General features: G+C 42.0%; 48 protein-coding genes and 1 CRISPR repeat array (1 of these 49 running past the window's edge). Of the genes, 19 read left to right on the top strand and 29 right to left on the bottom strand.

Annotated elements, in window-relative coordinates:
- Positions 1-56, top strand: partial view of a hypothetical protein gene (locus ACM0OP_RS09325; RefSeq protein WP_414528126.1) — the final stretch only. It extends 286 nt beyond the left edge of the window; 56 of the gene's 342 nt are visible here — the last part of the coding sequence; the start codon falls outside the window, past its left edge; its stop codon occupies positions 54-56.
- Between the two features lie 320 nt (positions 57-376).
- Here ACM0OP_RS09325 and petE read toward each other — a convergent pair whose 3' ends face one another.
- From petE to ACM0OP_RS09305, 4 genes are all read right to left on the bottom strand, one after another.
- Positions 377-796, bottom strand: coding sequence for a plastocyanin (gene petE, locus ACM0OP_RS09320; protein ID WP_414528125.1), 420 nt, complete (start codon positions 794-796; stop codon positions 377-379).
- 333 nt (positions 797-1,129) lie between these two features.
- A complete protein-coding gene (gene psbV, locus ACM0OP_RS09315; RefSeq protein ID WP_414528124.1) occupies positions 1,130-1,621 on the bottom strand; it encodes a photosystem II cytochrome c-550 in 492 nt (163 codons plus the stop codon).
- Positions 1,622-1,707: 86 nt separating this feature from the next.
- Entirely contained in the window at positions 1,708-1,902 is a 195-nt protein-coding gene (locus ACM0OP_RS09310; protein WP_414528123.1) for a hypothetical protein, read from the bottom strand.
- A 329-nt stretch (positions 1,903-2,231) separates the two neighbouring features.
- Complete coding sequence (locus ACM0OP_RS09305) at positions 2,232-2,573, bottom strand: translation initiation factor (RefSeq protein ID WP_414528122.1); 342 nt, start codon at positions 2,571-2,573, stop codon at positions 2,232-2,234.
- Positions 2,574-2,696: 123 nt separating this feature from the next.
- Between ACM0OP_RS09305 and trpB the strand changes: the two genes are divergently transcribed.
- Positions 2,697-3,938 carry a tryptophan synthase subunit beta gene (gene trpB, locus ACM0OP_RS09300; protein ID WP_414528121.1) on the top strand — a complete coding sequence of 414 codons (1,242 nt, stop codon included), beginning with the start codon at positions 2,697-2,699 and terminating at the stop codon, positions 3,936-3,938.
- Positions 3,939-4,227: 289 nt separating this feature from the next.
- Here trpB and dprA read toward each other — a convergent pair whose 3' ends face one another.
- On the bottom strand, positions 4,228-5,346 hold the full coding sequence (gene dprA, locus ACM0OP_RS09295; protein WP_414528120.1) for a DNA-processing protein DprA: 1,119 nt from the start codon (positions 5,344-5,346) through the stop codon (positions 4,228-4,230).
- Positions 5,347-5,501: 155 nt separating this feature from the next.
- Here dprA and ACM0OP_RS09290 point away from each other — a divergent pair, with 155 nt between their 5' ends.
- From ACM0OP_RS09290 to ACM0OP_RS09275, 4 genes are all read left to right on the top strand, one after another.
- Complete coding sequence (locus tag ACM0OP_RS09290) at positions 5,502-6,077, top strand: hypothetical protein (RefSeq protein ID WP_414528119.1); 576 nt, start codon at positions 5,502-5,504, stop codon at positions 6,075-6,077.
- Positions 6,078-6,228: 151 nt separating this feature from the next.
- Entirely contained in the window at positions 6,229-6,627 is a 399-nt protein-coding gene (locus tag ACM0OP_RS09285) for a DUF2358 domain-containing protein (protein WP_414528118.1), read from the top strand.
- 125 nt (positions 6,628-6,752) lie between these two features.
- Positions 6,753-7,940, top strand: coding sequence for a TRC40/GET3/ArsA family transport-energizing ATPase (locus tag ACM0OP_RS09280; RefSeq protein ID WP_414528117.1), 1,188 nt, complete (start codon positions 6,753-6,755; stop codon positions 7,938-7,940).
- Between the two features lie 299 nt (positions 7,941-8,239).
- Complete coding sequence (locus tag ACM0OP_RS09275) at positions 8,240-11,557, top strand: GAF domain-containing protein (protein WP_414528116.1); 3,318 nt, start codon at positions 8,240-8,242, stop codon at positions 11,555-11,557.
- Here the strand turns inward: ACM0OP_RS09275 and dnaN are convergent.
- Together dnaN and dnaA are read right to left on the bottom strand one after the other, a co-directional pair.
- Entirely contained in the window at positions 11,532-12,695 is a 1,164-nt protein-coding gene (dnaN, locus tag ACM0OP_RS09270) for a DNA polymerase III subunit beta (protein ID WP_414528115.1), read from the bottom strand. The two genes, ACM0OP_RS09275 and dnaN, sit on opposite strands and share 26 nt — an antisense overlap.
- A 378-nt stretch (positions 12,696-13,073) precedes the next feature.
- Positions 13,074-14,453 carry a chromosomal replication initiator protein DnaA gene (dnaA, locus tag ACM0OP_RS09265; RefSeq protein ID WP_414528114.1) on the bottom strand — a complete coding sequence of 460 codons (1,380 nt, stop codon included), beginning with the start codon at positions 14,451-14,453 and terminating at the stop codon, positions 13,074-13,076.
- Positions 14,454-14,605: 152 nt separating this feature from the next.
- Here dnaA and ACM0OP_RS09260 point away from each other — a divergent pair, with 152 nt between their 5' ends.
- From ACM0OP_RS09260 to ACM0OP_RS09250, 3 genes are all read left to right on the top strand, one after another.
- On the top strand, positions 14,606-15,859 hold the full coding sequence (locus ACM0OP_RS09260; RefSeq protein ID WP_414528113.1) for an HhoA/HhoB/HtrA family serine endopeptidase: 1,254 nt from the start codon (positions 14,606-14,608) through the stop codon (positions 15,857-15,859).
- A gap of 11 nt (positions 15,860-15,870) precedes the next feature.
- Positions 15,871-16,461: a peptide deformylase gene (gene def, locus ACM0OP_RS09255; protein WP_414528112.1), complete on the top strand. Its 591-nt coding sequence runs from the start codon at positions 15,871-15,873 to the stop codon at positions 16,459-16,461.
- Between the two features lie 217 nt (positions 16,462-16,678).
- Entirely contained in the window at positions 16,679-17,317 is a 639-nt protein-coding gene (locus ACM0OP_RS09250) for a histidine phosphatase family protein (protein WP_414528111.1), read from the top strand.
- Positions 17,318-17,343: 26 nt separating this feature from the next.
- Here ACM0OP_RS09250 and ACM0OP_RS09245 read toward each other — a convergent pair whose 3' ends face one another.
- From ACM0OP_RS09245 to ACM0OP_RS09235, 3 genes are all read right to left on the bottom strand, one after another.
- Positions 17,344-18,573, bottom strand: a complete 1,230-nt coding sequence (locus ACM0OP_RS09245) for a PQQ-dependent sugar dehydrogenase (RefSeq protein WP_414528110.1) — start codon at positions 18,571-18,573, stop codon at positions 17,344-17,346.
- A gap of 85 nt (positions 18,574-18,658) precedes the next feature.
- Positions 18,659-19,471 carry a carbon-nitrogen hydrolase family protein gene (locus ACM0OP_RS09240; protein ID WP_414528109.1) on the bottom strand — a complete coding sequence of 271 codons (813 nt, stop codon included), beginning with the start codon at positions 19,469-19,471 and terminating at the stop codon, positions 18,659-18,661.
- Between the two features lie 44 nt (positions 19,472-19,515).
- Positions 19,516-20,820 carry an RNA-guided endonuclease InsQ/TnpB family protein gene (locus ACM0OP_RS09235; RefSeq protein ID WP_414528108.1) on the bottom strand — a complete coding sequence of 435 codons (1,305 nt, stop codon included), beginning with the start codon at positions 20,818-20,820 and terminating at the stop codon, positions 19,516-19,518.
- 279 nt (positions 20,821-21,099) lie between these two features.
- On the opposite strand from ACM0OP_RS09235, the gene ACM0OP_RS09230 reads away from it, so the two are divergent.
- Positions 21,100-22,545 (top strand): carotenoid oxygenase family protein, encoded by a 1,446-nt coding sequence (locus ACM0OP_RS09230; RefSeq protein WP_414528107.1) that lies wholly within the window; start codon positions 21,100-21,102, stop codon positions 22,543-22,545.
- Positions 22,546-22,590: 45 nt separating this feature from the next.
- Positions 22,591-22,788 (top strand): hypothetical protein, encoded by a 198-nt coding sequence (locus ACM0OP_RS09225; RefSeq protein ID WP_414528106.1) that lies wholly within the window; start codon positions 22,591-22,593, stop codon positions 22,786-22,788.
- Between the two features lie 28 nt (positions 22,789-22,816).
- Here the strand turns inward: ACM0OP_RS09225 and ACM0OP_RS09220 are convergent, their stop codons facing one another.
- The 3 genes from ACM0OP_RS09220 to ACM0OP_RS09210 all read right to left on the bottom strand — a co-directional run bounded on the left by ACM0OP_RS09220 (position 22,817) and on the right by ACM0OP_RS09210 (position 26,672).
- On the bottom strand, positions 22,817-24,442 hold the full coding sequence (locus ACM0OP_RS09220; RefSeq protein WP_414528105.1) for a tetratricopeptide repeat protein: 1,626 nt from the start codon (positions 24,440-24,442) through the stop codon (positions 22,817-22,819).
- Between the two features lie 155 nt (positions 24,443-24,597).
- A complete protein-coding gene (locus tag ACM0OP_RS09215) occupies positions 24,598-26,010 on the bottom strand; it encodes an LCP family protein (RefSeq protein WP_414528104.1) in 1,413 nt (470 codons plus the stop codon).
- A gap of 269 nt (positions 26,011-26,279) precedes the next feature.
- Positions 26,280-26,672 carry a hypothetical protein gene (locus ACM0OP_RS09210; RefSeq protein WP_414528103.1) on the bottom strand — a complete coding sequence of 131 codons (393 nt, stop codon included), beginning with the start codon at positions 26,670-26,672 and terminating at the stop codon, positions 26,280-26,282.
- A 124-nt stretch (positions 26,673-26,796) separates the two neighbouring features.
- Between ACM0OP_RS09210 and ACM0OP_RS09205 the strand changes: the two genes are divergently transcribed.
- Positions 26,797-27,957, top strand: a complete 1,161-nt coding sequence (locus tag ACM0OP_RS09205; RefSeq protein ID WP_414528102.1) for an AI-2E family transporter — start codon at positions 26,797-26,799, stop codon at positions 27,955-27,957.
- Positions 27,958-28,043: 86 nt separating this feature from the next.
- On the opposite strand, the gene ACM0OP_RS09200 is transcribed toward ACM0OP_RS09205, so the two are convergent.
- Positions 28,044-29,372, bottom strand: coding sequence for a serpin family protein (locus ACM0OP_RS09200; RefSeq protein WP_414528101.1), 1,329 nt, complete (start codon positions 29,370-29,372; stop codon positions 28,044-28,046).
- Between the two features lie 475 nt (positions 29,373-29,847).
- Positions 29,848-30,849 carry a glycosyltransferase gene (locus ACM0OP_RS09195; protein ID WP_414528100.1) on the bottom strand — a complete coding sequence of 334 codons (1,002 nt, stop codon included), beginning with the start codon at positions 30,847-30,849 and terminating at the stop codon, positions 29,848-29,850.
- 38 nt (positions 30,850-30,887) lie between these two features.
- Between ACM0OP_RS09195 and ACM0OP_RS09190 the strand changes: the two genes are divergently transcribed.
- Positions 30,888-31,274: a nuclear transport factor 2 family protein gene (locus tag ACM0OP_RS09190; protein ID WP_414528099.1), complete on the top strand. Its 387-nt coding sequence runs from the start codon at positions 30,888-30,890 to the stop codon at positions 31,272-31,274.
- 12 nt (positions 31,275-31,286) lie between these two features.
- On the opposite strand, the gene ACM0OP_RS09185 is transcribed toward ACM0OP_RS09190, so the two are convergent.
- Positions 31,287-31,940, bottom strand: a complete 654-nt coding sequence (locus tag ACM0OP_RS09185; RefSeq protein ID WP_414528098.1) for a DUF6391 domain-containing protein — start codon at positions 31,938-31,940, stop codon at positions 31,287-31,289.
- Positions 31,941-32,119: 179 nt separating this feature from the next.
- On the bottom strand, positions 32,120-32,383 hold the full coding sequence (pedR, locus tag ACM0OP_RS09180) for a photosynthetic electron transport-dependent transcriptional regulator PedR (RefSeq protein ID WP_414528097.1): 264 nt from the start codon (positions 32,381-32,383) through the stop codon (positions 32,120-32,122).
- Between the two features lie 353 nt (positions 32,384-32,736).
- On the opposite strand from pedR, the gene ACM0OP_RS09175 reads away from it, so the two are divergent.
- Positions 32,737-33,714, top strand: a complete 978-nt coding sequence (locus tag ACM0OP_RS09175; RefSeq protein ID WP_414528096.1) for a carbohydrate kinase family protein — start codon at positions 32,737-32,739, stop codon at positions 33,712-33,714.
- On the opposite strand, the gene ACM0OP_RS09170 is transcribed toward ACM0OP_RS09175, so the two are convergent.
- From ACM0OP_RS09170 to sfsA, 3 genes are read right to left on the bottom strand one after another with little or no spacing between them, the layout of a single operon-like run.
- Positions 33,711-33,938 (bottom strand): hypothetical protein, encoded by a 228-nt coding sequence (locus tag ACM0OP_RS09170; protein WP_414528095.1) that lies wholly within the window; start codon positions 33,936-33,938, stop codon positions 33,711-33,713. The genes ACM0OP_RS09175 and ACM0OP_RS09170 overlap by 4 nt on opposite strands.
- A 12-nt stretch (positions 33,939-33,950) precedes the next feature.
- The gene (locus ACM0OP_RS09165; protein WP_414528094.1) at positions 33,951-34,436 is read right to left on the bottom strand and encodes a gluconokinase; all 486 of its coding nucleotides are present in this window, start codon (positions 34,434-34,436) and stop codon (positions 33,951-33,953) included.
- A gap of 53 nt (positions 34,437-34,489) precedes the next feature.
- Positions 34,490-35,215 (bottom strand): DNA/RNA nuclease SfsA, encoded by a 726-nt coding sequence (gene sfsA / locus ACM0OP_RS09160; RefSeq protein WP_414528093.1) that lies wholly within the window; start codon positions 35,213-35,215, stop codon positions 34,490-34,492.
- 162 nt (positions 35,216-35,377) lie between these two features.
- Here sfsA and ACM0OP_RS09155 point away from each other — a divergent pair, with 162 nt between their 5' ends.
- Positions 35,378-36,646 (top strand): tetratricopeptide repeat protein, encoded by a 1,269-nt coding sequence (locus tag ACM0OP_RS09155; RefSeq protein WP_414528092.1) that lies wholly within the window; start codon positions 35,378-35,380, stop codon positions 36,644-36,646.
- Positions 36,647-36,886: 240 nt separating this feature from the next.
- On the opposite strand, the gene ACM0OP_RS09150 is transcribed toward ACM0OP_RS09155, so the two are convergent.
- Complete coding sequence (locus tag ACM0OP_RS09150) at positions 36,887-38,251, bottom strand: NAD(P)/FAD-dependent oxidoreductase (RefSeq protein WP_414528091.1); 1,365 nt, start codon at positions 38,249-38,251, stop codon at positions 36,887-36,889.
- Between the two features lie 486 nt (positions 38,252-38,737).
- Positions 38,738-41,311, bottom strand: coding sequence for a DNA mismatch repair protein MutS (gene mutS / locus ACM0OP_RS09145; RefSeq protein ID WP_414528128.1), 2,574 nt, complete (start codon positions 41,309-41,311; stop codon positions 38,738-38,740).
- 242 nt (positions 41,312-41,553) lie between these two features.
- Here mutS and purB point away from each other — a divergent pair, with 242 nt between their 5' ends.
- The gene (purB, locus tag ACM0OP_RS09140; RefSeq protein WP_414528090.1) at positions 41,554-42,849 is read left to right on the top strand and encodes an adenylosuccinate lyase; all 1,296 of its coding nucleotides are present in this window, start codon (positions 41,554-41,556) and stop codon (positions 42,847-42,849) included.
- An 853-nt stretch (positions 42,850-43,702) separates the two neighbouring features.
- Here purB and hemH read toward each other — a convergent pair.
- The 5 genes from hemH to ACM0OP_RS09115 form a co-directional block, all read right to left on the bottom strand.
- Entirely contained in the window at positions 43,703-44,869 is a 1,167-nt protein-coding gene (gene hemH / locus ACM0OP_RS09135) for a ferrochelatase (RefSeq protein ID WP_414528089.1), read from the bottom strand.
- 361 nt (positions 44,870-45,230) lie between these two features.
- Positions 45,231-46,115, bottom strand: coding sequence for an alpha/beta fold hydrolase (locus ACM0OP_RS09130; protein WP_414528088.1), 885 nt, complete (start codon positions 46,113-46,115; stop codon positions 45,231-45,233).
- 18 nt (positions 46,116-46,133) lie between these two features.
- Complete coding sequence (locus ACM0OP_RS09125) at positions 46,134-46,628, bottom strand: HugZ family pyridoxamine 5'-phosphate oxidase (protein ID WP_414528087.1); 495 nt, start codon at positions 46,626-46,628, stop codon at positions 46,134-46,136.
- A gap of 315 nt (positions 46,629-46,943) precedes the next feature.
- Positions 46,944-47,864, bottom strand: a complete 921-nt coding sequence (locus ACM0OP_RS09120) for a histone deacetylase family protein (RefSeq protein WP_414528086.1) — start codon at positions 47,862-47,864, stop codon at positions 46,944-46,946.
- Between the two features lie 62 nt (positions 47,865-47,926).
- Entirely contained in the window at positions 47,927-48,139 is a 213-nt protein-coding gene (locus tag ACM0OP_RS09115; RefSeq protein WP_414528127.1) for a hypothetical protein, read from the bottom strand.
- Between the two features lie 477 nt (positions 48,140-48,616).
- Between ACM0OP_RS09115 and gyrA the strand changes: the two genes are divergently transcribed.
- Both gyrA and lnt read left to right on the top strand, forming a co-directional pair.
- Positions 48,617-51,247: a DNA topoisomerase (ATP-hydrolyzing) subunit A gene (gene gyrA, locus ACM0OP_RS09110; RefSeq protein ID WP_414528085.1), complete on the top strand. Its 2,631-nt coding sequence runs from the start codon at positions 48,617-48,619 to the stop codon at positions 51,245-51,247.
- Between the two features lie 301 nt (positions 51,248-51,548).
- The gene (gene lnt, locus ACM0OP_RS09105) at positions 51,549-53,078 is read left to right on the top strand and encodes an apolipoprotein N-acyltransferase (RefSeq protein ID WP_414528084.1); all 1,530 of its coding nucleotides are present in this window, start codon (positions 51,549-51,551) and stop codon (positions 53,076-53,078) included.
- Between the two features lie 220 nt (positions 53,079-53,298).
- Here the strand turns inward: lnt and ACM0OP_RS09100 are convergent, their stop codons facing one another.
- Positions 53,299-54,408: an acyltransferase family protein gene (locus tag ACM0OP_RS09100; RefSeq protein ID WP_414528083.1), complete on the bottom strand. Its 1,110-nt coding sequence runs from the start codon at positions 54,406-54,408 to the stop codon at positions 53,299-53,301.
- A gap of 187 nt (positions 54,409-54,595) precedes the next feature.
- Here ACM0OP_RS09100 and ACM0OP_RS09095 point away from each other — a divergent pair, with 187 nt between their 5' ends.
- Positions 54,596-55,318 carry a polysaccharide deacetylase family protein gene (locus ACM0OP_RS09095; RefSeq protein WP_414528082.1) on the top strand — a complete coding sequence of 241 codons (723 nt, stop codon included), beginning with the start codon at positions 54,596-54,598 and terminating at the stop codon, positions 55,316-55,318.
- Here ACM0OP_RS09095 and ACM0OP_RS09090 read toward each other — a convergent pair.
- Complete coding sequence (locus ACM0OP_RS09090) at positions 55,298-55,666, bottom strand: helix-turn-helix transcriptional regulator (RefSeq protein WP_414528081.1); 369 nt, start codon at positions 55,664-55,666, stop codon at positions 55,298-55,300. The two genes, ACM0OP_RS09095 and ACM0OP_RS09090, sit on opposite strands and share 21 nt — an antisense overlap.
- 465 nt (positions 55,667-56,131) lie before the next feature.
- Positions 56,132-57,271: direct repeats of the CRISPR family, unit length 37 nt; unit sequence CTTTCCGCTAAACTAATCCCCGTAAGGGGACTGAAAC.
- Positions 57,272-57,671 lie beyond the last annotated feature (400 nt).

Below are 57,671 nucleotides of genomic sequence, written 5' to 3'. Positions count from 1 at the left end.
TAAAGCAACAAGTTAATGAATTAGAGCAGAGAGTTTCTCAAATAGAGTCAAAATAATTCGTAATTGATAATGCTTCTGTTCGCGTAGCGTTACCCAGGAAAAGAGGCATTAGGGATTGGTAATTATAGCACTACGCATACACGTTAGAATATCAACTGATCATAAAAGTTAGACACCGAAAGACTTTTACCCTACTCCCCAGCTATAAGTTAAAAATTTTCCGGAACAGTTAGCGGTAACAAGTTTATTTCTCTATTACCAAAAAAATTCAACATTCTCGGTAGGAATAAGACTCATTACCGCTATTCATCCCATTTGATGGGTAAGGCTTGCTAGTTTTAGCTAATTATGCAGAAAAACTGAAAAAAAGCGACTTCTAACCTTCGACAATTAATTTACCAACCATACCAGCACCTCTGTGAGGTTCGCAATAGAAGGTGTATTCACCAGCAGGTGCATCTGTGGGAATTGTGGTGGTTTGGGTTTGACCAGGACTCATGAGCAATTGCTTATGAGACAAACTTTTTGCCAAATCAGCACTCTTGGCGGGGTTTAGCGCCGCATCAAACACAACGTTATGGGGAGGAACTTTATTGTTCACCCACTCAATTGTATCTCCTGCTTTGACTGTCAATTTTTGTGGTTCAAAGGCCAGCATTCCTTTGTCACTACCCAATTTGATTTGGAAGGTTTCAGCTGAAGCGCTGGGTGTGAAAACAACAAAGCTGCTAACAACTAAAAGAACTGTCAACACAGATAAAGTCAAACGTCGCCAGCTTGCAGCAAACAATTTCATGGCACTCTCCTAACTATAGTTTTTATTTTCCCTCTCCCATTTTAAATAAAATCAACACCAAAGTATGACAATCTGTCGTAGATAAAATTTTTTTTTTACAATTGGGACTAAATTATGAGTAAATCTTGTGGATTTTTGTACCTCACTTTGGAGATAAGAAATTCCTCTAGTCCTGACGGAGACTAAATTTGATTCCTGAGTCCTGAGTATATTTGGGGTGGGGGATGAGAGATAGGGAATTGACTAGAATTTTTCTATTTAATCATCCCCAGTCTTCAACCCCAGCCATTTATCTGTACTCAGTACCCAGAAATTCAGTCATCCATGAAGAGTTTAGTAATAAATTTTACCGCCTCCCCACTTGTCCCCAACTACTTTTGGTTGTAAAAGAATATGACCAGCGATCGCAACTAAGTCATCTTCTGTCAGATTTCTCATTTCTGTGAAAATATCTGAACTCTTAATGCTGGGGTGTAACTCGGAAATTTCCACTTCACCGTCATAGGTAGTAGGATTTTTCATATAGTCCACCAGACCCACAATATTATTCCGGTTTGGAGTGGCTAGTGCTAAGGCTTCTGGTTCTAGTCCCACGTTTTGGTTAGTCTTGGTAACACCCCCAGCATGACATTGAGCGCAAGCGTATTGAAATAAGCGTTTACCTTCTTTTACTTGTTTCAGGCTAAGTACAACCTGATCACCTTGAGCATTTAATGGTACTGTTCTGATAGCTTCATCCAGTTCTAAGGCTGTGGCGCTACCGACAACCAACTGAAATGTCAGCAAAATGGTAGCAACAACAACGCTAATTAATCTTCTAAACATGATTCCCCTTAAAATTTTTGACGCTCAACATAGCTAATAAAACGATGCTCAATCTCCATGTCTAATGACAGTAATTATTTTTGCCATTAGCCAAAGCCCCAAATCTTCCTTAACTGATTTAAGTTTGTCTGAGTGACGACCTTTGGGAATTTTCCGATATGGGCAAGAATTGCCTTTACATTCTGTAACGCCAAATCAGTCTTTTGGCGCTTATGGGCAATTTCCAGTTGGTTATACAGAGAAAACACTCTTTCTACAGTATTCCTGTAGTCTGTTGCCATCTCTGCAATCAGTAGGTTTGCAAACCCCATAATAGTGATTAACTGACAGATAGAGATTGAGTCGCTCTAATACCAATATCATGTTCAGAGTGCAATTTGTCGCCCAAAATATGGGGATATTTGCAGTGGGATCAAAGGCTAATTAGTCAATATAAACTTAATATTTTTTAATATTATAGTTATCGGGTGTAGGAACTGGGGAGTAGGAAAAACTTTTTTGTTTTATCTCATAGCACAGGCTATGCTAACAAACATGAAATAGCAACTCCTATAGAAATTAGAGAGTTTCACTGTCACCAGATTAACCTTTTCCGCCGTAAGTGTACCCATCACCCACCGCTAATTTTGGCTTTGTAACCTAACTTAGTCAAAATATCGAGAATTTTCTGTTTATGGTCGCCCTGAATTTCAATTTCGTTATCCTTGACAGTACCACCGCTACCGCATTGACTTTTCAACTGTTTGACTAAATCAGCCAAAATTTCTGGCTTAGTTTGAAAACCGCTAATTACCGTCACCGTTTTACCCTTGCGTCCCTTGCGGGAAGCCTGCACCTTCAGGTTTTGCTGCTGAGGAGGTAATTCCGGAGTCCCTCTTTCTGTCGCCGCCGAGTTATCATTACCAAATTCGCGGTAGACAAAGCGTTTGTTGGAAGATTTATCAGAAGACATAAAACCTTTAATGAAGAAAAAATTTTAGGTAGGACTGGGGAGGAGGAAGTGAGTTAAAAACCTTTTGGTATTGAAGTTCTGCTTTTATAATAATTACATCTATCCTGTCATCAAAGATTTTCCGTGACTACCACACCCCTCTCTCCAAATTTCCAATTTAATACTCAGGTTCCCGACATCCAAGGACGCTTTGGACGCTTTGGCGGTAAGTACGTCCCGGAAACACTGATGCCGGCTTTAGCGGAATTAGAAACAGCTTATCAGCAATACCGCCATGACCCTAGTTTTCAAGCAGAACTACAACAGCTACTACGGGACTATGTAGGACGCGCCACACCGTTGTATTTTGCTGAACGCCTCACAGATCATTATGCCCGCCCAGATGGTACAGGAGCGCAAATTTATTTAAAGCGGGAAGACTTAAATCATACAGGCGCTCATAAAATTAATAATGCTCTGGGTCAGGTATTGTTGGCGAAGCGCATGGGTAAGCAAAGAATTATTGCCGAAACAGGTGCAGGACAGCACGGTGTCGCCACAGCCACGGTTTGCGCTCGATTTGGGCTGGAATGTGTGATTTACATGGGCGTTCACGATATGGAACGTCAAGCATTAAATGTGTTTAGAATGCGCTTGATGGGGGCGGAAGTCCGTCCGGTGGAAGCGGGAACCGGAACCCTGAAAGATGCCACTTCTGAGGCTATCCGTGATTGGGTGACGAATGTGGAAACGACTCACTACATTTTGGGTTCTGTGGCTGGTCCCCATCCTTACCCGATGATGGTACGAGATTTCCATGCTGTGATTGGTGTAGAGACTCGCGCCCAAGCAATGGAAAAGTGGGGCGGTTTACCGGATATTCTCATTGCTTGTGTGGGTGGTGGTTCCAATGCGATGGGCTTATTTCATGAGTTTGTCAATGAGTCTTCTATCCGGTTAATTGGGGTGGAAGCCGCCGGCGAGGGTGTGAATACAGAAAAACACGCTGCTACCTTGACAAAAGGACAGATTGGTGTATTACATGGTGCAATGAGCTATTTGTTGCAAGATGAAGAAGGACAAATTATTGAGGCGCACTCTATCAGTGCAGGTTTAGATTATCCTGGGGTAGGGCCAGAACATAGCTATTTGAAGGATATGGGCAGGGCTGAATATTACAGCGTCACTGATGCCGAGGCTTTGGCAGCGTTCCAGCGCATATCTCGCCTAGAGGGGATTATACCTGCTTTGGAAACTGCTCATGCGATCGCCTATTTAGAAACTCTATGTCCTCAACTAACTGGTAGTCCGCGAATTGTCCTCAACTGTTCTGGGCGGGGTGATAAGGATGTACAAACTGTAGCCAAGTTTTTAATTCCAGAATAACTCTTGATAATTAAGACCAATTATTTGTAAGGCTGCATATTATTTCTACCCCTCCCCGCAAGCGAGGCTACGGTGTACACACAAGTCGGTAAATTCTCGTTTGTGTCATAAGACCCCACCCCTAACCCCTCCCCGCAAGCGAGGAGGGGAACCGGATTTCTGGTTAAATTGTATTTATGCATCTTTATAGCACTACGCATAGACGTTAGGACATAAACTGATCATAAAAGTTAGACACCGAAAGCCTTTTACCCCACTCCCTACTCCCCAGCTATAAGACGATTTCTTGCTAGATTTTCTGATAGCGCATTCCGGGAAGTTGGGAAACTAAACCCATGAGTTCCAACTGCAATAATGCACTAGAAACTGAACCAGTATTCATAGTTGTTTTCTGCACAACCAGATCAAAAGTTACGATATCACAGGCGATCGCATTCATGACTTGTTGCAATTCTGGTGATAAATCCGGCAGATTTAACTGTTGTGGAATCGGTTCAGTTTCAATGGTATCAATTTTTGGTATAGCTCCCAGCATTTTCAACAGTTCGTCTAATTCCCTCAAAACCAAAGAAGCACCTTGGTTCAGCAATTTTAAACACCCTTGAGAAGGGTAATCATCAACTCTTCCGGGGAGTGCGTAAACATCCCTACCGTATTCATTCGCATAAGTAGCAGTAATTAACGCCCCAGACTTCACAGGGGCTTCCATCACCAAAGTCGCACGGCTTAAACCTGCAATAATCCGATTCCGTCGGGGAAAGTGTGTTCGATCTGGTGGAGTTTTGGCGGGATATTCACTTACAACTAACCCTTGACTCAAAATCTGTTTGTATAAATCCCGATTTTTGTGGGGATAAATCACATCTACACCAGTTCCTAAGACTGCGATCGTTCTACCGCCGGCTTTCATTGTCGCTAAATGGCTTTCTGTATCAATTCCCTCCGCCATCCCCGAAACCACGGTAAAACCATTTTTAGCTAAAGCTGTGCTAATTTGCCGCGTCCAACGGATACCATAATCTGAAGGTTTCCGTGTCCCCACAATCCCTACTAAAGGTTTTTGTCCTAAATTTTCCTGTAATTCCACTTCACCGCGATAATACAAAATTGGCGGAGGGTTGGGAGTTTCTCGTAACAATCGAGGATAATCTGCGTCTGCGGGTGTCCAGAAATGAGGGTTTTCTTGCTGGTGTTGGATGAGTAACTTTTCTGGATCTAAGCGCGATCGCTGTGTCACGACTTTTTCTAAAGTTTGCCCACCAAAGCCAGGAACTTGTTTTAACTCGGCTGTCGTAGCATTCCAAGCTGTGGATAAAGTGCCAAAACGTTCATGTAATCGTTGCAGTAACACAGGCCCAACTCCAGAAATTCCCGTCCAAGCCAGCCAATATGCTCTTTCTTCTCCCACTACGCCATCCTCACACCTACTGATATGAACAAGCCCACGCGTTACCTTAGATATTAGAGAATTGAAAATAAACCAATCCCCAATCCCCAATCCCCAGTCCCCAGTCCCCAATCCCCAGTCCCCAATCCCCAATCCCCAGTCCCCAGCTATAAACCATGACACCAGAAGAAATTGCCGGTACACTCAGCCAACTATTTAAGACAGCAGAAATTCAAGCGATCGCCCCTGGTTCGTGGCAAATAGACACCGCCAGTTTTCGGCTGTTAGTCCTGCTTTCTGAAGATTATACATGGTTAAGAATCCTCCTACCCATTATCCCGATCTCAGAAGCCCAACCGTTTTTAACTCAGTTTTTAGAAGCTAACTTTGATGAAACCCAAGAAGTCCGCTACGCTTTATTTGATGGTGTAATTTGGGCTGTATATCACCACAATACGGAAACTTTAGTCAGTGGAGATTTTGCCCATGCGATCGCCAGACTCATATCCTTATACGAAGCCGGATTAGATAATGTCTTCAATAGTCTGATTGAAAATCGCCTTCGCCAGATTATCCAAACAGCAAAACAGCAAGGACAAAGCCTCGAAGCCACAATGCAAAATTTAGACCGTTTTTATACAGAAGGATTATTAGGAGAAATTAACCAAACTCCAGAAGCCAGAGAACAACTATTAACAGCTTGGCAACGGCAATTAGAAAGGCTCTGGAATCAAATCGAGATTAAACTATAGTAATACGCTTTGATTTTTAAAACGATTTGCGTAGGTGGGGAGTGGGAAGTGGGGAAAAGCCTTTTTACGCTGTACTGAGATTTTTCATCAATCAAGTATGATTCCTATAGAATAACATTCCTATTTATTCATGATTTTAACCAAATAACTTATGGATATTATTACCATCCTCAAAGAAGACTATCAAAGATTTCCCTCTAATCAAACCTATAGCATTTATCACGAAAACGTTTATTTTCAAGATCCCTTAAATAAATTTCGGGGAGTGAAACGCTATCAGCAAATGATTAAATTTATTCAGAAATGGTTTATTAATCCCCAAATGGAAGTACATGATATTCAACAAGTAGAAAATATCATTAAAACCCAGTGGACACTAAACTGGAATACACCCCTACCTTGGAAACCCCGAATTTCTATTTCTGGCTGGAGTGAATTGACAGTAAATCCCGAAAACTTGATTATTTCTCACATAGATTATTGGCACTGTTCAACCCTAGATGTCATCAAACAGCATTTTTTCCCCATTCCGCACTCCCAATTGTCCTGATATTCTGACTGGCAAATTAGCAAACCGCTTCTCTCTTCTATGTATGCTAGAGCAGCACTTATTTTTGGCAAACAGTAGATAATGTAAATAAATGTAAATAATCCTCAGACAGGACAGAACTATCCATGCGCGTAATTTTGATGACAGGTAAAGGCGGCGTAGGCAAAACCTCCGTTGCAGCAGCGACTGGACTTCGTTGTGCAGAACTAGGCTATCGGACACTGGTTTTAAGTACAGATCCCGCCCACTCCTTAGCAGACAGTTTTGACCTAGAAATGGGACATAAACCGCGAGAAATTCGCCCCAACCTTTGGGGTGCAGAACTGGACGCACTACAAGAACTAGAAGGAAATTGGGGTGCAGTGAAGCGTTATATTACCCAAGTTTTACAAGCCAGGGGTTTAGACGGAGTTCAAGCCGAAGAACTAGCCATTTTACCAGGTATGGATGAGATTTTTGGCTTGGTGAGGATGAAACGCCATTACGATGAAGGCGAGTATGATGTCTTAATTATCGACTCCGCACCCACTGGGACAGCATTACGCCTCCTGAGTTTACCAGAAGTGGGCGGTTGGTATATGCGACGCTTTTACAAGCCATTCCAAAATATTTCCGTAGCACTGCGGCCTTTAGTGGAACCCATTTTTAAACCAATTGTCGGTTTTTCACTCCCAGATAAAGAAGTGATGGATGCACCTTATGAGTTTTATGAGCAAATTGAAGCTCTAGAAAAAGTATTAACTGATAATACTCAAACCTCAGTGCGCCTCGTCACAAATCCTGAAAAAATGGTAATTAAGGAATCTCTGCGCGCCCATGCTTATCTGAGTCTGTACAATGTGGCTACAGATTTAGTCATTGCTAATCGCATCATTCCCCAAGAAGTTACAGATCCATTTTTCCAACGTTGGAAAGAAAATCAGGAACAATATCGCCAAGAAATACATGATAACTTTTTACCTCTGCCTGTAAAAGAAGTGCCACTTTTTTCTGAAGAAATGTGTGGTTTAGCAGCTTTAGAAAGGTTGAAAGATACTCTCTACAAAGATGAAGACCCCACGCAGGTATATTACAAAGAAACCACTATTAGAGTTGTGCAAGAGCAAAACCAATATAGTTTAGAATTGTATTTACCTGGCATTCCTAAAAGCCAAATTCAACTCAGCAAAGTTGGTGATGAATTAACTATCACCATTGGCAACCATCGCCGGAATCTAGTATTGCCACAAGCTTTGGCAGCACTACAACCAGGGGGAGCTAAAATGGAAGGAGATTATCTGAAAATTCGCTTTACTAATAGTGTAAAAGTTTAATTTTTTTGGTGCGTTAATGCACAGATAAATAGTCAAGGGCAGATCATCTCTGCTTTTGACTAATATCATCTTTCGTTCATCAAGGGGAGTGGGGAGTGGGAAACAGCTTTTTGAATTGTAGGCGCAAAACCCAGGCTACGCCCACAGAAATTAACTAGGAATGATATATATAAATTAATTTTGAGCAATAGTTTTCCCGTGGTTGTACTGTGGACAAAAGCAGTAAAAAAATTACATAATGTTTTTATATTTAGAGGATTTTATTATTAATTTTTGTAAAAATTCTTTAATTAACAGCAATGACACATATATCTCAACGAAATTTGCCGGAAAGTATTAATCAAGAAAGTGTGCTGCGCCGGATTACAAATCGTATCCGCCAAACATTAGAGTTACAAGAAATTATCACGGCGACTACTGCGGAAGTTTGTGCATTGCTGGGAACTGACCGAGTAATGATTTACAAATTTCATCCCGATGGTAGCGGTCAAGTTATTGCTGAGTCGATTCATCAACAGCGATTACCATCGTTGCTAGGGTTGAATTTTCCGGCTGATGACATTCCGCCCCATGCGCGTGACCTATTTATCAATTCAAAGGTGCGTTCTGTAGTCAATGTAGAAACACAACAGATTGGTTACAGTAGTTTGCGAGAATTGGAAAATGGCGAAAATGTAGGAGAGGATATCCGTTATCGCCCTGTAGATCCCTGTCACATAGAATATTTAACAGCAATGGGGGTGAAGTGTTCTGTCGTAGCCCCTATTTTTGATCAAGGTAAAATGTGGGGGTTATTGGCTTCTCATAATTCTGAGTCACGGGAGATTTCAGGCTATGAGTTAGACGCTGTGCAAATGGTGGTGGATCAATTATCGGTAGCGATCGCCCAAAGTAATATTTTTACAGAAGCTCGTGAAAAAGCCGAACGGGAAAAAATTATTAACCGTATTTCTACTTTACTCCATTCACTGCCCACTATTGTATTACAGCCAGCATTAGAAGCAGCTGTTGCCGCCTTTAACGGTTCTGGTGGTCGGTTGTGTATTAGAGACCAAGCGTTTAATTTCCAAAATCAGCAAATTTCCACTTTAGCAGAATGCTTCAGATCCGAAAAAAATTGCATTAAAATTTATACCTGTGGTCAGCAACCCCTGATTCCAGAAAAAAGTATATATCCATTAATGGAGCAGTACAGTGTTTGGCATGAACATTATAAGTTGAGTGAATATGATGTTTGGCCAATTACAGACCTCTATGAAATTCCCCAGTTAAGGAGTTTACAACCTGCTTTCCGAGAAACGCAAATCCGCAGCATTTTGATGATTCCCCTGGTATATCGTCAGGAGTTGGTTGGCTACTTAAGTATTTTCCGCAACGCCATAGATACAGAGACCCTATGGGCTGGTGAATTTGACACCGATTCTAGACAAGCATATCCCCGGTTGTCCTTTGATATTTGGCGAGAATTTAAAAAATCACAACCGCAAAAGTGGACTGTTACAGAAGTTGAACTAGGTGCAGAGATTGGGAATATTTTTGCATCATCAATTCAACAGCGTCAACTATATCAACAAGTACAAGCCTTTAACACTAACTTAGAAGATCAAGTCAAACAGCGCACTTTGGAACTGCAAAGAACCTCGGAACAACAACAGGCTGTTTTTAGTGTGATTACTAAAATCCGGGAATCTCTGGATACTGATACTATTTTTAAAACCACTACTAAAGAAGTTTGTCAGTTAGTTGAAGCTGAACGGGTTTCTATTTATCGCTTTAAACCTGATTGGGGTGGTGAATTTGTTGGTGATTTTGAAGCTGCTAGTTGTCCCTGGTTAAATGATTCCCAGCTAGGAGTTAATTTCGTTTGGAATGATAGTTACTTACAAGAGACAAAGGGAGGGCGCTACCGCCACAAAGAGACATTTGCAGTGGATGATGTTGAGCAAATGGGCTTCAGTCAATGTCATCTCCAAAATCTGAAGAAATTTCATATTCGAGCTTTTGTGCTTGCGCCGATTTTTGTCGGGAAAAAACTATGGGGGTTGCTGGCGACTTATAATCATTCGGGTGCGCGCCATTGGGAAACCTCAGAAGTTAATTTCTTAAGTCAAATCGCCGCCCAATTAGGGGTAGCACTGCAACAATCGGAATTACTCGCACAAACACAAGAACAGACTTTAGATTTACAACAAGCCGCAGAACAACAGGGGGTATTGTTTGAAGTTGTGGCGAAAATCCGGGAATCTCTGGATATAACAGCAATTTTCGAGACTACGACTCAAGAAGTTTGCAAATCTTTAGCAGCAGATCGGGTGGCGGTTTACCGCTTTGAAGCTGACTGGAGTGGTGAGTTTATCGCTGATTTTGTGGGTGAGGATTGGGTACATCTGGTAACTGATGATGTCAATACAGTTTGGCAAGATTCCTATTTACAAGAAACCCAGGGGGGACGATATCGCCACAATGAAACCTTCGCAGTCAATGATATTTATCAAGTGGGACACTCTGAATGTCATATTGCATTATTAGAAAAACTACAAGCGAAAGCCTATGCGATCGCACCAATTTTTATTGGGCAAAAACTTTGGGGTTTGTTAGCAGCCTATCAAAACACTGCTCCCCGTGAGTGGGAAACCTCAGAAATTCAATTTATTGCTCAAATTGCCAATCAATTAGGGGTAGCATTACAACAAGCTGAGTTGCTGAATCAAAGCCAAGAGCAAGCAGAGCAACTGGTGCAAGCTATGCGGAATTTACAACTAACTCAAACTCAACTAATCCAAACTGAAAAAATGTCTAGTTTGGGTCAATTGGTGGCGGGTGTGGCTCACGAAATCAATAACCCTGTGAATTTTATCTATGGCAATTTAGCCCACGTCAGTGAATACTCAAAAGACTTAGCTAGGATGTTAGAACTCTATCAGCAATATTGTCCTCGTCCTAATCCAGAAATTGTAAAACTGGCGGCAGAAATAGACTTGGAATTTGTCAGGGAGGATTTACCCAAAACTTTAGCTTCCATGAAAATGGGGGTTGATCGCATCCGTCAGATTGTGTTATCTTTACGCAATTTTTCCCGACTGGATGAGGCAGAAATGAAAGCTGTAAATATTCATCAGGGCATTGATAGTACACTGTTAATTTTACAGCATCGTTTAACAGCATTACCAGAAATGCCGAATATTGAGGTAATTAAACAATACGGTGATTTGCCATTGGTAGAGTGCTATGCCGGACAAATTAATCAAGTGTTTATGAATGTTTTGAGCAATGCTGTTGATGCTATTCAACATCACAAACACTCTGCTCATGGTGAAATTACGATCCGCACTGGGGTAGGTAAATTAAATTCCCAACTCCCATCTGTGGTGATTCGCATTAGCGACAATGGCGAGGGAATCCCTGAATCTGTGCAGAACAGAATATTTGACCCATTTTTTACCACTAAACCTGTAGGACAAGGTACGGGTTTAGGGTTATCAATCAGTTACCAAATTGTGGTGGATAAACACCACGGAATATTTGAATGTCATTCCGAACCAAATTTAGGAACTGAGTTTTGGATTGAAATTCCTGTTTCTCAACTTCAGGCTAATTTCTCAGTTGTACCGGCATAGCTAAATAGGTCATTTTCAAACCTCCCAGGGGGGTAAAAATTACTGGTGTCAGGGCTTGATTGAGGTGCATTTGAATTTCGGTAGATGGTAATTCTTTTAACCCTTCCATTAAGTATTTAATGTTAAAGGCAATTTCGATATCTTCCCCAGAGATTTGGGCTGGGATTGATTCTCTCCCGCTTCCCACATCTTGAGCTTCACAGGATAACGTTATTTCCTGGGCGGCGCTGTTAATGCTGACTTTGACAATATTATTTTTTTGGTCGGCGAGGACGGCTATCCGCTCCAGGGTGCTGATTAATTGCTTGCGTTCGATGGTTAATTGGCGCTCAAATTGGCGGGGAATTAGTTGGCGATAGGCGGGATATTGCCCATCTAAGGTGCGGCTAGTTAAGCGTTGATTCTGCCAGGCAAAGACTACTTGACCTTGATCTAAGTATAGGGCGATCGCTTCATCAGAGGCAGCATTATGAGCTAACATCCGTTGTAGTTCCCGTAAGGCTCTGGCTGGTACTGTCACCTCTAGTTGATTTTGATCTCCCAAGGGGCGCTCGTTGGTGGTTTCTATAACTGCGAGGCGGTGGCCATCGGTGGCGGCAAATTCGAGGGTGTCTTGCTTAACAGTTAAATGTACTCCTGTCAATACCTGTTTAGTTTCATCACCACTGGTAGCAAATAGTGAACCGCGTAATCCTTCAATTAAGGCGGCTGTGGTGAGTTCAATGGCTTCTGTGTTTTCAATTATCGGCAGTTCCGGAAATTCCTCAGCGCTCATGGCTCGGACTTGGTAATGTCCGCTTTTGGGGGTGAGGGTGACAATTAGACCTTCCCCTGTGGCTGTTTCGGCTTCTAGGGCTGATTCGTCGTCTAAGGTGAGTTCTCCTTCTTGTAGCCGGGAGGTGATATCTACAAGTAGTTTAGCAGGGAGGGCGATCGCGCCGGATTCTAATACCTCAGCTTCAAAGCTGGTACGGATACCTAAGCTCAAATCAAAGGCGGTTAAACTAACTTGGTTGGTTTGAGCATCTGCTTGTAGCAGTACATTCGCCAAGACGGGATGAGTGGGACGTGATGGTACGGCGCGGCTGACTAGGGAAAGGTTGGTATTAAGATCGCTTTGGGTACAAATTAATTTCATTAGAGATTGGTTATTTACTTGAGGAAAAAATCAAAAATTATTTACCTGTGGAAATTGTGGAAAACTTGTGGAAAACTATCTGAGTTTTTCCCCAGAGGAGTCATAGTTGATGGAAGTTTTCCAGATATGAATTTAATCTTAATCAGTTTTTATACTTTCCTTAATATTTTTTGTGAACTGCTTCACAATTATGCCAGTGATGGTTGTGGAAAACAATTTTTTGCGTTTCAGAGGATTTTGACTAGTAGCTAGTAGTTTGAGAGGGAGTATCTCGGTATACGTCTCGATACAATATCCTTTTTTTAACTGAAGCTCTCAACTCAGAACTAAAGTTTTTTATTGTTGCTAGTCTACACCCCACACCCTTTTTTTTGTAATTTATTGGCGTTGTTGTCTGCTGTTCATGTTGATGCGATCGCTCAATTGACGCAGGGTTTGTGCTAAAGTGCGATCGCTCTCCCGCAGTTGGGCAATCTTATCACAGCTATAAATCACCGTTGTATGGTCTTTACCGCCAAACTCCTCCCCAATGCGCGGTAAACTCAACTCAGTGTGTTGGCGCATCAGATACATTCCAATTTGACGGGCCCAGCTAATTTCTCGTCTGCGGGAATTACTTTTCAAATCGGCAATTGAGATGGCAAAAGTATCACCAATCACCGATAAAATCACCTCTGGGGTAGTTGCAACCTTCTCACTTTGTCTCTCTAAAACTGGGGTAATATTTTCCACCGTCATCGGTAAACCCCAAATAGAAATATAAGCTAGGGCGCGAATTAAAGCTCCTTCCAACTCCCGAATATTATTGGTGTAGTGAGAAGCAATATACTCAATCACATCTTTGGGGAGACGAATATTTTCGTATTCCGCCTTTTTCTGAAGAATTGCCATTCTCGTTTCTAAATCTGGCGTTTGGACATCAGCAATTAAACCCATAGAAAACCGAGAACACAAACGCTCTTGTAGCTGAGAAATCTGATTAGGGGGACGGTCAGAAGCAATCACCACTTGCTTACCAGCCTCATGTAAGGTATTAAAAGTATGAAAAAATTCCTCTTGGGTATATTCCTTACCCTCAATAAACTGGATATCATCCACTAACAACACATCAGCCGCCCGGTAATGCTCCCGAAAACTTTGCATACTATCATTACGAATAGCTGTGATTAAATCGTTAGTAAACTGTTCTGTAGAGACATAAAATATTTTACAATTGGGAGAAATCCGAGAGCGGTAATGGCCAATGGCTTGCATCAGGTGAGTTTTCCCTAAACCTACACCACCGCATAAAAATAAAGGATTAAACTCTTTCCCTGGTGATTCCGCCACAGCCAAAGCTGCTGCGTGAGCCATACGATTGTTAGCACCGACCACAAAGCGGGAAAATACATACTTAGGATTTAAATGTGTACTGAATGATTTTTTTTCTGGTAAATTCTCCGTAATCATCGCTTCACTAGGTAAATCCCAAGGTACTTCTAGTTGCTCCAAATTACTAAATTCACCCCCCTCAGCAACTGTAATGTAGATTTCCACCGGATGATGCAAAATATCTTGGACTACATTGGCAATGGTGTTAATGTAATATTTTTGTAACCAATTACGGGCAAAAGGGTTAGGAGTGACGATTACTAAGCAATTATCTTCTAATCGCTCGGCGTGAGCAGTTTTTATCCAAGTTTCAAAGGTGGGACGGGATAATTCTAACTGTAAGCGCTTCAGCACCTGACTCCAGAGAATGTCAATGGGAATTTCCATTATTTACCACCTTTGCTACTAATCGTCACAATAGAAGAGGTCAGAAAACACTAAATTTAGTATTTATCAGTTCTAGCCCAGTAATCATTCTGGGATACACCCGGTAGGCAATATCCTACCACCCACTGACTAGCAGGGAGAAGCAAAGACAAATGGATACAACAGAGCATAACTTGAAAGTCGGAGATAGTGATGGCTGGGTTCTGCCCCACAGGAGCAAATCACGGAGTATCATGAAGTTGATGCTACTAAGTGGGGTAGCAGTGGTCTCCCTGGGTGGCTGCTCTGTTTTAGAAACCCAAAGCTTTCAGAATCAAACAAATACTCCCACATCTGAGGAAGGGACTAAAAGTAACACAATTTTAACTACCCCAGCAACTACCTCTTCATCTGCGGAAAATCCTAACTTTATCGTCACAGTTGTGCAGAAGGTGGGAGATGGAGTAGTACGAATTGATGCGTCTAGAGTGGTACAGTCTCGCCGTGTCCCCAATGATCCATTGTTACGCCGTTATTTTGGCGGTGGTGAACCCAGTGAGCGGGTAGAAGAAGGGAGTGGCTCTGGATTTATTATTAGTTCCTCTGGTCAAATTTTAACTAATTCCCACGTTGTCGGGGGTGCTGATGCTGTAACTGTCACCCTGAAGGATGGTAGGACTTTTGAGGGTAAGGTGCTGGGGGAAGATTCCGTGACAGACGTGGCTTTAATTGAAATTGACGCTAATGATCTGCAAATTTTACCTTTAGGAGATTCTGATAGTTTGCAACCAGGAGAATCGGTAATTGCTATTGGTAATCCTTTCGGCTTGAATAATACTGTCACCTCTGGGATACTCAGTGCTACGGGGCGTTCTGGTACTGACATTGGGGTGAGTGATAAGCGGGTTGATTTCATTCAAACCGATGCAGCGATTAATCCGGGAAACTCTGGGGGTCCATTACTCAATTTCCGTGGGGAGGTAATTGGGATGAATACAGCAATTATTCGTGGCGCTCAAGGGTTAGGGTTTGCGATTCCTATTAATACAGTGCAAAGAATTTCTCAAGAGTTAATTGCTAAGGGTCGGGTTGATCATCCTTATTTAGGTATTCAAATGCTGACTTTGACACCGGAGATTAAAGCCACAATTAATCGAGAGTCACGTAATCGTGTGAATTTGAGAGCAGATCGAGGTGTGTTATTGGTTGATATTGTACCGCGATCGCCTGCGGCTGAGGCTGGGTTACAATTCGGCGATTTAATTCAAAGTATTAATAACAAACCTGTAACTAAAATTGAAGAGGTACAAACTATGGTACAAAATAGCCAAATTGGTGTCCCTTTGCAAATACAAATAGAACGGAACGGACGAGTTATTGCAGTAGCAGTTAGTCCTGCACCTTTACCTCCACGACCCCAAAGTTAACTGAAAAATTTATGGCAGAATTAATCCCCATTATCCAATTAGGCGATCGCATCCTCCGCCAAACAGCCACTTGGGTAGAAAATATTCAAGATCCAGTTATTCAAAAGCTAATTGATGACTTAACCCTCACAGTTGCAGAAGCTAATGGCGTGGGAATTGCTGCGCCTCAAGTAGCTGCATCCTATCGTTTATTTATTGTCGCTTCTCGCCCCAACCTCAGGTATCCCAACGCCCCGGTTATGGAACCAACGGCGATGATTAATCCCAGAATAATTGCCCATTCCACTGAAGTTGTTCAAGGTTGGGAAGGTTGTTTAAGTGTTCCGGGGATTCGCGGTTTAGTCCCCAGATTTCAAGCTGTTGAAGTCGCATATACTGACCGCAATGGTAAGTTACAAAAGCAAGAATTTACTGATTTTGTCGCCCGCATTTTTCAACATGAATATGATCATCTTGATGGTGTCTTGTTTGTAGATCGGGTAGAGAATTATCAGGAGATGCTTACTGAGGATGAATATCAAAAAAGGGAACAGGGAGTGGGGAGTGGGGAGTGGGGTAAAAGCCTTTCGGTGTCTAACTTTTATGATCAGTTTATGTCCTAATGTGTATGCGTAGTGCTATAAAAGGCTGAAAACATCAATAAATCCAGGTTTTAGTATTACTCACCATACCCTCACTATTGACACTCCTCGATTCCCAAAATTTGAGGTTGATTAACTTTTTCGGTTAATTACTTTGTCGGGATGTGACATATTTGATTGCAAGATTAATGGTAGTTTATTTTTACCAAACTCCTTGATCCCAACTACGATACAAGCTATGACCCTCAATTTATACATACTGCGGCATGGAGAAACTACTTTTAGTCAAAGTGGTAATTTCTGTGGTCAAACTGATGCGGAGTTGACTGCTGAAGGGATGCAGATGGCAAAGAGTTTTGCCGATACTTATAAAAAATTGCAGTGGTCAGGGGTTTATGTTAGCCCCATGAAGCGGACAATTGCAACTGCCAAGCCGTTTTGTGATGCTATCGGGATGGATATGCAGTTGCGTGAAGGACTCAGAGAAGGTAGTTATGGCGAATGGGAAACTAAAAGTAAATCCTTTGCCCAAGAGAATTATGCAGAAAACTATCTAAAATGGGTGACAGAACCGGCTTGGAATGCACCAATAGGTGGAGAAACTGCGGTAGATATTGCTAACCGTTCTATGCCTGTAATTGCGGAAATTCAAGAAAAACATCCCGAAGGTAATGTTTTAGTGGTTTCCCATAAAGCCACGATTCGGATTATGCTGTGCAGTTTACTGGGAATTGATTTAGGACGCTATCGCTATCGGGTAAATATTTTGGTCGCGTCGGTAAGTATGGTTAAATTTGATGTTAATGGCCCCTTGTTAGAAATATTAGGCGATCGCCATCACATACCCGATCATATTCGCTCTCGTCCAGGAACTTGAGTAGTTCGTTCAGCCACTTCTGATTGTTATTGAGTGATGCGGATGATTTTATCTTGACCTGGGGGACAGTTACCACGACCATCGCAATTACTGGTGGTGATATATAGTTCACCGTCTGCACCCATAATTACATCCCTAATTCGCCCAAAACCATCGGGGGAATTTCCTTGAAAGTAAACTTCATGGGTTTGTATTTGTCTGGGATTATCTGAGTCGAATACAACTCTGTGCAGATGTCTTGAACCCAATGTCCCAATAATTAAATTACCTTTCCACTCTGGAATTGAGTTGCCAGTATAAATTGCTGCTCCCCCTGGCGGTGCGGCTTCTCGCCAAACTAAGGAAGGCGCGACAAATTCTTCCCCAGCTTCACAGTTTTGGACAGACGGCCAACCCATGTTATCCCCAGCTTGCAATACAGAAACTTTATCTTCACCCCTTCTGCCTAATTCTCCACTTGGTCCGTGGTCTGTGACAAATAGAGTTGAGGAATTATACCAATCAAAACCTTGGGTGTTGCGAATCCCACTAATAAAAACGGGATTATTGGGGAAGGGATTATCTGGGGGAATTTCTCCTTCTGGAGTGAGGCGGAGAATTTTACCTGCTAAACTATCCATATCTTGGGAAATATCGGGTTTTCTAGCATCGCCAGTGCCAATATAGAGCATTCCATCTGGGCCAAAGCTCAAACGTCCGCCATTATGGAATAATGCTGCTGGAATATCGTCAATAATAATTCTCTCTGATGTTGCAGTTAATCCATCTGAGGACAATTGCCAACGTTCTACACGGTTGACTGGGGAACCATTTTTATCGGTGGTGTAGTAGAGGTAGAAAAATCGGTTATTGGCAAAATCTGGATGTGCGGCAATTCCCAATAACCCACCTTCACCAGAAGCTGTAATATTTAGATTAGCAACAGGCGAACGCCTCAATTCTCCATTATCTACTAATCTGACTCTTCCTGCTCTTTCGGTAACTAACATTTTGTCATCGGGTAAAAAAGCAATTCCCCAAGGAACCTCTAAACCTGTAACTACTTCCTCAGCTTTGACTTCCACCTGTCCCACGGAACCAAGTCCATCTGCAACAAATTTACAGGCTACTGTTTCTGAAGATACAGAGGTAGTATTAACTGGTGATGTGGCTGTTTCTGTTTCGCTGCTAATTGATGTCGTTGGTGTGGTGTTACAAGACACAAGCCCCATGAGGCTAAGACTAATCAACAGTTTGATAGTTTTTGGTAGCTTCATGTTATATTTTGATAATTTTTTATGTATTTTAACAAATGTTTGGGGATGCAGGCGCGGCGTAAGCTACTACCTGCAACTTTGGTACTTAAAATACTCTATGCTCTAGAGAGGGCATTTGTCGGCGGACTTGTTCTAAACGAGAAGGTTTAATTTCTGCGATCGCAATTCCCGGTTGTTCCCCAGCATCAGCTAAAATTACACCCCAAGGGTCAATAATTACAGCGTGTCCGTGAGTGTGTCTTCGGTCATAGTTATTACCAGTTTGAGCAGGTGCAATCACATAGGCAGTATTTTCAATGGCTCTAGCTTGTAATAATACTTGCCAGTGATCTTTGCCAGTAAAAGCAGTAAAAGCCGCAGGTACAAACATCACATCTGCGCCTTTATCAGCAAGATGTCGGTACAATTCCGGGAAGCGGACATCATAGCAAACTGAAAGTCCTATATTACCGAGATGTTCGGAGAAATAGACTGAAGGGAGTTCCTGACCAGCAACAACAGTACTAGATTCTCGATACGTGTTGCCATCGGGGACATTAACATCAAATAAATGTACTTTATAATAGCGAGAGAGTTCCTCCCCACTGGGGTCAATTAGGATTGTAGTGTTATAAACTTTGCCAGTATTTTCCACAGGCACTGGAAAACTGCCGCCCAAAATGGTAACTTGGTAGCGTTGCGCCATTTTTTTGAGAAATTCGGCTGATTCCCGGTAAATCTCCTCAGCTTGTGCAAGTTTGTCTTTCTCTTCCCCCATAAAAGAAAAGTTTTCTGGTAAGCCAACTAATTCCGCACCTCGACGCACAGCGAGATCAATTAGTTCTTCCGCTTGGACTAAGTTTTTGTGTAAATTAGATACACTGGTCATTTGAATAGCGGCGGCTAAATAAGGCTTCATAGATTTAGTAAAAACAGTGATTGTGTCCAGAACAGATTTGTGAACTACCCACGCTGACTTGGAGTACCAAGTACAGTGTCGGCTTCTGTAATCACGGGGGAGTGCCTAAACTTAGACTTTCGTCCAAGACTGGGACTTACCTCCCCTCCTACAGCAGAGACGGCTGAACCTTCCGCCTTTATCCCTTCGGCTTCGCTCAGGGCAAGCATTCTGATGCCTTCTGCTCTAATATTTATCGCGGCATTTCCATCTCTGTCATGATGAGTGCCACAATGAGGACAAGTCCATTCACGGACATCCAACGGCATCTCACCAATCTGATAGAAACAATTAGAGCAGAGTTTGGAACTGGGAAACCATCGATCAATCTCAACCAACTTTCCGCCGTTGCGTTCTAGCTTATAGGCTAAAAAGTTGATGAATCTTCCCCAGCCTGCATCAGATATTGATTTCGCCAATTTGTGATTGCGTACCATGCCTTTGACATGAAGATTCTCTACTATGACAGCTTGGCTATCGCTGACCAACTTATAACTAAGTTTATGTAGAAAATCTTGCCGCGAGTTAGTAATTCGCTCGTACACTTTGGCAACAACTTTTTTATACCTATTTCTTGAATTACTTCCTTTTTGTTTACGTGCTAATTTTTGTTGTTTACGCTTGAGATTTTTTTCATGTTTAGCAAGATACTTAGGATTATCATATTTAGAAACCTTTTCTCCATCCGTCACAACGGCAAAGTGTTTCAATCCCAAATCAATACCATAGATTTTACCCTCTGAAATAATTGGATTTTCACCCTCTCCTGTCGGAGACGCTACGCGAACAGCTTCAGTGAGTATAGATGCAAGGTATTTACCTGACGGTGTTTTGCTTACAGTAACAGTTTTGATTTTCCCCTTAATGAGTCTATGTATTTTGGCTTTGACTATCCCTATATTGCCCGGAAGTTTGACATTGCCATCTACAATTTTAACGTTTTGAGGATATTGAATAGACTGTTTTCCATGCTTAGATTTGAATTTAGGAAATCCAGCCCGTTTATCAAAAAAGTTTTTGTACGCAGTAGTCAGATTCAGTGTGGTAGCTTGTAAAACTTGGCTATAACAATCAGCCAACCACTTTGTATCTTCTGCCTTTTTGAGTGGAGGAAGAAATGCGTTGAGTGCTGCACGCGTAAGTCCTTTTCCTGTTTCTTTATAAGTCTCAATTGACTTATTTAGGGCATAATTCCACCACCATCTAGCGCAGCCAAAAGCTTGAGATAATTGAATTTGCTGTTTTTGTGACGGATACAAACGAACTTGTATAACCTTTAGACATCGCTCAGGGCAAGCTTTGTGCAACACTTAACATCACCTCCTTAATAAATTCATCTTAACATGATATATATATTGTGATAAACTTCTCGAAAAGAAAATAATTGTTGATTCGTCATACATCTAATATTTGTCTTTGCTGTGCAAAAAATTAATCTTAGATGCAATCCTTCTCAACCACCTTATATCCCGCCACTGATTCGGAGTACCAAATTCAGTGGGGGACTTACGGCGTAATAGTTAAAATATATCCTTACTTGTAGAACTGCGAAACTTTTTTACGATTCACTCACCTAATCTCTGCTAAATATGACTAGAACTACTCAACCATTAACTCATGAAACCTGGGCAGGTGCGATAGATCAAGCAGCAAAAGAATTTCCCCCCACTCAATTACCCATCGTCTCAGGCCAAGTCCCTGAAGGCTTACGCGGGACACTTTACCGCAATGGGCCAGGACGCTTAGAACGTGGTGGTATTCCTGTCGGACATTGGTTTGATGGTGATGGCGCAATTTTGGCGGCTCATTTTACCGGTGCTGGTGTTACTGGAGTTTATCGTTATGTACAAACTACTGGTTATCAAGCAGAAACCGCAGATGGGAAACTGCTTTACGGTAATTATGGCATGACTGCACCGGGGCCAATTTGGAATCAATGGCTCAAACCAATCAAGAATGCGGCTAATACTTCAGTGCTAGCGTTACCTGACAAGCTTTTGGCACTTTGGGAAGGTGGGAATCCTCATTCCCTTGACCTCCAGACCTTAGAAACCAGGGGTTTGGATAATTTAGATAGTCTCAACCAAGAATCAACCTATTCTGCTCATCCAAAAGTTGATCATCAAACAGGGGAAATTTTTAACTTTGGTGTCAGTCTCGGACGCAATAGCATTTTAAATATTTATAAAAGTGATTTTACTGGCAAAATTAGGCAAAAAGCGGAACTTCCACTGCAAGGTATTCCATTAATTCATGATTTTGTCTTAGCAGGACAATATTTGATATTTTTCATTCCCCCCCTGCGGTTAAATGTTTTCTCTGTGCTGACAGGTATGAAAAGTTATAGTGATTCCTTTGAATGGAAACCGCAACTGGGAACCGAGATTTTAATAATTGACCGGGAAAACTTATCTTTAGTGAGTCGTAGTCAAGCAGAACCTTGGTATCAATGGCATTTTGCTAATGGTTATGTCGATGGGAGTGGTGCTGTGGTGGTAGATTTCGCGCGTTATTCAGATTTTCAGACAAATCGATATTTGCGGGAAGTAGCTACCGGAAAAACTCACACCCTAGCTAAAAGTACCCTGACACGAGTTCATCTCCAATCCCAAACTGCTAAAGTCATCTCAATTCATGAACTATTAGATAGAAGTTGTGAATTTCCTAATGTACCCACAGCAAATGTAGGTAAAGTTTCCCGCTATACATATATGTCTTCATTCCGAAAAGGTACAGATATTAGTAAAGAAATATTAAATACCTGCGGCCGTTTCGATCATCAAACAGAAACTTTCACTGAGGCTAATTTACCAGAAAACTGCTACCCTTCCGAGCCTTTAGCGGTGCAAGATAGGAAAAATCCTGCAAAAAGTTGGGTATTGACAGTGGTTTATGATGGTAATTGCCATTGTAGCGAAATTTGGGTATTTGATAGCGATCGCCTAGATGCAGAACCAGTGTGCCGATTAGGATTACCCAGTGTAATTCCTCATAGTTTTCACGGTAACTTTAAAGCCTCTACTACCCAGCTATAATTGCGCTAATGTCATTTGTGAGGAAACTTAGACATGAAACGATATATGCCTCTAATACTGATTGGCTTTATACTCTTTGTGGCAGCAGGAGATCAGGTTTTACCTGGTGCATTAGGAACAGCCAGTATCCAAACTCGTACAGCCATGAACAGCTTTTTTAATAACCTGTTTTCTTGGCGACCGAAGACACAACCCTATGAGCGCACAGAGAAACAATTACGAGAAGTAGAACAACGAAAGTAGAGATTTATCTGCTATGTAATTATCCACATTAGAAATTCAAAATATCTAACGATTCCGCGACTTCTAAATCTGTAACCCTAGCACGAGCGTCTTTAAGAGCTTCTAGTTTACCTTCTCGACGATAAATATCTGCTGCTTTGCGAAAATCATCAATTGCTAACTGCTGATCTCCTAACTCAGAATAAACATGACCACGGTTATAGTAAGCGTGAGCATAATTAGGATTCATCTGAATAGTCTGAGTATAATCCTCAATTGCGCCTTCATAATCTCCTAAATCATAACGGGCATGACCTCTGTTATAGTAGGCATCTATATAATTGGGATTAAGCTGAATAGCCTGGGTATAGTCTGCGATCGCACCTTGATAATCTTCTAAATCAGCACGAGCATTCCCACGGTTTTTATAAGCAACTGCATCCTGGGGATTAACCTTGATAGCCTGAGAAAATCCCTGGTGATATTGGATAAAATAACGGGCAATTCCCTGATTTTTATAAGCATCCGCATAATCCGGGTTAATTTTAATTGCTTGAGTGTAATCTTCTATAGCTCCCTGGTTATCGCCAATGTGGGAACGAGCTTCAGCACGATTTTTATAAGCTACAGCCAGATGAGGATTAATGCTGATGGCTTGGGTATAGTCTTCTATGGCTTCTGAATAATTGCTAAGTTGATAACGAGCTAAACCTCTTTGATGATATGCTTTGCTATCATGCAAGTTCAACTGTATCCCTTGGGAAAAACTCATAATTGCAGCTTCATAGTCACCTAATTGATAGTAACTTATACCCTGTTTGTAATAAATCTCAGCATCTTTTTTTTGCTGTAATGCTTGATGATAATAAGTGATTGCTGTTTGATATTCACCTTTAGCAAAACATTCATGACCTAGTTGTAGAGAAGAGATATTTTTGATTGTCTGTGTAAAAGTTTTAGTGGGTAAAGCAGTAGGTGCTAATTTTTCTCTCTGGTGAATAACAGTTGTGTCTTTTGTCTCTGGTTGTAGGTTCACACTAGGGAGAGATTGAGCAGAATTTGAGTGATTTTCGGCATTTGTCAACTGTTCTAGATAGCATCCTAAACCACCTCCATATAATAATTGGTTGATCCCAAAGGAGATTTTACCTGTTCTTAACTTAATCATTTTTGTAGGTAAAAATCCAGCTAAAAACAGATGATATTCTGGTTGTGCTTCGTTGACTTCTTCTTGAATTAAGATGCAAACAATAACGGCATTTTTGGCAACTTCTTGAGAACTAACTGACCATCTGACTTGATCGATAGTACCATGCCTAGACTTGACTTCAACGCCAATATGTGGGTGAGAATTTAAGGTGAAATCAGTATTACCATCACCACCAAAGCGAGTTTCATAATCGATTTCTGTAATTAAATTGGCTAAACGTTCTTTAACAACTTCTTCACCGAGTTTACCTTTGAGGTTGTTAATAAAAACTTCACGAACTGGGGAAGTTCGCTTATATTTTTCGGCCATCAGCCAGCAAAATTCCCGTAAAGTCTTTAATCTTTTGCCAGAAATGATAGTTAATTCACTGTATTGACCTTCTTGTTGACAATGAAGTAAGAAACCGGATTTTAACCTGTTAACGAAGTCAGATTGTAGCGATCGCAGTATTTTAATCCAGTCCATCTATGATTCTGCGAATCTGGTGATAATGTTATTTTATCACTCAGTGGCAAACCTGCAACAGTATCTCTCGCGGTGGTAGGGAAATTTAGCAGAGGGATATACTATACCATGAAGGCAAGTTATCCCCAAAAAAGATCCTAAAACCTTGTTAACTGTTAACGAATTGTTGACCAGGAAGGTCTTTGTTGTAACCAGTCTTGACCCAACTGGATAGTAATATCAGAGTCAATAATCCCCGTGCTGTCAATTCGCACTTCGCCAAATCCCAATTGACTGCGAATTAACTCTGCATTATCAATGTCTCCTTGCTGGGCGATAATATTAGTTACTTGTAGCGGTTCATTCCAAGGTACGGCTACTTGGATTTTCCGATATCCAAATTCTTCTAAATTTTTGACTAAAGGGATGATTTGAGTGCGATCGCTGCCTGTACTATCTTGAATATAAACTCTCAGAGAGCGGGAATTAACCTCTCGCAGTTCACGAGTTAATGGTACACCAAAGTGTTGAGACATCATTCTCGAAATCCCCGTTCTGTTAGGTAGCCAATAACTAGCCTGATATTCCTCTGGTTGGCTAAAGCGACCCGGTAACATGAACATATGCATATTAGAACGGTTGGTTCGCACACCAAAGCCAGCCAAGGCTAATAATTCTTCAACTGTTAAGTTAGTATCAATATTTTCTTTAACTACATTGAGAATCTTAGGTAATTGAGTCACTGTTGTGGGGTTGAGAGTTTGATCCATCAAAGCCCGGATCACCATTTGTTGTCTTTGCACCCGACCAATATCTCCCAGTTCATCATGACGAAAGCGCAATAATTGCAAAGCCTGATCGCCATTCAGATGCTGTTCTCCTGCTTTTAAATTGATATATAGGCGTTGGGAGTCATCTTGATATTTCAAATCTTTAGGAACGTTAACTGTTACGCCCCCCAAAGCGTCGATCAGATTACCTACACCCAGAACATTAATTCTGATATAACGATCAATAGCGATATCACCCAGGAGATTACTGACACTTTTAGCAGTTAAAGCTGGCCCCCCATCTATGTTAGCTGCATTCAGTTTTTTCACTCCATAGCCAAACACTTCTGTCCGAGTATCTCTAGGAATTGAAAGCATGGCAATTCTTTTGCTGGCGGGATCAAACTTGATCAACAGCATCACGTCCGCCAGACCTTCAAAAGAGTTTACCTGGGGTTCATAGCCAAGATTCTGCAATTCCGGGGGAGGATTGGTAATATCCGATGGGAGTACGCTCATCCCCATCACCAATAGATTCACAGGGCGAGTTAATTCTGAGAATCGTAAACCAGAACCAGAAATGCGATCGCTATCAAAAACCGCTTCATCTTGAGGACTTAACTCTGCTTGCTGTAATGGGCTACTGGTCAAAGAAAACGCCAACAGCGCCCCTGCTGTGGCTGACACCATTGCAATTCCACTCATCCCCAACCAAAAAAATAGCCAACGTCCAGAATTAGCCTTGGGAATAGTTTTCTGTTTCGATTTCAGGGCTTTCGCTAATTGCCTTTGTTTCGCCGAAGTTCTTTGACTGGTCACAGACTTCCTCACACTTACTGAATCAAACCCGGTAAATTCTCTGACTTATTACTTATTAATATGCAATCCAATTAACTCATCCAAGTTAATGTTTGATTAACTGCCCTCACTTTTTACTTTTATATAACCACAACACTTATACCAGGATTTCTCCTTTGTTGTAGCAAATCCGGAGATAATTAATTGCAGTATGACAAGAATAAGTGAGTTTGACTATACCTAATTTATCTAGTAAAAATACTAGATTTCAAGGAAGATTATGGCATAAACTAAGACAAGTATTTCCCTAATACCCGTTCGGCAAAACGACTAAACCCTGATAAACGATGAGATTTCCCCTGAATGAGCCGAATAATTAGCCAAACACTGACTAAAAAGTAACCAGAGGTCAGAAAGCTATTGAGGATTAACATCCGCAAGGTCAAAAATTCTGAAGTTGCTGCCCCAGTTGCTAAGAAAGAATAGCCCAATAGCCAAGTGAAAGCTAAGGTAATAGATAGACGACTCACCATCAATTGTTCCTTTGTTCCTTTGCGGTGATAGAGAGTCCACAGGGAGGGGAAAAAGCCAATCACGGGAATTAAATACAGAAATAACTGTTTTTGAGATATGACTGTCTCTTGAGTGTACTGGGAATCGTCTATTGGTTCAAGATTTTCCATAAATATAAGTTTAATCCTAAAGTAGGGAGATGAAATACCATCACGTAGTCAGAGATAATAAGCTATAGACAATGATTTTAGAATAAAAAAGCTAAAAACCCTTATATCCTGCAATCGACTAAAAATGCATACACGTAAGCTACTCAACTGGTGGCAGACATTGACACCAATAGCACAGATTGGTGCCATCGCCTTATGCGCCCCACTTTTAGTTCTAAATGGCTGGGCAATTGCGGCAATTTTCCATTATTTTCACTCCTTGATCGTGATTTTAGTGGGAGCTTCAGTTTTAGCATTTCTGCTTAACTATCCTGTAACTTGGATGGAGCGTCAAGGTGCGAGGCGAGAACAAGTTGCCATTTTAGTCTTTTTGATCGCCTTATCAGTGCTGTTGGCTTTGGGAGTGACTTTATTTCCTCTCGCCCTTTCCCAAGCCCAACAATTAGTGGCGCGACTACCAGAGTTAATCGACTCCGGCCGTTCTCAACTGATGATGTTAAATCAGAAAGCAGAAACCCTGAATTTACCCATCAACCTGGATGTGCTTTTAGGCCAAATTAACGATCGCGTCAAGAGTCAATTGCAAGCGATCGCCGGACAAGTGTTAAATTTAGCAGTAGTCACATTCACCAGCCTGCTAGATTTTCTGTTAACAATGGTGTTGACATTTTACCTGTTACAGCATGGTGGTGAACTTTGGCAGAGTTTAGTAGAGTGGCTACCTACCAAATTTCGTCAACCCTTTTCCAAAACAGTCCGCCTCAGTTTCCAAAACTTTTTCATCACCCAACTCATATTAGCCACCTGTATGGCATCAGCCCTAATTCCCACATTTTTATGGCTAAAAGTACCCTTTGGGTTATTGTTTGGCTTAACTATTGGCATTATGGCGTTGGTTCCCTTCGGTGGTTCAGTGGGTATCACCCTGACGACCTCCCTGGTCGCACTGCAAGATTTCTCTATGGGAGTCAAGGTGTTAATTGCCGCCGTCATCGTCCAGCAAATCTTAGAAAACCTGATTGCCCCCCGAATTTTAGGTAACTTTACTGGTTTAAACCCAGTTTGGATACTAATTTCCGTGCTTACAGGGGCAAGAATTGGTGGACTTCTGGGGGTAATTGTGGCAGTACCCACAGCTGTAATTATCAAGACAGCTTTAACAGCCTTGCGTCCTCAAAGTTTGAATAGTGAAGCGGAAGAGAAACCGGAACCCATTGTTAGCGAAAAATCACGCACATCCGAAACTAACAACCCTTTGGGTTTTTCGGAACCGACATTACCTTGATGAAGAGAACCTAGCTAATTAACTTGATTCAGCAACCCTAGTTAGGACATGATCAAAGTGTAAAACCCAGTCACAGCAAGTATTTACTACTGTGGGTTAGTGACTGCACCCATGAACAAAATGCTGCCTGTTTGATTATCTCGAATCACAGAGAAAAAGGGACGGTCAACAATCATGCGGAAAGGTTCTGTTGGTGGTCTAAAAGATGTGGGTACCATTCCTATGGATGTCGTGGCGGCGGCTTCTGTACCTTCTTCGTTCACTTCCACAAATGTTTTATGTTTAACTTCACTAATCTTGAGATTTTCACCCATAGCAGCAAAATTGGCTTGATTACTAAAAGCCTCTGCCATCCCTAACGCTTTCAAGGCATCATTAAGTGTCACACCATAATCTGTTTTGAAGCGGGGTAAGCGAATAAATCCATCTTCATTTCTAAACTGAGACATCCATTTTTCCCAGTTCTCAAAATTCAATTTTTCATAAAAACTTTGCAGGTCAGATTCCTCCTTGGGCAAAAAGATATAAAAACTGATTTTGCCATCTTCACCATAAGGTAAACTCACCGCCTGAAACTGGTCATTTTCATAGTACCTATATTCCCCACTTTGGGACATCATGGGGTGTTGCTTCTGTTCACCTGATGGGAGTGTAAACGGATGTGGGGCAGTTTGTGATTTATTAAACTGATTAGTCCATTGCCCTTTAAAGTAGATGGCGTTAATTAAAAACAATACCTGATCAGGGGGAATATCTTCCACTATTTTATTGATTTTTCCCCTGGTACTGTCTTCAACCCACTGGTTTATTGTATTGGCAGAGGCGGGATTGTTAAAGTCTAAACTTTCCACCTGAGCTTTGTAAAATTCCTGGGCGCTTTGGAGAAAATTTGGCTGTAATTTAGCTGTTTGATTTACCCAAAGTGAGTTAGCAATGGTCATTTCCACTTGGGGATCAGGAGTTTCTAGTAGTGCTTTTAATGTGGCGTAAGCTGAGTTAATTTCTGGTAAATTCATTCCCTGTAATTCCAGGGTTTTTGCCATTGCTTGTTGTGTAGAACCACTGGCTCCATTGTATGCCATAGCCAGGGCGATCGCTACACTGGAAGGTGAAATAAAAATGTCATCTCCACTACTGTTATTTTGCGCTATTTCTGAAAACAGTTTGAAACTAAACTTGTTATTAGCATCCACAACTTTAGTATCAGAAATTAATGCTTTTTTTGGCAATTGAGTTTCTGAATAAGGAAGATCAGATTGTGTGAAGGAATTTGTACTACCACTGACTTGTGAACAACCTAATACACTACACAGAACAACACTAGCTGCGGCTAAAACGTAGCGTCTGCCTAAACTCACACCATAACGTCTTTGTAGGAATTGTTTTTCCACACCACTTAGTTTCTGCCGATTCATTCTCCTGCCTCATTTGCCAACGTTTTTAGCTGTTTATACAAAATTGCAGCTAAATTATGTCTCGATTGTTCAATATTGCATTTAGAAGCAGCAAAATTAGAGACGGTTACAGTTTTAGTAACAGCGAGTTACTGGAGAAAATTAAAGATAACTTATGTCATATCCTCATTCACACGGCAATTTAGGTGCAGATGCAGCGAAATTTTGGAATTAATGTTATGTAGATTACTTAATTATCAAAAAAACGTTTTTATTTCCTCGTTGAGGATAAAAAAATCTAATGCTTTGCATTTGTTCCAGCTATGATATAAAGGCGTGTAATTAGAGATTTTTTGATGATTGCACTCCGCTATACATTTTATTTCAGGAATGTGGTAGAATGCGGTAACTTTAATAAACTTTTACAACAATTACAGATAATTTTTGCAGTTCTGATCTTGAAGGTGAGATTACTTTCATCAGTCCAATAAGATTATCAGTGTTTCTCAAAGTATCTCTGTTTGAATTTTTTGTATAGGCTGTGCATTCTTAGTTTGGCTATCCGAGATGGAGATAATTCTGGAATATTGGTTGAAAAATTGCTTTTGTGATCAAAAAATTCATTAAGCTCATTTAAAATAACTTGCAATCGCTGGAGAATATTTTCAGTGCGATACTCGGCAAAAAATTCAGAAGGTAAAGTCCTATTTTCTGAAGATTGCAGTAACTTCATAATCCTTTGCATATCATATTCTTGGGAATATCCGGCAATTTTATAGCAATTAAACCCAGGATCTAAATAATCTGACAGTCCGCCGTTAACACTAGAAAATACCTGACAACCACAAGCTAAAGCCTCCATTGGTTGCAATCCAAAGCCTTCACTAACAAGCTGTTGCGCCCAATATTCGGCGGAGTCATAGAGATAAATTTTGGCTTGATTAAATAGCCCTGGTAAATCTTCTACATAAGAATCAATTAATTTGACATTACACTTTTGCTGCAAAGCAGGAATCAATTCTTGGAGTAAATATTCTGAGGATTTTCGAGCTTGGACTAAAACATCAATATCTCGCTGAAGATGTCGGTTTTCAAATTCGTTACTAATTTGATTGGGTAAATAATAAATCAGAGAATGAGGCGATTTCTGTCCCCAATATCCCATAGTATTGCGGCTAACTGTAATAATAGGAATAGTAGCAGGGAGATGAAATTTATAACCTGCACTATGGGCATGATAAATCACGTGATATTCCTGGAGTTTAGCGGCTAGTTTAGGGATATCGAATCCCCAGCTAATCACAAAGATTGCTGCATCTAAATTTTTGGCTGTCAACAAATCATCAATAAATAGTTGGTCTGTTTCTCTTTGACGATAGGTGACGACTTCAGCACTACAAATTTGCTGCGCCAGTTTGACTGTTTTTAATTCTGCCCACAGTCCCCCACAGGCAAATTTTCCATGAGTACCGGGAACTAAGAAGTAAAGCTTTCTCATATAATTTTTAAATGTGCTGACAAGTAATCAAAGTTTTAATGAGCAATTTGGAAATTATTCAACGCCTTTACATCGCCTTCCAAGAGCGAGACACAAATACTATCCGCGAAATTTTTGACCCTGAGATTGAGTGGATACAGAATGAGGGATTTCCCGGTGGTGGTAGGCATATTGGGACAAAAGCAGTATTAAACGATGTGTTTGCCAAATTCCGTTTAGACTGGGATATTTGGCAGGCTGTTGTTGAAGAATGGCTGGATGCTGGAGATACCATTATTGTTTTAGGTAAATACTGTGGCACTTACAAAACTACGGGTAAGTCTACAACGGCAGCTTTTGCTCATGTCTATAGGCTAAGAAATGGGCGGATATTCAAATTCCAGCAGTATACCGACACATTCAAGGTTGCTGAGGCGATGCAATGACTAGAAAACTGGTCATTCTCGCCAACTAACTTTTACAAAATGTCCTTGTCTTCCCCAAATATCACGAGAGAGAGTAATATTTTCAATTACCAGATTAAAGGGAATGGCGGTGGTGATGTGACGCTGGGCGATATAACCTAAATCGGGTGCGATTTCTGCGGCTGTGGTGGCGGCTATTCCTAAACCAATTAATTGTTCTAGGGGTCGGAATGGGAGTAAGAGATTGACACCAACCACTAGTCCGGCTGTTAATAGGATAGCCACTGAGGCATTTGTACCACAACGGGGATGGACGGCTAAATCCCATTCACCATTGATGAGACGATTTAAGCCCAGTGTGACGGCGCGACGCAGGTCACTGATATTTACTTGACCATAAAGATAAAATCCTTGTTCTGTAGATAAACCACCTAATAGTTCGTTATCTACTTGGACTTTGCGGGGTCGGCTTTTGGGTGCATGGGCGCTGTTGGCTTCACTCAATACCCAGACGGTGGCGTGTTCTAGGGCGTGAACTTGGCGCAGCAGGATCATTTCTTTTAACCCTGGGATGAATGATAGCTGTTTGAGTAAGTCAGTATCTTGGGTGGGTTGGGGGGCGGTTAAATCAAATTTAAAAAAATCAAAGTTAGGGGAATTACCGGGAACTGAAGCTGATGTATTCATAAAAACATTGCTCTCCTAGCTGATGGAGCATATATATTTATATAAATGTAACCTCTGGGATTAGGGTTTATTGCTAATTAGTGCGCCTTGATTTGGATGGCAATAGGAATTTACGCTAGAGATTCACCTGACAATAAATGTGTGAGCAGGAGAATAATTAGAATACACTCACAATTGGTCTAATCGTTGCGGACAGGCAATGTACAGCAGTTAACTTCATCTAGGCAAATTTTACCCCACTGCAATGCCCAACGGACGAGAGCGACTCTGTTTTCGGTTTGGGTTTTGGTAAGAATATTGCTGATATGGTTATCAACTGTGCGTTTGCTAATCTCCAGTTTGACTGCAATATCTTGGTTAGTTAAGCCATTGGCTACTAAGTCGATGATTTGCAATTCTCTGTCTGACAGACTAACGGGGGTCTGAGACTCGCTAGCAGCCATAGGTTTTTCTATCCTCCCTTGGTATTTGTACTTAATCCTGTTCTAATTCTAGAGGATTCTTTTGTTCGCAGGGTTAGAAGTTATAGCAGTAATGCAATTGACTAGATTTTCTTTAGATTTGGCTGCGATGGTAATTTGTGATAACATTTAGTATTTATTAACACTTTTATTAAGAAATAAATAGTATAAATACATATATAAAAACTGGTCGATGGGAGGATGTATTGGCTGGTAAAGTAGCAAATAGTGATACTTTATGATTTTGAGGACTGGCGACAGACGAGTTAAGATTGTTGTATATTTTATACTGGAGTTGCTAACTCAAAATTGCAAACCCCAGATTCTGGAATGAAATGAGCAATCCCCGTGTTTTGTGCCTTGGTGAAATTTTGTTTGATTGTTTAGCTGACCAATTGGGGCTAAGTTTGGAGGAGGTGAAGTCCTGGACTCCTTACCCTGGTGGTGCGCCGGCTAATGTGGCTTGTGCTTTGGTGAAGTTGGGAACTCCCGCAGGTTTTGTGGGGGCTGTGGGTGAAGATGAGCCGGGAAATGAGCTGGTGAAGTTGTTAGAAGAGGTTGGTGTGGATACAGTAGGGGTGCAACGTCATTCTACTGCACCAACGCGGCAAGTTTATGTGGTGAGAGATTTGGCAGGCGATCGCAATTTTGCCGGATTTGGTGAGTATGACACCTCTCAATTCGCTGATACCCACTTACAAGCTGAAAAATTACCAGAGCGGCTGTTTCAACAGGCTGACTTTCTGGTATTGGGGACTCTGGAATTAGCCTATCCTGAAAGTGAGCGAGCTATTCACCGCGCCTTAAAGTTAGCAGAACAATATGATTTGAAGATTATTCTGGATGTCAACTGGCGACCAGTATTTTGGCAAGATGCAAATGTGGCGCGTCAGAAAATCCAAGAGATATGGAAGCAAGTTGATTTTCTCAAACTCTCTAAGGAAGAGGCAGAATGGTTATTTGATACTACAGACCCAGGTGCAATTATTTACCGTATGGACACCATTGATGGGGTGTTGGTAACAGATGGTGAACATGGTTGCACCTATTGTTTAGGTGAAAATGAAGGGAATTTACCTTCCTATCCCATTGAGGTTGTGGATACAACTGGGGCTGGGGATAGTTTTTTAGCAGGATTTATCCATCAGCTTGGTAAACATGGTATTCAAGGTTTACAGGATGCAGAAACTGCCAAAAAGGTTGTGGCTTATGCTAATGCTGTGGGGGCGCTAACTACTATTAAAGCAGGTGCGATCGCTTCTCAACCCACTGCGGCGGAAGTTGACGCTTTTCTAGCCTCCCATTCAGTTTAGGAAGTATGACATTTAGCTGGGATATCAGCAATAATCGGCTGATACTCCTGGCTGGAAAAGGGATGAAAATCTTCAGGCCATTTTGCAGTCACATTGCACAACAAACGGAGTTGAAGTGGAGTAGGTGCAGGGTTGACACGCTCAACGTGTACTTTTGTTCCTAAATCTTCATCAGCTTCAGGCGCATCTGGAGGAATTTCAATGATGGGAAATTGTTCTATCATGCTGAAAATTCTCTAAATCCCCAAGGTCTGTTTCAGGTTCTGGACAATTAGTTGGGGTGGTTCGGAAATATCTATACAAATGGCATTTTTAGGCTCTTCAAGGGCATCTAATTGGCTGTTGAGGAGTTTTTCTGACATAAAATGATTTTTTCGTCCCATCAGGCGCTGTTGCAGTACGTCTATGCTGCCCTGGAGGTAAACTAGTTTGATGTTTTTGTTATCCAATCCTAAATATTGGCGATAGTTTGCTTTGAGGGCGGAACAGGCTAAGACTACATTTTCATTTTCTTGTAGCCATAGTGCGATCGCTGTTTGCAAGTCTTTAAGCCAAGGTTTTCTATCGGTATCATTGAGGGGGATACCCAGGCGCATTTTTTCAATGTTATCTATGGAGTGAAGTTCGTCAGCGTCTTGAAATTTCCAGTTTAAGGAGTCGGCTAGTAGTTGTCCGATGGTGGTTTTCCCGGAACCGGAGACTCCCATGATGATAATGATCATTTTTTAACGCAGAGGTACGCTGAGGTTAACGCAAAGGTGCGCGGAGAGGAGTGTTAGAGTTTGAGTTTGGCTAACCCTATGTATTTTATGCCTTCTGGAGATACATCAAAGCGGCAAGGTAAGATTTCTAGGCCTTGGGCGATCGCATTTCTTAGGAGTTTACCATATAGCGGGTCTGTCATATCACCAGGGGCAAATTCGCTACAATCACCCCGGTTGATGAAGTACAACATGACCGCGCGGGTTTGGGGTAATAATGCGGTTAGTTCTCTGAGGTGTTTTTGTCCTCTGGTGGTTTCGGTGTCGGGAAATAAGGCTAAGGTTCCTTGCGCCCAAGTCGTATTTTTGACTTCTAAATAAATAGGGGGTTGGTTGTCGTCACCTGTTAAGAAAAAATCTACTCGACTTTTTTTGTCTTCTCCATACACTACTTCACTTTTTATTTGGCTATATTCTCCCAGTTCGGGGAAGAGGTATTTGGCTAAGGCTAGCTTCACAATGCGATTCGGTAACATGGTATTCACTCCTACCCATGTCGGTTGGTTGTCATGTACCTGAATTAATTCTAAGGTGTACGCTAATTTGCGCTGGGGGTTATCACTGTGGGAAATTTGGACTGCACTACCAATGGTAGATACTCCTGTCATTGGCCCTGTGTTGGGACAATGGGCTGTGACTATTTCTCCTGTATCAAGCTGCACATCCGCAAAAAAGCGTTTGTAACGTTTGAGTAATTTTCCTGAATGTAAGGTTGGATAACGGTAAAGCCAGTCTGTCATTGTTAAACCTATTTGCTGTTAGTTAATATACATTAAATTTTTACCCCTTTTGTAAACTTTTCTTGTGTGCTTCGTTCATCGGAAAATTTGAGATTTTTACTTAATCCTCAAAGTTGATCAGGAATATTTAACATATAAGTAGGATGTATATCTAGTGGCGTTATGAGTGATGAATTTTATGATCGGGGACTGAAAAAGGCTCAGGAAAAGGACTACCCTGGCGCTATTGAGGAGTTTACCAAGTCTGTACAGTTAACTCCTTATTTTGCTGATGCTTTTTTACACCGGGGTTTGGCTTATTATGATTCTGGTGCTATTCATCAAGCTGTTTCTGATTATACTGAAGCGGTGAGGTTGAATCCTGAGAGTATGCAGGCTTATTATTGTCGGGGTTTGGCTCGGTTAGGGTTGAAAAATTTACCAGGGGCTTTACATGATGTCGATATGGCCATTCGCCTAAATTATCATTATGCGCCGGCTCATCATTTGCGGGGGATAATTAGACGGAAACAGGGTTTTATTAATGATGCGATCGCCAATTTTAAACAGGCGGCTGAATTATATTTAGCACAAAAGGATACAGCCAGTTGTCGTTTGTGTATGGAAAAAATTAAGGAGTTACAACCATCACAAAAAAAAACTGCTGAGGCAAGTATTTCTAATAATATGCCCATATTATCAACCAAGGCATATTTTACCCAGTTATTAGAAAAGGCGGAGAAAGGAAATACACGGGAGGCGATCGCTGATTTAAACTGGATATTACAAGCTGATTCCCAAGATGCCCACGCTTACTGCTGCCGAGGAGTGGTACATTGCAAAATGGGAAAATATCAAGATGCGATCGCCGATTTTAATCAAGCATTATCCCTAAATTTAACGGATGCTGTGGTTTATCGCAATCGGGGGAAAGCTCGTTCCCTGTTAGGCGATCATCAAGGAGCGATGGCGGATTTTAATCAAGCATTAAAAATTCAACCCCAAGATACTTTAGTATATGTGGCTAGAGGTAACGCCTACAGAATATGTGGTAATTATTTAGATGCCATTCAAGATTACAGCCAAGCATTACAAATTAATCCCGATTATGCTCCAGCTTACTATAATCGCGGTCTTGCCTACACTTGTTTAGAAGAAATGCCAAACGCAGTTGCTGATTATCAAAAAGCAGCGCAAATTTTCTGTGAAAATGAAGATTGGGACAATTATCATCAAGTATTAAGTAGTTTACAGAGAATCCAAAAATCTACCCCAGAAATTAGACAGCAAGACTATAATTTACTGCGTCAGCGAGTTTTGCGGTTAGTGGGGGGATATTGGGAAATCGCCCAACGATTAATTGATCAAAAGCAAGAACATTTTCCGGGAATGTCTGATGAATGGTATTTGCAACAAATAATTGCAGATTTAGAACGCGATCGCAACAGGTAATATCATGTTCGGTGAAAGACTTATCATTAAGGCCGCAGGGGAGCAGGGAGCAGGGAGCAGGGGGAAAGAGGATTTTACGTTTTTTGCACAGAGGTGGGAATTAGAACTAATTAGGCGAACATGATGTAAAACCATTAAAAAGGAGTTTTAAGCCTGCTCTCTACTAGATATTAAACCCGCCATCACTGACGGGTATGTAGATGGGTTTCAGTATGGTGGAATTAGCCACAAACAAAAATCCTAAACTTTCAGGGCTTCTTTGTTATCTTCCACTTTGTAAGGATTGTTAGGGTTAATGTTTTGGATCTCCACAAATGCTTCTTTTCCTGTAATTAGTCGAGAGCGACGATTACGAGTGAGATAATTCCAAGCCCACTGAATGACTACTACTATTTTAGTGTCAAATTCGATTAAGAAGTAAATATGAATTAGTAGCCAAAATACCCAAGCAATGAATCCTTTTAGTTTGATTAAGCCTAAATCTACCACGGCTAAATTCTGCCCAATCATTGCCAAACTACCCACGTCACTGTACTTAAATTGTGGTAAAGTATGACCTTGAAGGCGGAGTAAAATCAGTTTAGCTACATATTCTCCAGCTTGTTTAGCTACTGGTGCAACACCAGGTAAGGGTTTTCCGTGTTGATGAGAGAAGTTAGCTAAGTCTCCCACTACGAAAATGTTTTTATAACCCTTGATAGTCAAGTCTGGTTCTACGATTACACGCCCGGAGCGATCGCATTCTACCCCTGTACGTTCTGATAACACTTTCCCCATATGCGAACCTTTAACACCCGCAGCCCACAGGATAGTTTTTGAGGGAATTACTTTGATCTCATCGTTTTGCTTGAAGGTGACAATATCGTTGTTAATATCTGTCACTCTAGTTTTGGTATTAACAATTACACCCAATTGTTCCAGAGATTCTTGTGCTGCTTGGGATAACTCTGGTGCTAAAGCGGGAAGGATGCGATCGCCCCCTTGCAATAGTAAAATTTGAGTTTCTCCGGTGTCAATGTTGCGGAAATCTTCTTTGAGAGTTTTGTATGCTAACTCTGCGATCGCACCCGCTAATTCTACACCAGTGGGACCTGCACCCACAATCACAAAATTCAACAAAGCCCGGCGTTTTTCTGGATCAACTTCTTTTTCTGCGCCTTCAAACGCCGAGAATATCCGCCGACGTATTTCAATCGCATCTTCAACAGTTTTTAAACCAGGAGCAAAATCTTTCCATTGATCTTGACCAAAATAGGAATGGTTAGCACCTGTAGCTAAAACTAATGTATCGTAAGGTACTACTTGTTCACCCAAAATAACTTGGTTAGCTTCTGGATCAATATCATTTACTTTCCCCAGCAACACTTGTGTATTCTTACTTTTTCTGAGTACAGCCCGCAATGGAGAGGAAATATCAGCAGGTGATAGCGTACCTGTGGCTACTTGATATAAAAGTGGCTGAAATAAGTGAAAGTTACGTTTATCAATCAAAGTAATATCTACATTATCGGCCTTAGCAAGCGTCTTAGCTGTATATAGTCCACCAAAACCACCACCAACGATTACTACTTTATGTCGTCCATTATTCTCAAGTGAAGCTGCCATAAGAAATATTTCCTTGTGTTAAGAATGTTGTAACTATTCTTAACAAAAATCTAACAAAACTTTGATAAGTATTGCCGTTTATTTAGAACATTTGTAAAACTGATAAAAGTAACCAAAGTTATCAATTAGTAATTCTTCCCTGCAAAATTCATACATTCCCTAATCACCTAAATAGTAATTATCCGGTCAGTAAATCATCTTGACAATAAATTACTTTATAACAATATTAACACCCAACAGAAATTCACCACTTTAGAAGCACGAAACACCATAGAGAAGGAAGGGAATTGAATCAAAAATTCATGCTTGACAAAAAACTAACTTTTAGCATCATAGATTATATTTTATTTTTCCCTTCATGACAGTAGTAGGCGTAACAGGTTGAAACTGGAATTTTGCCACGGTAGAATATGGTTTTGGGGTGATACTTGTCACTTTATCACTTAAGCAATTAATTGACGAATTAACCAACTCTGTTTGATTCACTTAGAGGTTTTCACGCAACCCCATAGCAATTTTACTGTGTTTCTCAATTTGTCCCATGACTTGTTTGGCTCGTTGAATGACCACATCTGGTAAACCGGCGAGTCTTCCGGCTTCTATACCATAGGATTTATCTGCACCGCCCGGTTGGACTTGATGTAAAAATATAATTTGGTCGGGTAATTCTTTCACTGTCACTTGATAGTTAGCAACATTGGGCAGAATACTTGACAATTCGTTTAATTCATGGTAGTGGGTGGCAAAAATTGTCCGCGCCCGAATTTCCGTGGCGATATATTCTGCTACCGCCCAAGCGATGGAAAGACCATCAAAAGTTGCTGTTCCTCTGCCAATTTCATCTAATAATACAAGGGATTTGGCAGTAGCATGATTGAGAATATTGGCGGTTTCGTTCATCTCCACCATAAAGGTAGATTGACCTGTAGCTAAGTCATCTACAGCACCGACACGGGTAAAAATGCGATCGCACACTCCCAATTTAGCAAACTTCGCCGGCACAAAACTCCCAATTTGCGCCATCAACTGAATTAACCCCACCTGACGCAAATAACAACTCTTACCACTCGCATTGGGACCAGTCAAAATCACTAAATCGGGGAGTGGGGTATTTTCTTCTTCACTACTCCCTAACTGGGTACAATTCGGTACAAAAAACCCCGCAGGTAAAGACTGTTCCACTACCGGATGACGACCATCCACAATCATAATTTCTCGTCCTTCCACCATTTCCGGACGACAATAACCCTGCTGTACCGCTAAGTCCGCCAAACCGCACAACACATCTGCGGCCGCTACCGCACGGGAAATATTCCGAATGATTTCCCCTTGTTCTCCGACTTCTTGGCGCAACTCTACAAAAATCTCATATTCCAACTGATTTAAATCATCCCGCGCTGTCAGTATCCGCGCTTCTCGTTCTTTCAACTCTGGGGTAATGTAACGTTCCTCATTAGTTAAAGTTTGCTTACGGATGTAATTATCCGGTACTTGGTCAGATTTAGCACGGGAAATGCTAATGTAGTAACCAAAGGTTTTATTAAATCCTACTTTTAATGTGGGGATTCCGGTTCTAGCCCTTTCATCCACTTCTAAGTTAGCAATCCATTGTTGGTCAGCTTCTACAGTGGCTTTTCTCTCATCCAACTGGGGATTCATCCCTGCACGAATTAAGCCGCCTTCTTTTATATGTATGGGTGGTGCTTCTACTAAGTGGGCGTGTAACTTTTCGGCTAATTCTGATAATTCTGCTGGTACTCTTTGTAAAGCTTTGAGAAAAGGCGATCGCACCTCCGCCACTAAGCGGGATAATTCCGGTAAACGGGAGATAGAATCAGCCAAAGCGACTAAATCTTTAGCGTTCGCAGTCCCGGAACCAGCCCTACCTGTAAGGCGTTCTAAGTCGTATATTTGCCGTAATAATTGCCGCAAGTCTTGACGCAGGGGGGTATTTGACATCAATTCCTGGATGGTATCTTGTCGCGCCCGAATCCCTTTAATATCCAGTAAAGGTTGTAATAACCACCGCCGCAACGCCCGCCCGCCCATTGATGTGCTAGTTCTATCTAATGACCACAACAGGGAACCGTGAAATGTCCCATCTCGCACCGTTTGCGTAATTTCTAGGTTACGGCGGGTTTGATTATCAACAATTAAATAGTCAGTAATGGTATAGGTGCGTAGCTTTTGCAGGAATACTGGGTTAGTTTTTTGCATATCTTCCACATATTCCAGCAAACCCCCAGCTGCGCGCACAGCCAGAGGAAGATGATCACAACCGAGTCCTTCCAGCGATCGCACCTTAAATTTCTGCAATAATGTGGATCTGGCTTCACCTTGGGAAAAGGGAAGTTGCGATCGCAAGCTATAACAAAATGATGGGGGTAAACATTGGGGAAGATGGGGCGAAGTTTCTCCCGGACGCAACAACGTACCCAAATCAGGGGCGTTAGTGGGAACCAGCACCTCAGAAGGTTGTAACCGCATCAACTCCTGAGTCAGATGTTCTAAATTACTTCCTTGAGTGGTGAGAAATTCCCCAGTAGAGATATCTGCATAAGCCAAACCCCAGTGATTTACCGCAATTACCACAGCCGCTAGGTAATTATTGCGACTAGACTTTAACATTCCCTCTTCCAGCAAAGTCCCCGGTGTCAGGATACGTGTCACCTCCCGCTTCACCAAACCCACCGCTTCCGAAGAATCTTCTACTTGGTCGCAAATTACCACTGCGTAACCTTTTTCCACCAATTGGGTTGTGTAGCGTTCCCAAGCGTGGTGAGGTACACCAGTCATCGCCACCCGTCCCACTTCCCCACCGTGTTTACTAGTGAGTACAAGTTCCAATTCTCTGGAGACAGTGACAGCATCTTGGAAAAAAGTTTCAAAAAAATCTCCCACCCGATACAGCAGCAAAGCATGAGGATATTTATCCTTCACCTCCACATAATGCTGATACATCTTACTCAGCTTACTGCGGTCTACCAGTTGAGTATCAACCAGAGGTGTAGCAGGTTTAGGGTTTGCTGTTGGTTGAGTTTCAGAGTTAGATGCAGTCATAAAAGCTAGGGTTGATGCACGGAGATTCCACAATACTTGATGATAACCCATCGCTCAAACTTTTGTTATCTTATCGCTTAAAGTAGTGAACAGGCGAACTGACAAGTCAGCGCTTGCGCTATCGCATGATAATGCCAGCAGACCACAAGTAAGAACCATCACCTCAATAATTTTAGCCCACTGATAGTTATGCAAGGGCTAATTAAACTGTAGAATATGACAGTTGTATTCTGCCGCGAACGTTGATTGAGCGTTATACTTTGCCCGAAATGGGCAACCTGTGGACTGAAACTTACAAATTAAAAACCTGGCTTCAGGTGGAGATTGCAGTTTGTGAAGCCCAAGCTGAACTGGGTTATATACCTTCTCAGGCAGTTGAAGAAATTAAAGCTAAGGCGAATTTTGACCCGAAGCGAGTGTTGGAAATTGAAGCGGAAGTCCGTCATGATGTCATTGCCTTTTTAACTAATGTCAATGAATATGTGGGTGATGCTGGACGTTATATTCATCTGGGTTTAACCAGTTCCGATGTACTAGATACGGCTTTAGGACTACAATTAGTTGCTAGTCTGGATGTCATATCTCAACATTTGGAAGAGTTGATTCAGGTAATTCGCCTGAAGGCGCGGGAACACCGTAATACAGTGATGATTGGTCGTTCTCACGGTATTCACGCTGAACCCATGACTTTTGGGTTTAAGTTAGCTGGATGGTTAGCGGAAGTATTGCGCCATCAGGAAAGGCTGAAAGTTCTCCGGGAAACCATCGCCGTGGGTAAAATATCCGGTGCTGTGGGAACCTATGCCAATATTGAACCACGAGTAGAAGCGATCGCCTGTGAAAAACTGGGACTGAAAGCTGATACGGCCTCAACTCAAGTGATTTCCCGCGATCGCCATGCCGACTACGTGCAACAATTAGCCTTAGTCGCCGCATCCATTGAACGGTTTGCTGTAGAAATTCGTAACTTACAAAAAACAGACGTTTTAGAAGTTGAAGAATTTTTTGCCAAAGGTCAAAAAGGCTCCTCAGCTATGCCCCACAAGCGGAACCCCATCCGTTCGGAACGGCTAACGGGTATGGCTAGGTTGGTGAGAAGTCATGCTGGTGCAGCCCTAGAAAACGTGGCTTTATGGCATGAACGGGACATTTCCCATAGTTCTGTAGAACGGGTAATTTTGCCAGATGCTTGCATTTTGACACACTTTATGCTGGTAGAAATCACTGCATTGGTAAAAAACTTGCTGGTCTATCCAGAAAATATGGCGCGGAATCTCAACTGCTACGGCGGTGTAGTGTTTAGCCAAAAAGTTCTACTGGCTTTAATAGACAAGGGAATGAACCGGGAAGAGGCTTATGCCATTGTTCAAGAAAGCGCTCATACTGCTTGGAACAAGCCAGAAGGAGACTTCCACGCGTTAATTACTCAAAACCCGCGTGTAACTGAAAATCTGTCCCCAGCAGAAATTGAAACGTGTTTTGACCCACAGCAACATCTGCGTCATTTAGATCAGGTTTATCAACGACTAGGTATTTAGGCAGGGAGAAGAGGCAGGGGAGCAGGGAGCAGGGAGCAGGGGAGAAGAAGTTGGGCTTGTACCACGATTTTTCTTCCTCATCTCCGGATGAACTTTTCCGAAGGAAACGCCAAGGGCAAACGGACGAGGGGTTAGGCGTTGGGTGACATGATTGTGGTAATCGTAACTCACTTTGGAACAACAAGATAATTTTACGGGTAGGCCAATAAAAAGCCCTCATATTGATGAGGGCTTTTTTGTTTCCAATTATTCCGAATTAACCCAATCGGTGGGGCAAATGTTATATCTTCCTATTGCAGAATGTTCGCAGGAGTTTCCAATTATTCCGAATTAACCCAATCGGTGGGGAAGGCACCGTTACAGCCTTTGAGAAGATGGTTTATAGTTTCCAATTATTCCGAATTAACCCAATCGGTGGGGAGTTCGTCTAGCAGCCTTTACCCAGTAAAGGTTTCAGACCGCAAATCGACACACCTCTAAAAAAGATTGTACACCCAGCCGAAAAATTAATCAAACACATACCTCAAACCCTTACACAGCAAGCAATCGACACACCTCAACGAAATAATCAGGGTTTGGGCGATTTGCCGAGGTGTGTAGATAGTCATGTTACAAAAACGCATAAATTAGCTTCAAACCTAGATACAGCAAGACCTTGATACCAAATTTATTTTCAGATAATATCTGATTATTCATTCGCATAAGCAATTTGACATACTCCCCTGCTTCTTCCCCTACTCCCCATTCCCCAGCTATATCTTCTCAAAGGATGATATTAATAAAATAGGGGCGCAAAGTCTTGCGTCCCCATTAATTTGAGAATTGCTAAGTAAGTCATCGTAAATAAGTAAATTTACTGTAAAATGCCAATCATGTGCAGAAAACCATGACCAGTAACTAGCTCAATAATTAAAGCAATAAAGCCTAGCATCGCAATTCGACCATTCCAAACTTCGGCGCTGGTGGTCATACCCCATTCCCAGTTTTCTTGGGGGTACATTTTCACCATTTTTTTGATTTGTGCGGCTTGGGAAAGTTTGAAACTGGGTTTTTCTAAAGCATCAATTACCAAATCTGCTAATGCTTGAATAAATATTGGATGGGTGTTGGGAGCAGCAGCACGGCGGAAGTTATCAATTCCCGACTCTTCGGCTATTTCCCGATATTCAATATCAATTTCTTGTAGAGTCTCAATGTGTTCTGAGACAAAACTAATGGGTACAACAACTAAATCTTTTACCCCTTTTTCGCCGAGTTCTCGCAGCGCATCTTCAGTATAAGGTTGGAGCCATTCTACTGGCCCTACACGACTTTGGTAAGCTAAGGTATAAAGATTTGGTCGATTGAGAGTCTGCATAATCAAAGCAGTACATTCCTCAATCTCTTGTTCATAAGGATCTCCGGCTTCTTCAACATAGCTTTTAGGAACGCCATGAGCGCTGAAAAAAATATGCGCTGCATCAGGATTGTCAAATTGATCGAGTTCTTGGGCGATGAGTTCCGCCATTACCTGAAGATAGCTAGACTGTTGGTACCAAGAGGGAATTACAGTATAGTCAATGGGCTGAAGTTCTGGCTTTTCTCGCCACAGTTTGTCTAACAGCCGAAAGCTAGAACCACTGGTACTAATGGAAAATTGTGGGTACAGTGGTAAAATTACCAGCTGTTCTATTTGATCTGCGGAAATTTGGGCGATCGCCTCTTCTGTGTAAGGATGCCAATAACGCATTCCTACATAGATATCAACTTCTTTTCCCAAATCAGCTAAATGTTCTTTCAGGGCTTCCCCTTGAGCTTCAGTGATTCGTCTGAGTGGGGAACCACCGCCTATTTGCTTATAGTTAGCTTGAGATGTTGTAGTTCGCCGTGACGCAATAAACCAAGCTAGGGGTTTTTGCAGCCAGCGAAACGGTAGGCGAATAATTTCCGGGTCGGAAAAGAGGTTATACAAAAAAGGCCCAACATCTTCTAGCTTATCAGGACCACCGAGATTGAGTAATAAAACGCCTACACGACTCATAGCAGTTATTTTCCCCCAATCCTTTCAGATTCTTTACTAATGTTAACAATATATGTTATTTGACAATTTTCCCATCCCTAATGGGGATGAGGATTTCTAGTTACGCTTGGTTTATTTGACTCAGATTATATGAGTAATGTGGTTATGTTCACAAACAGCGTTGATCATGAAAGTAGAATCAATACTGCTCGTTAAACCGTAAATTACCTTGAAATTAGTGTAAATAATTCTGAGTTATATCCATTGTACGGCAAAAACACATTCTCTGAGTCTTAACTTCTACCTCAAGACTTATCCATCCCCAGGGTATAGACTAGTAAGTAATTATACTATCGTGTTTTAAAAATTCAGCACAGTTTATTCACATATATCGTTGCAGTAGACCAATAATCACTTCTGGGGTTTCCAGATGGGGTAATATGCCAGTATCTGCGATCGCCTGAAAATCCCGAATTGCCCTTGTATTCAGATTAGCTAAACGTCGCCCCAGCTTAATATTAGTAAATTGTGCCTTCTCGCCCCAAAAGAATACCGTGGGAGTTTGCAACTGCTGGATATACAAACTCAAATCAAAATACAGGTCTCCCCGTAAAAACGCCAAAGCCGAAAACTTAGCATGAGGCTTTTGTGCAGAAGTCAAATAAGCTGCCACAATTTCTGGAGAAACTCGTTCTGGCTTCCCAAACAGAAAGCTTTGCAAAAAATTTCTCACAGCAATTTCATTTTTAGCCCCTAGAGTGTAAATTACATCATCCAACAAAGGGGAATTAATAATTGGTAATGGGATTCTCCGTCCAGCGCCTTGACCAAAATCATCAAACCCAGAAGGACAGACTAAAAATAAACTCTGAAATAACTCAGGATGGGTAATAGCCAGACGGATAACGAAAGCAGCAGTCAAAGAAGAAGCCACCACCCTCACTGGTTGACGACAAGTTTGGCGGATAAACTCGGCAATAGTAGTTAAATAATCCCTAATTTGATAATCTCGGACTGGATGAGCCGATTCTCCCCAACCAATTAAATCTGGTGCTAAAACTCGGTGAGTAGCTGCAAAAGCCGGATAAACCTTAGACCATTCATAAGCAGAAGCACCACCGCCAAAGTTATGCAAAAACAGTAGAGGTGGTAAATCTTCCCCATCAGCATTTAACCAAGGTGCAGTGGTTTGAGTATAGTAAACCATCGCCCCTAACGATGTATGAATAACTTTATGCCCAAAGCCGGGAGGTTGAAACTGAAGCATAAATTTACGCAAGTTTAATTATTTATTGCCGGTTATGTGAACTAGTTTATCTAGTTGATCACCACTAATCTGATAAGCTGTCCCGAAACCAATGACAAAACGACCACCGTTAGGAGTTAAGCGGAAAATCCGAAAATCAGGTAAGCCGCGAAAAACTTCAATCAGTTCTCCAAAACGTTCTTTAAATTGGGCAACAATTTGATTCCAAGTCTCCGTTTCACGTTCTATCAAAGTTGCTGTACAATCAAAATTCAGCCGGCGACGGGCAAAAATTTGATCACTTTTAGATTCATCCTCAATAAATAAAACACTGACATGAGGATTAACATGAATATTTTGGGTATGTGTCGCTAAACCGCTAACGTAAATATAGATATTTTTAGCATCATCCATCACGAAGGGAGTGTAACTAGCATTGGGTATACCTGCTGAGTTAACTGTGCTAATGATTATACTTTCTACTGATTGGGTAAAGGTTTCATACTGGGATTGGGCTTGTTCGATTTGGCTCATAATAGTTTGACTAGGAACTCTGCCTTAAGTATCCTAACGTGCTGGAGCAGAACAAGGTAATGGGTTGGGGAGCAGTATGTCCTAACTTGACAAAAACCTAGTCAAAATCCCACAGGTGTTTTCACGTTTCATCTGAAATTTGCTCAAAAAATTAGTGTCTGTGTTCAGATGTGGCAAAGTGGGATGTGGGAAACTCCCGGCAATTGACAATCCCGATCAAGTTTTGGGACTATTAGACCATCAAGAAATCCAGTCTAGATTTCTCTGTATTCTTCTATAGCAGTCTCACAAGTGTTACTAGGGAAGGGAAAAAAGCTAAGTTAAGCAGCTTTCAATGGTGGCTAATACAGATTGGGAAAGTGAAGCAAAATCATAACCACCTTCTAAACCAAAGAGAATTTTAGGGGTTATTCCCAAACAAGCATCAGTAAATAAGCCATAATCTGCTGGTTCTAAATTGATCCTGGCTAAAGGGTCTTCCCTATTGGCATCATAACCAGCACTGACAATCAGTAAATCCCCTTGAAAGTTAGTTAAAAATGGGATGACTTTTTTTTCTATGAGTGGCTGATATACAGTGATGTCACTACCAGGAGGTACAGGTAGGTTTAAAACATTATTATGCAGTCCGGTTTCCGAAGCCTTCCCAGTACCGGGATAGCAGGGGTATTGATGTAAAGAACAGTAGGCAATTTGGGGATGAGTTTCGACGATCGCCTGAGTCCCATTGCCATGATGCACATCCCAGTCTAAAATGGCAACGCGCTTAATTCCTGGTTGTTCTAGGGCATATAAGGCGGCGATCGCTGCGTTAGAAAATAAGCAAAATCCCATCCCCATATCACTTTCAGCATGGTGTCCTGGTGGACGTGCTAAGACAAAAGCCGGGTTTTCTGTTGCTAAAACAGTATCGACCCCATCCATCCAAGCACTTACCGCTAACAACGCCACATCATAACTGCGGGGAGAAATGCGTGTATCACCGTCTAAATAACCCCCACCAGTGGCTGCAATTTCCTTAACTTTGTTGATATAGGTTGAAGTGTGCGCTTTTAACAGTGTAGCCATGAGCGATCGCCGTTCTGATACTGCGGTAGGTGTCAGCCAAGAAATTTTTTCTGCCACAGCTGACGACTTGAGGGCATTAACGATTACTGTCAAGCGTTCTGGCATTTCTGGATGGTATTTTCCGGTTTTGTGATCTAGAAATTCCTGGGAATAAATGACTGGTAGCATAGGGAGAAATATATGAGCAGCAAAATACTCAAGTTATTCTATCCTGACTACTAACTGTATTCTTAATCATCCTCAAGTGTCTCATCAATTGGTTGCTCTAGCATTTCCGGTACTAAAGCTGGATTACCCCTACGTTCAGATGGTGATTGTCCTCGGATGACATCATCCATTTTGGGAGGGTGTTTAATCATGTCCAGCACCTCTGGACTTAATTGGGATGCAGTATCTTCTGGATGCAATTTTTCCCCTGGTTTGGGAACTTTTTCCTGATTCATGGGATTCATGACAATTTCCTCTAGCTACTCACATCAACCTTAAGATATGTTATGGCTAGACTTACACTATCTGGGGACTTAAATTACCGTTTCCCAGTCTCCCTCATCTGAATAACATGGAATAACTGAATATAAAAAATTGATGATTATTTAGGGAATAAATATTATGAATAAATTTTAAAACAGGAATTTAAATAAACAAAATTGATAGCTATTCAGCCATGATAACAGTGATTTTGTATGATAAAAAAACATGATTTCAACCAATTTATAATCTTTTTTATATAGCACCAAATCAAATGTTAACTTTTAAATTTAAAGTTCTGATGTTGAAGCTAGTTAGTAGCTCGGCAAAATCCCAGTCTATATGTTAGAATGTTAACAAAATATGACAATTATTCAAGATTAATTGAGAATAATTTGGCGCTTGGTAAAGCGCAAGGGCTAAAATCTACATTTTTTGGAGTTTTTTAGGTTATGACAACCTCACAGGAGAGGATTATCCCGACGGACTTGCGGAACGAAATGTCCCAGTCTTATCTGGAATACGCCATGAGTGTTATTGTGGGTCGGGCGCTGCCAGATGCCAGGGATGGTCTGAAACCTGTGCATCGTCGCATCCTCTACGCAATGCACGAGCTGGGTTTGATGCACGATCGCCCGTTTCGGAAATGCGCCCGTGTAGTCGGGGAAGTGTTGGGTAAATATCACCCCCACGGCGATACCGCAGTGTATGATGCTTTGGTGCGGATGGCACAGGATTTTTCTATGCGATCGCCCCTAATCAACGGGCATGGTAACTTTGGTTCAGTAGACAACGATCCGCCGGCGGCAATGCGGTACACAGAATGTCGCTTGCAAGCCTTAACTAATCTGTCTCTACTGCAAGACATTGAATCAGAAACCGTAGATTTCATCGATAACTTTGACGGTTCCCAACAAGAACCCACAGTATTACCATCACGCATCCCCCAATTATTGCTCAATGGTTCCTCCGGAATTGCCGTGGGGATGGCTACGAATATTCCTCCCCACAACTTGGGCGAATTAATTGATGGTTTGGTGGCCCTGATTCATAATCCAGAGATTACCGATCTGGAATTAATGGAGAACTATATTCACGGGCCAGACTTTCCCACCGGGGCGCAGGTTTTAGGAACATCTGGCATTCGGGAAGCTTATACCACTGGACGGGGTTCCATTACCATGCGTGGTGTCGCCACCATTGAAACCGTTGAACAAAGAGGGCGACAGGATCGGGAAGCAATAATTATCACCGAACTGCCCTACCAAACCAACAAAGCGGCGTTGATTGAAAAAATCGCTGATATGGTGAATGAGAAGCGGTTAGAGGGAATTGCAGACATCCGCGACGAAAGCGATCGCGACGGCATGAGAATCGTTATCGAACTCAAACGCGATGCTTATCCCCGTGTAGTCCTCAACAACCTCTACAAGCAAACCCCACTCCAAGCCAACTTTGGGGCGAATATGCTGGCGTTGGTGAATGGTAAACCAGAAATCCTCAATCTCAAGAAGTTCTTAGAAGTCTTCCTAGATTTCCGCATCGAATCCATTACCAGACGCACCCGCTACGAACTGCGAAAAGCCGAATCTCGTGATCATCTCTTACAAGGGTTATTAATTGCCTTATCCCAGTTAGATGCAATTATCGTCTTAATTCGTCATGCACCCGATGCACCCACAGCCAAAGGAGAGTTAATTACAACTTACGGGCTGTCAGAAGTGCAAGCCGACGCTATTTTGCAGATGCAACTACGGCGTTTAACTGCTCTAGAAGCAGATAAGATTCGTCAAGAACACGAAGATTTACAAACGCAGATTGCAGATTTGCAGGATATTTTAGCGCGACGAGAACGGATACTAGAAATCATTGAAACTGAAATCGCTCAGTTAAAAGAAAGCTTTTCTACACCCCGGCGCACAGTAATTTTACCGGGAGAAGGCGAAATAGATGAGCGTGATTTGATTGCTAATGAAAAAGCGATCATTCTCGTGACAGAGCAAGGTTACATCAAAAGAATGCCTGTCAACACCTTTGAAGCTCAAAGCCGTGCTACCAGAGGTAAAGCTGCCGCCAAGGTCAAAGATGATGATACCATTGAGCATTTCTTGACTTGCTGCGACCATGACAGTATTTTATTCTTTAGCGATCGCGGTGTCGTTTACTGCTTAAAAGCCTATCAAATTCCCGTCAGTTCCCGTACCAGTCGCGGTACAGCCATTGTGCAGATGCTGCCCATTCCCAGGGAAGAAAAAATCACCTCAATTGTCCCCGTAGACGAGTTTAGCCGGGAAGAATATCTGGTTATGCTCACCAAAGGCGGCAATATTAAGAAAACCGAACTAGCCGCATTTAGTAACATCAGGGCTAACGGCTTAATTGCCATTTCTCTCGAAGAAGGCGACCAACTGCGGTGGGTTCGACGGGCGCGAGTTGAGGACAGCATCTTAGTTGGTTCTCGTCTGGGTATGGCCATTCACTTTAGATGTACTCATGAACAGTTGCGTCCTTTAAGTAGAGCAACTCGTGGAGTCAGAGCCATGAAACTGAAGAAAGGCGATGAATTGGTAGGAATGGATATACTTCCAGCCGCAATTCTGGACACCTTAAATACAGATGAACCCGAAACCGTAGAAACCGAAGCCGTAGAAATCGAAGCCGTAGAAACCGAAACCGCAGAAATCGAAAATCAGGAGGAAACCGCAGAAGTAGTAAGTACCGGCAGTATAGGCCCTTGGGTATTGGTAATTACAATGGGCGGATATGGAAAACGTGTTCCCGTTGCCCAATTCCGACTACAAAACCGGGCTGGTCAGGGTTTAATGGCTACTAAATTCAAAAACCGTAAAGGCAAAGACAAATTAGCCACCTTACGCATCGTTAATAATGACGATGATGAAATAATGATGGTGACAAAGCGCGGTATTATTATCCGTCAAGCAGTGAATGCGATTTCCATACAATCGCGGTCAGCCACTGGCGTAAGAGTGCAGCGTCTCGATGAAGAAGATGCCATTAACGGTGTAGCTATAGTTCCTCCAGATGCAGTTGATGATGTGGAAGTGCTGGAAGAAGCTGAGTAAAAAATACAGAGAGAAGCTAATTGTCTTAAGAGGTTGTTTGAAAAGTCTAATTTATTACTCGTCTTGGCGACTAGAAGTCGCGGCTACACAGACATGACGCGTAGCGTCTTCCCGTAGGGAAGGCCACCTCCGTGGGTTAATAATCTTAATTTTGTGTTAGTCCTCAGAGGCGGACTTTGCTTGTGTAGTAGTGAATTATATTCGCCCAAAACTTCTCAAACAGCCTCTCAAGACTTACGCAAAAACTCTCTAGAACTCTTATTTCTTTGTGTCCTTAGCGTACTTTGCGGTTCGTTTTTCCATGATTTTGCGTAAGTCCAGTACCTTACTCCCTTACTTCATCGCCTTAGCCAGTGGTGTATCGATGGGGCTAACAGTAGCCCCTGTCGGTGCATGGTTTTTGGCGTGGATTGCCCTAGCTCCCCTGTGGGTATTAGTTGTTACATCTGCCTCATCTCCCCTCCTCCTCGCCCTCGCCTGGGGTGTAGGCTATCACGGAGTCGCCCTATCCTGGATTACTGGCATTCATCCAATGGATTGGTTGGGTGTTCCTTGGTTGCCGAGTTTAGCAATTACCCTGTTTTGTTGGTCATTTATCAGCCTTTACGGGGGTTCCCTCGTTACCCTCTGGGCAGCTGCTATGACTCGTTTAGGTAAGCAAACAACTTGGCAGCGTGTTCTATTTGGTACAGCGATATGGTGCGCCTTAGAAAGCCTGTGGAGTGCAAGCCCCCTATGGTGGAGTTCCCTAGCTTACACCCAAAGTCCTCACAATCTAGTAATTTTACACCTCGGTCAACTCTCCGGAGCGAACACAGTCACCGCCGCAATAGTTGCAGTCAATGGCTTCATAGCTGAAGCATGGATAAACGCCAAGACTTCCTCTGCGCCTCTGCGGTTCGTTAATAAAAACTTAGCCTCCGCCGCAGCAATATTAATCACCCTACACCTCCTGGGCTTTTACCTATACACCCGTCCCATCGCCCAACCACCAGAAGCCACATTAAAAGTCGGAATTATCCAAGGTAATATTCCCAACGAAATTAAACTTATACCCCAAGGATTGCGACAGGCGATCGCAGGTTACACCACTGGATATTACACTTTAGTAGATCAAGATGTAGATGCAGTCCTCACCCCAGAAAGCGCCTTACCATATTTTCAGCGAGACTTACCCAACACCAGCTTAGTGCAAGCAGTGGCAGAAAAAGGCGTAGTTGCGTGGATTGGGGCATTTGGACAAACAGGACGCAGTTATACAAATAGTTTATTTACCTTCACTGGTAACGGTGAAATTTTCAGCCGTTACGACAAAACCAAATTAGTCCCATTAGGTGAATATATACCCTTTGAGGGGATTTTCGGGGGGATAGTGCAACGCTTATCACCATTGAATGCCCACCAAGTACCAGGTACAACAAATCAGATATTTGATACCCCCTTTGGTCGCGCCATAGTTGGTATCTGTTATGACTCCGCATTTCCCGAACTATTTCGTCGTCAAGCTGCTGCGGGTGGGCAATTTATTCTCAGCGCTTCCAATGATGCTCATTACAGTGCATCTATGCCATTTCAGCATCACGCCTTAGATATGATGCGGGCTATTGAAACCGATAGATGGACAGTCAGGGCGACTAATACCGGATATTCAGCCTTTGTAGATCCTCATGGTAAAACCTTATGGCTATCTGGATATAACACTTATGAAACCCATGGAGAAACCATATACAAACGGGAAACTCAGACTTTGTATGTGCGTTGGGGCGATTGGTTAACGGTTTTATTATTGGCTTTGAGTGTCTTAGGTTGGGCAATATCATTTATGTATTAATAAAGACTGTAAACTCAGTAAAAACTTTGGCTTGTTAAGAAAGATCCGGGTAATGGATAGCCGCAAGCGAGGAGGGGAACTGGATTTAGAGTTAAATTCGGTTTTTAGGGCTGAAAAATCTGTTTGGGTCAGGATGTGTGTACACCGTAGGCGAGGAGGGAAGCGGATTTTTGTGGTGTAGGCGGGTCAAAATAATATGCAGCCTCACAAATAATTGGTATTAGACTTTAATAAACCAGCTTTGGCGATACATGAGATAAGCTATTGCTAACCAAAATAAGAGGGTGACTAGGGCGAATAATAATGAACCGTTGAGAGTACCCGCCCAGGATGCAAAGATGTTTTGGTAAATCCAATTGTAGGTGCTGATGGCGGTTTCACCTGTGCCGATTTGAGTTCTCACTAAGATTTTAATTAATAATATGGATGCTGTGAAAAGGGCGATCGCATTTAATCCTAAAATTTGGAAAGGTTGACTCCAGCGTTTGATTTGTCGCACTTCAATAAGTTGATAGCAAGCTGCTAACAGTAGCAAAGCCCAACCACTGCTGAAGAATACAAAGGAACTTGTCCACAGTTTTTTGTTGATCGGGAATATTCCACCCCACACCCAACCAATAATTAAACAACCAATCCCAAATAATCCTAACCCGATGCTGGTACGTGTTTGTACTGGTTGTTTGAGTATCCATTTCCCTGTAAAGTAGCCAACTAGAACATTCACAATGGCGGGAAGGGTGCTAAATAATCCCTCTGGATCACCTAATTTTTCATAGCCATCAGCGCCGTATAAGTGCGCTTGGGGAATAATTAACCGATCAATATAAGCACCAAAGTTACCTGTGCGAGTCAGTACACCTGCGCCATATTCGGGAACTGGGATATACATCATGGTAAGCCAATAGCCTATAAGTAAAAGCCCTGCTAATATCCATTGTCCTTTGGGTGGTAGTTTCAGGACTGCGAAGGAGGCAAGCAGGTATGTTAAACTAATACGCTGTAATACTCCCATAATGCGGATATTACTTAAATCAAAAGTCCAAATTCCTTGGTTCCAAAAGCCGTTCAGTAGCAAACCCAAAGCAAAGAGGATGGCGGCGCGGCGCAATATCCGCAAGTATACTTTTTCGGTATGGTTTGATAAAGAGAAGGACATGGCTGCACCAACTATAAACAGGAAGAAGGGAAATACTAAGTCAGTTGGTGTACATCCGTGCCAATCTGCATGGGCTAGAGGTGAATAAACATTACCTGCTACTCCTGCCATGTTGACTACAATCATAGCTGCAATGGTAATACCGCGAAAAACATCCAATGATGACAGGCGCATAAAGGGGATTGGGGATTGGGGATTAGGGACTGGGGATTAGGGACTGGGGATTGGGGATTGGGGATTGGGAACTGGGTTAAGATCCGACCTAACCTATTTGGCTGTGGATATATATTCATGTTGTGAATCAGCAACTCAGCAACGCCGATTTTTAAAGTAGACTAAGAGAAGATAGAAAAATCATCAGATGCAATTAGCACCTCTGTTCCCGTTATTTTATCGCCTCCTCCAACCTAGTTTTCCTAACTGTCTTTGGAGTGGTAATCATTATAGTAAGGCGATCGCACTCACGTTTGATGATGGACCCCATCCGGAATACACACCCCAGTTATTGGCTGTCTTAGACCGCTACAATGTCACAGCTAGTTTTTTTTGGTTGGGTGTTTGCGTCAACCGTTACCCCAGTATTGCTAAAGCTATATGCGATCGCGGACACTGGATTGGTTTACATGGTTACGATCACCGCTCTTTTCCTACACTTTCCCCAAATCATCTCCAAGAAAGTTTAGCTAAAACTCAAGTTGCAATTTACAATGCTTGTGATTTAACACCAGAACAAGTAGGGGATGTGCGCCCTCCCAACGGTTTGTTTACACCGCAAACTTTGCAATTATTTCTTAAGTGGAATTATCGTCCCGTCATGTGGAGTATTGTACCGGAAGACTGGGTAAGACCGGGAGTAAATACTGTAGTGCAAAGAGTTCTCAAACAAGTCAAGAACGGTTCACTAATTGTTTTACATGATGGGGTGTGTGGAGGGCAAGATGTCGCTGCTACAGTAGAAATTCTGATTCCAAAACTGCTAGAGCAGGGATATGAATTTGTAAATATTGATACTTTGTGGCAGGACAAAAACGATCAAAAATTCACAGCGATAAACAATAAAAATTTAGCCCATGAGCAAACCTGAATTATCTGCTTTTGGCTTGTCTACTTCAACAAATTGAGGATCAGAAATAATAGTCTGATCTGCGGCTGATTTTTCAGTTCCTAACAAAGTATGTATTTCACTTAATGAACCAGGCTCAACCAGCGATTGTGTTGATGATTCACTAATATCTTCAATTAGGTCTTCCACCTGACAATTCAAGGCTTGGCAAAACCTAATAATTCTTTGAATGTGATCTGTCCCAGTTCTGCCACTTTCCCAGTTTTGGACAGTGCTTTCAGTCACGCCCACAAGACGGGATAATTCAAGTTGGGTTAGCCCTGCTTTTTCACGAAGCAAAGCAATCCTTGGTTTTGGCTTCTGTTTCACAGCTATAGCACTTTTTACTTTATCTTATCTATAGTGCTACACTATATCACCAAATAAACCCCAAATAAGCCACAGTGTAGAAGAATACTGAAAAACTTTTGTTGTATGGTAGGGTACAAGGAAAATCGAACAAATAACAGGGTTGAAATTCCCTCCATACAAGGATTTCATTATCTATTTTTGTTCTCACCTCCAGGGCGAAAAAATTATCCCTGATGATTCTGAACTACCTAGACAAGAGCAAACAATCATTATATGATTGACCCATAACCAAGATTTTTGGCAGACCTATAGCGAGGTCAAAAACCCTGGGGGGTTTGCCAAATCGCCAGAACCTTGACAATTCAATAGTTACAGCGTTTCATAAGTTTCAGTTGGCAATTTCCCGAAGTCTGAAATGGACTTTTTGGATCACCTTTGCCAAAATCGCTTCTAGAATCCTCTTCTAGACCATGTTTCAGATGGCTTTCCGCTAAACTAATCCCCGTAAGGGGACTGAAACTTACTAGCTGTATGTTTAACCCTGATTGATAATTACTTTCCGCTAAACTAATCCCCGTAAGGGGACTGAAACATACCATGTTTGCAATGTAATATATGCATTTACTAATTCTTTCCGCTAAACTAATCCCCGTAAGGGGACTGAAACATACATATACAAAAATAGGGCTATGGCGGAAACAATCCTTTCCGCTAAACTAATCCCCGTAAGGGGACTGAAACTTCCACTGTTTCAAGGTAGCCAGGGCGCAAACACAGAACTTTCCGCTAAACTAATCCCCGTAAGGGGACTGAAACGCTAAAAGAGATTAAGACCGTTTTACGCTGTTTTGCTTTCCGCTAAACTAATCCCCGTAAGGGGACTGAAACCTTTACAGATGAAAAAATCACTGCTACCTATGCCAGCCTTTCCGCTAAACTAATCCCCGTAAGGGGACTGAAACATTTGTATGCGATCGCATCTTCAGCCAGCAACTCACAACTTTCCGCTAAACTAATCCCCGTAAGGGGACTGAAACACTCCTTCCATCCGTTTGTACATCTGTGCCACAGAAGGCTTTCCGCTAAACTAATCCCCGTAAGGGGACTGAAACATTGAAGCTGGGATAGTAGATATATTCAGTCTAGCCTTTCCGCTAAACTAATCCCCGTAAGGGGACTGAAACAATAATTCACTAGTTGCGGGTATTGCACCCATAAAATCTTTCCGCTAAACTAATCCCCGTAAGGGGACTGAAACCAATCATCATGCTACATCCGTAATCATTCATACTTTCCGCTAAACTAATCCCCGTAAGGGGACTGAAACAATTTGAAGTCCATGATTCTATCCTTAATTTGCTGAACTTTCCGCTAAACTAATCCCCGCAAGGGGACTGAAACACTCAAAATCAGCTTCATATCTCTGAGCCGTACTAGACTTTCCGCTAAACTAATCCCCGCAAGGGGACTGAAACATTAACTGGACAGCTAGATTTATCCCTTGATCCATGAATACTTTCCGCTAAACTAATCCCCGCAAGGGGACTGAAACAGAACAGAAACTATTTCTTGATCAATTCCCCACCCTTTCCGTTAAACTAATCCCCGCAAGGGGACTGGTGCGACTATCAGTCGCACGTTTGGAGTGAGTACCTCAGAAATACTCCTGGTAAATGTCCATACCAGTACCCGCCCGAAGGGGCATAACAGGTAACTGTAATGTCTCAGAGCTAGAGGGTTAAATGCGCGACATCAACAAGTCGTAAAGTCGGTGAAGCGCTAGGGTAAAACCACCAGTGGGTTAACGAGAGTGAATCCTTGAAGAGGCATCGTGATGAGGAATTATCGAAAACGACTGAAACGATAATCTGGGGTCAGCAGAATAAAAACTGCGATGGTATTCCGCCCTGTCCTCGGAATACAGGGACATCAATAGCGCCCCCGGTGTATAGAGGGAACCCAAAAAATAATTCAAAATTCAAAATTCAAAATTATTTGGAAGTATTTTGCTTAGTTTTGACTA

The organism is Nodularia chucula CCY0103 (genome assembly GCF_963923915.1).
GTDB lineage: Bacteria > Cyanobacteriota > Cyanobacteriia > Cyanobacteriales > Nostocaceae > Nodularia > Nodularia chucula.
The sequence above is the reverse complement of the archived record's forward strand: the minus strand, read 5'-3'. Positions and strand labels throughout refer to the sequence as shown.

Coding starts and splice junctions, on each gene's coding strand:
- petE (WP_414528125.1), bottom strand. CDS start 796: ATGAAATTGTTTGCTGCAAGCTGGCGACGTTTGACTTTATCTGTGTTG.
- psbV (WP_414528124.1), bottom strand. CDS start 1,621: ATGTTTAGAAGATTAATTAGCGTTGTTGTTGCTACCATTTTGCTGACA.
- ACM0OP_RS09310 (WP_414528123.1), bottom strand. CDS start 1,902: ATGGCAACAGACTACAGGAATACTGTAGAAAGAGTGTTTTCTCTGTAT.
- ACM0OP_RS09305 (WP_414528122.1), bottom strand. CDS start 2,573: ATGTCTTCTGATAAATCTTCCAACAAACGCTTTGTCTACCGCGAATTT.
- ACM0OP_RS09290 (WP_414528119.1), top strand. CDS start 5,502: ATGACACCAGAAGAAATTGCCGGTACACTCAGCCAACTATTTAAGACA.
- ACM0OP_RS09285 (WP_414528118.1), top strand. CDS start 6,229: ATGGATATTATTACCATCCTCAAAGAAGACTATCAAAGATTTCCCTCT.
- ACM0OP_RS09280 (WP_414528117.1), top strand. CDS start 6,753: ATGCGCGTAATTTTGATGACAGGTAAAGGCGGCGTAGGCAAAACCTCC.
- ACM0OP_RS09275 (WP_414528116.1), top strand. CDS start 8,240: ATGACACATATATCTCAACGAAATTTGCCGGAAAGTATTAATCAAGAA.
- dnaN (WP_414528115.1), bottom strand. CDS start 12,695: ATGAAATTAATTTGTACCCAAAGCGATCTTAATACCAACCTTTCCCTA.
- dnaA (WP_414528114.1), bottom strand. CDS start 14,453: ATGGAAATTCCCATTGACATTCTCTGGAGTCAGGTGCTGAAGCGCTTA.
- ACM0OP_RS09260 (WP_414528113.1), top strand. CDS start 14,606: ATGGATACAACAGAGCATAACTTGAAAGTCGGAGATAGTGATGGCTGG.
- def (WP_414528112.1), top strand. CDS start 15,871: ATGGCAGAATTAATCCCCATTATCCAATTAGGCGATCGCATCCTCCGC.
- ACM0OP_RS09250 (WP_414528111.1), top strand. CDS start 16,679: ATGACCCTCAATTTATACATACTGCGGCATGGAGAAACTACTTTTAGT.
- ACM0OP_RS09245 (WP_414528110.1), bottom strand. CDS start 18,573: ATGAAGCTACCAAAAACTATCAAACTGTTGATTAGTCTTAGCCTCATG.
- ACM0OP_RS09240 (WP_414528109.1), bottom strand. CDS start 19,471: ATGAAGCCTTATTTAGCCGCCGCTATTCAAATGACCAGTGTATCTAAT.
- ACM0OP_RS09230 (WP_414528107.1), top strand. CDS start 21,100: ATGACTAGAACTACTCAACCATTAACTCATGAAACCTGGGCAGGTGCG.
- ACM0OP_RS09225 (WP_414528106.1), top strand. CDS start 22,591: ATGCCTCTAATACTGATTGGCTTTATACTCTTTGTGGCAGCAGGAGAT.
- ACM0OP_RS09220 (WP_414528105.1), bottom strand. CDS start 24,442: ATGGACTGGATTAAAATACTGCGATCGCTACAATCTGACTTCGTTAAC.
- ACM0OP_RS09210 (WP_414528103.1), bottom strand. CDS start 26,672: ATGGAAAATCTTGAACCAATAGACGATTCCCAGTACACTCAAGAGACA.
- ACM0OP_RS09205 (WP_414528102.1), top strand. CDS start 26,797: ATGCATACACGTAAGCTACTCAACTGGTGGCAGACATTGACACCAATA.
- ACM0OP_RS09200 (WP_414528101.1), bottom strand. CDS start 29,372: ATGAATCGGCAGAAACTAAGTGGTGTGGAAAAACAATTCCTACAAAGA.
- ACM0OP_RS09195 (WP_414528100.1), bottom strand. CDS start 30,849: ATGAGAAAGCTTTACTTCTTAGTTCCCGGTACTCATGGAAAATTTGCC.
- ACM0OP_RS09190 (WP_414528099.1), top strand. CDS start 30,888: ATGAGCAATTTGGAAATTATTCAACGCCTTTACATCGCCTTCCAAGAG.
- ACM0OP_RS09185 (WP_414528098.1), bottom strand. CDS start 31,940: ATGAATACATCAGCTTCAGTTCCCGGTAATTCCCCTAACTTTGATTTT.
- pedR (WP_414528097.1), bottom strand. CDS start 32,383: ATGGCTGCTAGCGAGTCTCAGACCCCCGTTAGTCTGTCAGACAGAGAA.
- ACM0OP_RS09175 (WP_414528096.1), top strand. CDS start 32,737: ATGAGCAATCCCCGTGTTTTGTGCCTTGGTGAAATTTTGTTTGATTGT.
- ACM0OP_RS09170 (WP_414528095.1), bottom strand. CDS start 33,938: ATGATAGAACAATTTCCCATCATTGAAATTCCTCCAGATGCGCCTGAA.
- ACM0OP_RS09165 (WP_414528094.1), bottom strand. CDS start 34,436: ATGATCATTATCATCATGGGAGTCTCCGGTTCCGGGAAAACCACCATC.
- sfsA (WP_414528093.1), bottom strand. CDS start 35,215: ATGACAGACTGGCTTTACCGTTATCCAACCTTACATTCAGGAAAATTA.
- ACM0OP_RS09155 (WP_414528092.1), top strand. CDS start 35,378: ATGAGTGATGAATTTTATGATCGGGGACTGAAAAAGGCTCAGGAAAAG.
- ACM0OP_RS09150 (WP_414528091.1), bottom strand. CDS start 38,251: ATGGCAGCTTCACTTGAGAATAATGGACGACATAAAGTAGTAATCGTT.
- mutS (WP_414528128.1), bottom strand. CDS start 41,311: ATGACTGCATCTAACTCTGAAACTCAACCAACAGCAAACCCTAAACCT.
- hemH (WP_414528089.1), bottom strand. CDS start 44,869: ATGAGTCGTGTAGGCGTTTTATTACTCAATCTCGGTGGTCCTGATAAG.
- ACM0OP_RS09130 (WP_414528088.1), bottom strand. CDS start 46,115: ATGCTTCAGTTTCAACCTCCCGGCTTTGGGCATAAAGTTATTCATACA.
- ACM0OP_RS09125 (WP_414528087.1), bottom strand. CDS start 46,628: ATGAGCCAAATCGAACAAGCCCAATCCCAGTATGAAACCTTTACCCAA.
- ACM0OP_RS09120 (WP_414528086.1), bottom strand. CDS start 47,864: ATGCTACCAGTCATTTATTCCCAGGAATTTCTAGATCACAAAACCGGA.
- ACM0OP_RS09115 (WP_414528127.1), bottom strand. CDS start 48,139: ATGAATCAGGAAAAAGTTCCCAAACCAGGGGAAAAATTGCATCCAGAA.
- gyrA (WP_414528085.1), top strand. CDS start 48,617: ATGACAACCTCACAGGAGAGGATTATCCCGACGGACTTGCGGAACGAA.
- lnt (WP_414528084.1), top strand. CDS start 51,549: ATGATTTTGCGTAAGTCCAGTACCTTACTCCCTTACTTCATCGCCTTA.
- ACM0OP_RS09100 (WP_414528083.1), bottom strand. CDS start 54,408: ATGCGCCTGTCATCATTGGATGTTTTTCGCGGTATTACCATTGCAGCT.
- ACM0OP_RS09095 (WP_414528082.1), top strand. CDS start 54,596: ATGCAATTAGCACCTCTGTTCCCGTTATTTTATCGCCTCCTCCAACCT.